We start from the raw sequence: 55312 nt of genomic DNA, 5'->3' as shown, positions 1-55312 counted from the left end.
TCCTCGGCGGCCACGGTCGCCACCATCGGCAAGATCTCGCTGCCGGAACTGCGCAAGCGCGGCTACAGCGAGAGCTTGAGCCTCGGCACGCTTGCCGGCTCCGGCACGCTCGGCCTCCTGATCCCGCCCTCGATCCCGATGGTGGTCTACGCGGTCACGGCCAATGTCTCGGTGCTGCAGGTCTTCCTCGGCGGCTTCCTGCCCGGCCTGCTCGTGATGTCGCTCTATATGGGCTACGTCATCATCTGGTCGCTGCTCAACCCGGACAAGACGCCGCCGCGCGACCCGTCCCTGCCCTTCCTCCAGAAGCTCAAGCAGTCGGCCAAGCTGGCGCCCTGCCTGCTCCTGATCGCGGCCGTCTTCCTCGCCCTCGTGCTGGGCTTCGCCACCGCGACCGAATGCGCCGCCTGGGGCGTCACCGGCGCGCTGTTTCTGGCCTGGTGGAGCGGCACGCTGACCTGGGCGACGCTCTATGAGAGCATCATGAGCGCGACGCGCCTGACCTGCATGATCATGCTGATCCTGGCGGGCGCGGCCTTCTGCACGGCGGCGATGGCCTATACCGGCATCCCGGCTGCGCTCGCCGACTGGGTCAAGGGCCAGGCGCTCTCGCCGCATATGCTCGTGCTCGCACTGACCGTGATGTACATCATCCTGGGCTGCCTGATCGATGGCATCTCGATGATCGTGCTCACCGCCGTGATCGTCCTGCCCATGGTCAAGGAGGCCGGCTTCGACCTGATCTGGTTCGGCGTCTACCTGATCATCCATGTCGAGATGGCGCAGATCACCCCGCCGGTGGGCTTCAACCTCTTCGTGCTGCAGAACATGAGCGGCCGGGACACCTGGACGGTTGCGAAGGCGGCGTTTCCGTTCTTCATTCTGCTGAACATCGCCGTCTTCATAATCACGACCTTCCCGCAGATCGTGCTTTATCTGCCCAAGCTCGCTTTCCCGGACTGATGCGTTTCGACCAAGCAACCAAGCAACAAAAGAGGGAATAAGATCATGATCAACCGCAGAACCTTCAGCGCCGCCGCCCTCGCCTTCGGCGTCAGCGCGCTCGCCTTCGCAGCCCCCGCTGCGGCGCAGACCAAGTGGAACCTGCCGGCCGCCTATCCGATCGACAACCCGCACAGCGAAAACCTCATCCAGTTCGGCAAGGATGTCGAAGCGGCGACCAGTGGCAAGCTCGCCATCACCGTCCATCCCGGCGCCTCGCTGTTCAAGGCCCCCGAGATCAAGCGCGCCGTCCAGAGCGGCCAGGCCCAGATGGGCGAGGTCCTGATCTCGATCCACGAGAACGAGGATCCGATCTTCGGCATCGACGTCGTGCCCTTCCTCGCGGCGTCCTTTCCCGAGGCCAGGAAGCTCTATGCAGCCTCCAAGGCCGCCGTGGAGAAGAAGCTCGACGCCCAGGGCATCAAGCTGCTGTTCATGGTCCCCTGGGCGCCGCAGGGCGTCTACACCAAGAAGGACATCAACACGATCGACGACATGAAGGGCCAGAAGTGGCGCTCCTACAATGTCGGCACGGCCCGCCTGGGCGATCTGCTCGGCATGCAGTCGGTGACGATCCAGGCCGCCGAACTGCCGCAAGCGCTGGCGACCGGCGTCGTCAACTCCTTCATGTCCTCGGGCGGCACCGGGTATGATTCCAAGGTCTGGGAATCCCTGACCCATTTCTACGACACCCAGGCCTGGATCCCGAAGAACGCCACCTTCGTCAACAAGGCCGCCTTCAACGGCCTAGACAAGGCGACGCAGGACGCCATCCTGAAGGCCGCCGCCACCGCCGAGGAGCGCGGCTGGAAGATGTGGCAGGACAAGTCGGGCTGGTATCTCGAGCAGCTCAAGGCCCGGGGCATGAAGGTCCAGGCCCCGAGCCCCGAACTCGCGGCGGGCTTCAAGAAGGCCGGCGACACCCTGACCGCCGACTGGCTGAAGAAGGCCGGCGCCGATGGCCAGGCCATCGTCGACGCCTACAAGAAGATGTGAGGCGGCAGCCTTACAGGAAAAGCGCGGGGAACCCCTCTCCCATAGGGAGAGGGGCAGGGGTGAGGGGTCGGCCCCCTGACCAGTTAAGCTAAGGCCTGTCCGCAGCGGCGGTTGGGTTACAGCCACACCATCCGATGGTCGACCCCTCTCCCTGCCCTCTCCCTATGGGAGAGGGTTCCTCGCGCCCTCCCGATCAAGCGCAGATGTCCCCAACCAAGCCCCTCCCCGACGATCTCGGCCCCATCGTCTCCTCCGGCCATCTGGCCGCGGGCGCGATGCCGGCTCTGTCGGAATTCGAATTTGCGATGAGCATGACCGTGCATGCCTTCCATCGCTGGATGGTGCGCGGCATGGCAGCTGCCGGGCTGCCCGATCTCTCGCCGCTCGACGTACTGGTGCTGCACAACGTCAACCACCGCGCCAAGCCCAAGCGGCTCGCCGATATCTGCCTCGTCCTCAACATCGAGGACACGCATCTGGTGAATTACGCGCTCAAGAAGCTGGAGCGCCTCAAACTGCTGAAATCCGGCCGCAAGGGCAAGGAAAAGACGGTGACGGTGACGCCGGCCGGCGAGGAGGCCTGCCGCCGCTATGCCCAGATCCGCGAACAGCTGCTGGTCAAGTCGGTGTCGGCGACCGGCCTCGATCCCACCCGGCTTTCGGATATCGCGGCGGCGATGCGCTCGTTCTCGGGCCAGTACGACCAGGCCGCGCGGGCCGCAGCCAGCCTGTAGGTCTGGCCCAGACGCCCCTCAGTCCGCCAGCTCCGGCTCCGGCTCCGGCGCGATCTTGACGACGACGCGGGTCCCGCGCGGCTGGGGCACATAGTCGATCGTCGTTCCCAGCCCCCGGGCCATCGCACCCATGATCTTGCCGCCGAGACCCGTGCCGGAGGCCGGGCCCTGGCCCGACCAGCCGATCCCGTCATCCGACACGGCCAGCAGCGTGCCGTGATCGCCATCTTGCGACAGCGACACCCGGATCTCCCCGCTGCCCTCGGGATAGGCGTATTTGATCGCGTTGGTCACGAGCTCGGTCACGATCATGCCGATCGAGACCGCCTTGTCCGTCTTGGCCAGGATCGGCACCGCCTCGAAGCGGATGTCGGGCGTCTGCCCGGCCACCGACATCGACTGGCCCAGTTCCTTGACGAGCGAAGCCAGATAGGCCGCCAGATCGACGGTCCTGACATCGTCGGAGGTGTAGAGGCTGCGATGCAGGTTGCCAATCGCCGTGATCCGCGCTTGGGTCTCGGCGAGCGCCGCGCGTGCACCGGCATCCTTGACGGCCGAGGCCTGCATCCGCACCAGCGAACTCACCAGCGCCAGGCTGTTGGCGACGCGATGGTTGACCTCCGCCAGCAGGACGATGGCGCGGTCGCGTGCGGCCCGCACCTCGCGCTCGGCCTCTTCCTTGGCCCGCATCAGCCGCGCCCGCTCGACCGAGTGTTCGAGCGCCGAGGCGAGCAGCACCTCGAAATCCTCGCCGATCGTCTTGACGACGTAATCGACCGCACCCGCCTTCAGCGCCTGCACCGCGATCGCCAGTTCGGACGAGGCTGTGACATAGACCACCGGCGGCGCGCCCTCCCGGCCGTTCAGCTCGGCCAGCAGGTCCAGCCCGACGCTCGTGCCCAGGTCGTGATCGAGGATCACCACGTCGATCCCGCCCTGCGCGATGCGCGCGAGACCAGCGGCGGCATTGAGGACATGCCCGACAGTGTAGCCGCGCCGGCCGAGAAACCGCTGCACGAGGCGGCCGAGAGCCGCATCGTCATCGATGTACAGGACGGTGATGGTTGGGTTCGACATCGCGTTCACGCCGGCCGTCAGGGCGTCTCGGGCACCTGCATCACCGAGAAGAACAGCCCGAGCTGTCGGATCGCATTGGCGAAGCCCTCATAGTTCACCGGTTTGGTGATGTAGACATTGGCGCCCAGATCATAGCAGCGCTGGATCTCGCGGCTATCGTCGGTCGTCGTCAGAACCACGACCGGCGAGCGCTTGGTATGGACGTTGCCCTTCACCTTTTCGAGGATGTCGACGCCGCCCATATCGGGTAGGTTGAGATCAAGCAGGATCAGCAGCTGGCGTCCCGAACTGACCATGCCCGAGCCGTCGGCTCCAAACAGATAGGTCAGCGCATCGGTGCCGTTGGTGAACGGGATGATCTCGTTGTTGACGCCGGCACGCCGGATGTTTTTCTCGATCAACCGGGCATGGCCCTCGTCATCCTCGATCATCACGATCGAGACAGGCTTGGCTTGGTTCATGTCTGATGGCTCCGTTTCACGGTCCTGAGATCGGCCGGCAGCAGGACCGTGAAGGTCGTTCCCACACCGAATTCCGAGCGCACGGTGATGTCGCCGCCGAGGTTGCGCACGAGGCTGCGCACATGCGCAAGCCCGATGCCCTCGCCGGCCGTGTTTTGCGTGCCGGACCGGCGAAACAATTCGAAGATCCGCTCATGGTCGCTGGCCGCGATGCCGCGGCCATTGTCTTCGATCTCGATCGCGACCCAGCCGGCGCGGGGCGCCAGCGTGCGCGCGACGATCTGAAGCGGACGGTCCGGCGAGCGATACTTGATCGCGTTGTCGAGCAGATTGCCGATGATCTGGTCGAGCGAGAAGCGGTCGGTGACCATCCGGTCGACCTTGGCATCGATGGTGATGCCGCCGCCGGTCTCGGCGGCCTGGTGGTGCACTGCTGCAGCTGCCGCCTCGAGTTGCGTCTCCAGCATCAGCCGCTCGGGTTTCAGCGCCCGGGCGCCTTCGCGCGAGATCTTGAGGATGGCGTTGATCAGGCCGTCCATCTTGCGGGTCGAGGAGCGAATGAAGTCGAGCGCCTCGGGCGCATCGGCCTTCAGCGCCAGCAGGGCCTCGGTCTTCAGCTCTTCGGCCTTCTCGCCCTCGGCATCGACATAGGCCTCGATCGGCTTGAAGGTCGATTCCAGCTCGCTGGTAAAGCCCATGATATTGACCAGGGGGGCGCGCAGATCATGCGTGACGATATAGGCGAATCGCTGGATTTCGTCATTGGCCTTGACGAGCGCATCGGTGCGCTCGGCCACGCGCTCCTCCAGCCCCGCATTGAGGGTTTCGAGCTCCCGGCGCGCCGTCATGATCTCGCCGGTATAGCCCAGGATCGTCCAGGCGGCGGCGCCCGCCAGCCCGAGGATGATCATGGCGCCGAGTATCGTGACCCAGCGCAGCCGCATCGCCGCCGTCTCCTGCGCCGCGATGGCAGCGACCAGCGTCGCTTCGGACCGTTGCAGGATGCTGGCGAATCCAGCCCGCGCCTCGTCCATCAGGATCTTGCCACGCCCTTGGCCGACCATCGCGACCGCACTGGCGAAATCCCCGCTCTGCGCCGCCGCGACGGTCGTCGCGAGTTCGGCCCATTTGGCGTTGAGGGCCGATTCCAGCCTGTCGACATAGGGGTCCATGTCCGGCAGGTCGGCCACCGACGCCGTCAGGCGCTTGAATCGCTCTTGATAGCGCGCCACCGCGTTGCTGTAGGGATCGAGATAGGTCGAATCGCGCGTCAGCAGGAAGCCGCGCTGGCCGGTCTCGGCATCCTGCACCAGCGACAACAGATCGGCCGAGGCGCTGCGCACCTCGCGCACGGCCACGACATCGGCAAAGTTGCGTTCGGTCGCGAGCGTCAGCCAGAGCGAACTGCCGACGATCGCGACGAGAACGGCAAGCCCCGCCGCCATGAGCAGCAGATTGGTGCGCCGGAAGAGGGCTTGGGAGATCGGCATGAACGGTCCGGAGGCTGATGAACCTTCGATGACCGTTCCAGAGCCGGCAGGCAAGGCAAAACATATTGCGGCGCGGTCGATGCCGCTGATGCGCCAACAGGACGGACCAAACAGGCCCTTGACGCCCAATCGGCCGGCCTCAGCAGTTCGTCGACCCATGGCCCGGCTGGACCGCACGGGAGGTGCAGACGCACGATCTCGGCAATCTCTGTCCGACTATGCCCGGATCCGCCTTGGCGGCCATAACGCCCGGGTCGCGGGCCATGCCTCCCGAATGAACCAGATATCGCTGTTTGAGAGATTGAATTGATCTTATTTTAAGTTTCAATCTCTACCAGACGCAACATACGACCATTTGGAACTATTGGGTTCCAGCTACGTGAGGTTGGCGATGGCAATTTATCGGGAGGGAACCTTGCCCTCCCGCTCCGCCGGTTCGATGACCTCCAGCCGGGCCTTCGGCGCGAGACGCAGGGTGGCCGCTTTCGCCATGGGGGGCACGGGCCGATGAACATCATGATCGTCGATGACAACCGCACCTATCTGATGGTGCTGCGCGGCATCGTCAATAACCTCGGCGACCATGAGATCGCCGTCTTCGCCAATCCGCTGGAGGCGCTGTCCGCAGCCCAAACCACCGAATTCGATCTGGTCCTGGTCGATTACCTGATGCCCGAGATGGATGGCGTCGCCTTTATCCAGGCGCTCCGGCGGCTGCCAAATCATCAGCATCAGCCCATCGTGATGGTGACCACGACCGAGCAGCGCGAAACCCGGATCGCGGCACTCGACGCCGGCGCGACCGATTTCCTGCGCAAGCCCATCGAGCCGGTCGAATTGCGCGTTCGGGTCCAGAACCTGCTCAGTCTGCGTGAGGCGCAAACGGCGATGCGGGACAAGGCGGCCTGGCTTGCAAGCGAAGTGCGGCAGGCGACACAGGCCTTGACCGAGAGCCAGCGCGACATGGCGCGGCGCCTGTCGCGCGCGATCGAATGCCGCGATGGCCATACCGGCGATCACGTCTCGCGCATGGCCGGCCTCTGCCGACTCATCGCCGAGCAACTCGGCCTCGATGAGGAGCGGTGCGAGACGATCCATGCCGCCGCGCCGATGCATGATGTCGGGAAAATCGGCATCCCCGATGCCATTCTGCAGAAGCCGGGCCGCCTCACGGATGCCGAAATGGCGATGATGCGCACCCATGTCTCCATCGGCGAAGCGATCCTGGCCGATGGACGGTCCAGCCTGATGCAATGCGCCGAACGGATCGCCCGGTCGCATCATGAACGCTGGGACGGCAAGGGATATCCGCGCGGCCTCGCCGGCGACGCCATCCCTTTGGAGGGGCGAATCGCAGCCGTGGCCGATGTCTTCGAGGCGCTCTGCGCCAACCGCATTTACCGGCCGGGTCGGCCGATCGAGGATGCGCGCGACTTCATCAGGTCGGGCGCTGGAAGCCATTTCGATCCGGCCTGCGTGGCGGCGTTCGAAGGTTGCTGGGGCAAGATCGTCGCTTTGATGCACGAGACCTCGGAGCCGGTCTGCCCGCCGCTTGCCCGCGCGAGCTAGATTTAGCCTTCGTCAGCCAGGGGATTGAAGCCATGTTCAAACGCATTGTCGGCGCCTGCCTTGCCCTGATCGTGACCGCCGCTTCGGCTTTGGCGGCCGAACTTCCTGCGCCCAAGGGCGCCGTGGTTTTGACGGTCAGCGGGAAGATCACGAACCGCAACAGCACGGATGGCGTTTCGCTCGATGCGGCCATGCTTGCGGCCCTGCCAGGCAAGGTGACCATTGCCGACACGCCGTGGTATCCAGCAAAAACGCAGTTCGAGGGGCCGCTCGGAGCCGCCCTGCTCGATTTCGTCGGCGCCACCGGGACCGTGCTGCGGGTCACCGCGCTGAACGACTACGCCGTGGAGATTCCGGTTGCCGATTTTCGGAAATGGCCCGTGATCCTGGCGACGAAGATCAATGGCAAGCCTATTTCGGTCCGCGAAAAAGGCCCGATCTTCGTGATCTATCCCTTCGATCAGGACCCAGCGCTCTACAACGAGCTCTATTTCGGCCGGTCAGCCTGGCAGCTGAAGTCGATCGAGGTTCGCTGACGGTGCCAGAACGAGGCTGCATGTGATGCAGGCGCGCCTGTTCAACTTCGGAATCCTGGCGCTGGTCTGCGTCAGCCTCCTGCTGGGCGTCGTGGTGCTTGCGACGTTCTCGGCACTCGGCTCGCGCCATCGCGCGACGGATGAGAGCGTGCGCGAGGACGCTGTCTGGGCGGCCTACCAGTTGGATCGCGAGGTCAAGAGACTGGACCTGACCGTTCGCGAACTCGCCGACGAATACACCGACGCTCGACGTGCCGACGTGACCCTGCGCTATGACATCCTCTACAGCCGCACCAGCGTTCTCACCAGCGACCATTACGCCAAGAAATTCGGAAGCGACGTCGAGGTGCTGACCCTGGCGCAGGATGCCCGGCAGCGCATCCTGCGCTTGGCCCCCCTCGTCGACAGCCTCGAGCAGCCGTCCGAGCCATCGCACGAGCTTTCCCCACTGCTGGGCGAACTCGCTAGCCTGGCGCGCGTCACCGAGCGCCTGCTCAATGTCTCCAACCTCGCGCAGTCCCGGATCAGGGTGGAAGATCGCGCCGAACTGACCTCTGCCTATGGCCAGTTGGCCAATGCGATGACCGCACTGATCGCGTCGCTCGCACTGATCGTCATTTATCTCGGCGTGCAACTCTACTTCATCCGCACTGCCAGACTGCGTTTCGAGAGGCTGAGCATCGAAAATGCGGAGGCCGCCAAGCGCGCCGAAGCCGGTGCACGCGCCAAATCGATTTTCCTGGCCACCATGAGCCATGAGATCCGGACGCCTTTGAACGGCATCATCGGTATGGTCGATGTCATGCGCGCCTCGGCGGTGACCCGTGACCAGCGCGACAGGCTCGGCATTATCGGGGATTGCAGCGACACGCTTCTGGCGCTCATCGACGACATCCTCGATTTTTCGAAGCTCGAATCCGGGGCTGTCGAATTTGAAATGGCGCCCTTCGAACTGGGCTGCGTCTGCAGCGCCGTCGCCAATGTGATGGGGCAGCGTGCCAGCGAAAAGGGCATCGCCCTGCATGTGGAAAACCCACAGGCCCTCATCACGACCGATGCGACCCGCCTGCGGCAGATCCTGTTCAACCTCGTCGGCAATGCCGTGAAGTTCACCGACACCGGCTGGGTCAAGCTGGTTTGCAGTCTCGATGACGAAAATGGCCTGCGCGTCGAGGTCGAGGATACGGGGATCGGCATTCCGGCAGAGGCGCGTGACCGCCTGTTCCAGGATTTCAGCCAGCTCGACATCACCATCAACCGCCGCTTCGGCGGCACCGGTCTGGGCCTGGCAATCTGCCGCCGTCTGATCGGCGCTCTGGGTGGCGACATCGGTGTCAGCCCGCGCGAAGGCGGCGGCACCCGCTTCTGGTTCACCTTGCCCGTCGGGCCGGTCGCGGCCTCGAAAGGTCTTGCCGCGCCCGAAACCGAGACGGTGCCGGATCGAACGTTTTCAGGGCGGGTCCTGGTGGCGGAGGACAATCTCATCAACTTCACCGTCGCCAGGGAATTGCTGCTTCGGTTGGGGCTGGAGGTCGATCATGCCCCCGATGGCGAGATCGCGGCCCATCTCGTCGGCGCCACCCATTACGATCTGGTGCTGATGGACATGCAGATGCCTGTGATGAGCGGACCCGAGGCGACGCGCGCGATCCGTCGTCAGGGGCTGGCCGAGCTGCCGATCGTGGGGCTGACGGCCAACGCCTTCTCGAGCGACCGCGAGGAATGCCTTGCGGCCGGGATGAGCGACTTCGTCGCCAAGCCGATCAACCGGGCCAAGCTGACAGCCATCCTCGCCAAATGGCTGCCCGGCTCGCAATCGGAGAATGGCGAGCCAATGGACACGCTGGCGGGCCTGCCCGACAGCATCGATGGCTGCTTGCTCATCGATCAGGCGGCGCGAGACGAGCTGAGACTCGAACTCGGCCACGACCTCCTCGAGGAACTGACTCGATCCTTCTGGCCGGATGCGACCCGCATGGCGGCGGACGCCGCCAGGGCAGTCGCAACCGGCGCAACCACCGCCGCCATCCGCGAACTGCATACGCTGAAGGGTGTGGCCGGAACGCTCGGCTTCACCGCACTCGAAGCGACGGCAACAATCGCCCAACGCGCGGTCGAGGCGAAACAGGACGTGGATCTGGCGGCGCTTCAGGCCGTTCTGCTGCGCACCGTTCTCGCGCTCGATGCCGACAGCGCCGACCAGGCGTCGGCACCGCCCGCGCCCGCCAGCCTCATGAGGATGACGATCTGAACGGCGGCAAACCGCGATGTCGATCCGCACCGCCGCATCACATCGCCACCCCCTTCTGCATCTCCGCATACTCCGACATCAGACCCTCATGCACCGACCAGAAGCCGCGCGGTTTCTGCCCGAGCAACTGATCCTCGAGCAGGCCCAGATGCAGGTGCCAGCCGCTGGAGACCATCGCCATGCGGTCCCTGGTGGCAAGCCGGCGATGAATCAGCACGAGGCGCACCTTGTCACCCGCTTGCGCCAACTCGATCTCGACGTCGGAATCGGGATCGCCCATGCCGACCCAGTTGAAGGCGAGGCGATGCGGGGGCTCGAACGCCGTGATTATGCCCCTCATCAGCGCGCCCTCGTCGTTCATCTTGCGCGCGCTTTCAGGCGGCGGCTCGTCCGTGATCTGCGAGTGCTTAAAGAACAGCTCGATCGTGCCGCCGACCCGCGCTTCCGTTTCGCCACCGCAAAACCAGGTCGCGCGCTTCTCGCCCTCGACCAGATAGGCCCAGGCCCGCTCGATCGGCCCCGGCAGCAGCCGCTCGAAACGCACCGCGCCGCTCTCCAGAACCTCGCCATACGCCTTGCCGGTCGTCGTTTCGCCGGTCGTCGCTGCGATTACATCGGTCTGCATCACGCCTCCTCGCCCGGTTCGGGCTTTTGCAAAGCGGCCTCCAGAGCCGCCAGACGATCGGGCCAGAAGGCGCGCACGCGCCCGACCCATTGGTCGAAACTGTCGAGGCCGGCAGGATCGAGCGCATAGATGCGCCTTTGGCCGGCGACAGTGACCTTCACAAGCCGGGCCTCGCGCAGCGTCTTGAGATGCTGCGAGATCGCCGGCGCCGACAGCGTGAACCCCTCCCCGATCTCGCCGGCCGAGAGCGCGCCTTGCGCCAGCATCTCGACGATGCGGCGGCGGGTCGGGTCGGCAAGCGCGGTGAAGCTGTCCATGGGCAAATAATTCGCTAATCACTTAATTAAGTCAACACAAAATTATTGTGCGGTGCTTCCGGTCTGCCTGCTGCGCGGCGGACGCGCTTGATCGCGGCGCAAGGCTCGGCCATTGCCATGGCTCGACGTTTGGAAGGTTGACCGCGACGCATGCCCACCCGCAACGCGACCCTGGCCGGCATCGGCATGATGCTGCTTGGCATCCTGATGTTTTCCCTCAACGACGTGATGGGGAAATGGCTGGTCGCGACCTATACGGTCGGGCAGGTGCTGCTGCTGCGCAGCGCGGCGGGCCTGGCCGTGCTGATGCCCTTCGTCATTCGCCAGGGCGTGATGCGGACCCTGCGGCCCGAGCGGCCCGGCCTGCAGCTGTTGCGCGTGGCGCTGGGCTCGGGCGAGGTCGCGCTGTTCTACCTCGCCGTTTCCTATCTCCCACTGGCCGACACGATGACGATCTGGCTGGCCGCACCCGTCTGGTCGGCGCTGCTGGCCATGTTGCTCCTGGGCGAGCGCGTCGATGCCGGGCGCTGGGTCGCCATCGCGGCCGGGTTCGCCGGCGTTGCCATCGCGCTCAACCCCACGGATGCGAGCCTGTCGATGCCGGCGCTGCTGGCGCTGCTCGGCAGCGTGCTCTTCGCCGGCATGATGATCGCCGGGCGCTCTCTGCGCGGCACGCCCGACGTCACCCTCGTCGCGTGGCAGACCTTGGGCGCGCTGGTGATGGGGCTGGTGCTGCTGCCCTTCGGCTGGGTGACGCCGGGCTGGGCGGATACCGCCATGCTCGGCCTGCTCGGCATCGTCGCGATGGTGGCGCATCTGTGCGTCACGCGCTCGCTCAAACTGGCGGAAGCCTCGGTCGTCGTGCCCTATCAGTATACGCTGATCGTCTGGGCGCTGGTCTTCGGCTGGCTCGTCTTCGGCGACTGGCCGACGCCGGCCATGCTCGCGGGCGCGGCCCTCATCGTGGCGGCGGGCCTAGCCCTGCTGCTGCTCGAACGCCGGGCGGGCCCGGCGAAAGCCGCGCTCGATCCGACCTGACGAACGGCGCGGCTTCCATCCCATCACACAGGCGCATGCCTTCACACCGTCAAAGGACACCCTCATGGCCCTGATCACCTATCTCACCACCGTCAAATTCGGCTTCGGCGAGATCGCCGGCATCGAAGCCGACCTCGCTGGGCTGGGCGTCGCCAAGCCTCTGATCATCGCCGACAAGGGCATCGTCGCGGCCGGCATCATCGGCAAGGTGCAGGCGGTCTCGCCGGCTCTCGCCGCCGCCCCCGTCTTCGATGGCACGCCGACCAACCCGACCGAGGAAGCGGTCGAGGCCGCGCTCGTGCTCTATCGCGAGCATGGCTGCGACGGGCTGGTCGCCATCGGCGGCGGTTCGCCGATCGACCTCGCCAAGGGCGTGGCGCTGCTGGCCACCCATGACGGCACGCTGGAGACCTATGCCGCGATCCTCGGCGGCATTCCGAAGGTCACGGCCGCCGTCGCACCCGTCATCGCCGTGCCGACGACCTCGGGCACCGGCAGCGAGGTCGGCCGCGCCGCGCTGATCACCCTGAAGGATGGCCGCAAGCTCGGCTTCATCTCGCCCCATCTGATCCCGCGGCTGGCGATCTGCGACCCCGAGCTGACGCTGGGCCTGCCCGCCTGGCTCACCGCCGCAACCGGCATGGACGCGATCACGCATTGCATCGAGACCTATCTCAGCCCGCGCGAGAACCCGCCGGCCGAGGCGATCGCGCTCGACGGGCTCAAGCGCGCCGTGGCCTTCATCGAGCGCGCCGTCAAGGACGGCAGCGACCGCGAGGCCCGCAAGGAGATGATGATGGCAGCCCTCCAGGGCGGCCTGACCTTCCAGAAGGGTCTCGGCGCCGTGCATGCGCTCTCCCACCCGCTGGGCGGGCTGAAGGAGGTCTCGCTGCATCACGGCACGCTCAACGCCGTGCTGCTGCCGGCCGTGCTGCGCTTCAACGAGCCGGACGCGAAAGCCAAATATGCCGAGATCCGCAAGGCGCTGGACCTTCCCGCCGATGCCGATCTCGCGGCCTGGATCGCCGATCTCGTCGCCAGGCTCGGCATGCCCGGCAGCCTCTCGGCCATGGGTCTGCCGCGCGGCGTCATCGGCGCGATCGCGGACGCCGCGACCAAAGATCATTCGAGCGCGACCAACCCGCGCACGGCCACTGCCGCAGATTATGCCGCGATGCTGGAAGCCTCCTTCGACTGAAGCGAACCGTCTCCGCGCCGGCCACCTGGCCGACGCGGCTTCGCAACAAAAAAGCCGACACAAGCTCACGGTAACGACAGGGAGAATGCGACATGACCAACAGACGCAGCATGCTGAAGGGCGGGCTCGCCGGGGCGGCCCTCGCCGCCACCGCCGCATCGGCCCAGACCCAGCCGGCCGCCACGACGGTCAATTGGCGGATGACCTCGAGCTATCCCAAGGCGCTCGATGCCGTCTTCGGCGCCGGCGAGATCTTCATCAAGGCGCTCTCCGACATGTCGGGCGGCCGCATCCAGCTGCAGCACTTCGCGGCGGGCGAGCTGGTGCCGGGCCTGCAGGCGCTCGACGCCGTGCAGAACGGCACGGTCGAATGCTGCGACACCGCCTCCTTCTATTATGTCGGCAAGGACCCCTCCTTCGCCTTCGGCGCAGCGGTGCCCTTCGGCCTCAACACGCGCCAGCAGAACGCCTGGTTCTTCCAGGGCGGCGGGCTCGCGCTCTTCAACGAACTGCTGGCGCAGTACAACGTCATCGGCCTGCCGATCGGCAACACCAATGCCCAGATGGCCGGCTGGTTTCGCAAGGAAATCAAGACGATCGACGATCTGAAGGGCCTGAAGATGCGCATCGGCGGGCTTGCCGGGCAGGTCATCGCCAAGCTCGGTGCCGTGCCCCAGCAGATCGCAGCCGGCGACATCTACCCGGCGCTCGAGCGCGGCACGATCGACGCCGCCGAATGGGTCGGCCCCTATGACGACGAGAAGCTCGGCTTCAGCCGCGTCGCGCCCTATTACTATTATCCTGGCTGGTGGGAGGGCAATTCCGCGATCCTGCTGATGATCAACCGGGCGAAGTGGAACGAGCTCAGCGCCTCCGACAAGGCGATCTTCACGGCGGCGGCGCATCAGGCGAATTCGCTGACGATCGCGAAATATGACGACGTCAACCCGGCCGCGATCAAGCGTCTGATCGCATCGGGGACGCAACTGCGGGCGTTCTCGCCCGAGATCATGGATGCTTGCGCCAAGGCGGCCGCCGAACTCTATGAGGAACTCGGGGCCAAGAACCCGATGTTCAAGAAGCTGCACGACCATATGATGGCCTATCGCAACGAGCAGTTGCTCTGGCAGCAGGTGGCGGAGTTCAACTACGACGCCTATCAGATCCGCTCGCGCGGCCGGCGCTGACCATCATCCCATGCAGCCGGGGCGCACCATGCGCGGCCCGGCTGTCATATGATCAGGCCGTGGCTCAGTAGAGCCGCGTCCGATAGGCCTCTTCGAGATTGGCCTCCGCCTCCGCAACGCCGACCGCCTTCGTCTGCTCGGACATGATGCGCCCCATCGTCGGAAAACGGCCGCGCTCGACCTGCGTGGCCGGATCCCACAGCTTCGAGCGAATCAGCGCCTTTCCGCAATGGAAGAAGGCTTCCTCGACCTCGACCAGAAGCCCGAGCGTCGGCGTCCGCTCCTGCACGGTCGCGGATTCGAGCAGCGCGTCATCGCGCGTCAGCCGAGCCCGACCGTTGACCCGCAGAGTCTCGGCGATCCCGGGCACCATGAAGATCAGCCCGACGCCCGGGGCAGCCAGGATATTGCCGAAGCTATCGACGCGGTTGTTGCCGCGCCGATCCGGGATGAACAGCGTCCGGTCGTCGAGAACCGCGACGAAGCCCGGCGCGTCGCCGCGCGGGCTCGCATCAGCCCGGCCCCGTTGATCGGCGCTGGCCAGCACGAGAAAGGGCGATAGCGCGATAAAATCGCGACAGAACCCGTCGAGATGGTCAAGCACCTTGCGCTCGGCCAACGGATTGACCGCACCCATATGCGCCCGCAGCTCCGCCGGATCGTCGATCGTCGTCATGCATCCATCGTCCGGCATACTGCTTCCCATCATGTCCAAATCGGCAGCAGTGTCGGCTATCCAACCCGGCCACGCCAGCCCGCAAAGCGGCATGCCGGCATGGACGGGCTGAAAAGCCACAACCCTTCAGGGAAGCTTCGTTCTCGCGCCCACGCGCCTTGACCGCTCCCGCAGCCCCCGCCATCGTACGGCTCCCGATCTGCACAAGGCTTATGCTCATGCGCCGCGCTTTGCTGCGAACCGCTTTGGCTTCACTCGCCGCATTGACGGCCGTCGTCTCGGCGGAGGCCTCCGGCCGTCGCCAGGTTCATCCTGCGGACGCTGCCGAGAACCGCATCATCGCGATGTATGGCAATCTGCCGGCCTGCGAAGATCCCGCCGTGCTGGGTGAGATCACCAGCTGGTTCAATTCGCGCGAGGAGAAGTTCTGGGGCCCGCTGCGTGCCGTTGCCTATGACAAGATCAAGCCGATCGGCTTTCGCCCGCTCGGCGACGATTTCATCCCGCGGCGCTTCTGCACCGGCCGTGTCGCGCTGAATGACGGCACGCTGCACCGCGTCGATTACTCGGTGCGCGAAAACCTCGGCCTGTTCGGCTATGGTTGGAACGTCAACTGGTGCGTCAGCGGCCTCGACCGTCATCGCAGCTACGCACCCGACTGCAAGATGGCGCGCCCCTGAGCGCAGGCCAGAACGCCATGGGCCAGATCAGCCTCGCCGGTTGCGCGCGAATCGCACTCACTCTGGCTGTTCTGACGGGCTCGCTTGCGACCGCGGGCGCGCAGGGCCGCGACCAGCGCGGTGGTCAGCCCGGCGATTTCGACTTTTACGTCCTGGCTCTGTCATGGTCGCCGGGTTTCTGCGAGCTCGATGGCGATCGTGACCGCAACCGCGAGCAATGCGGCGAAGGCGCTGGGCTGCGCTTCGTCGTCCACGGGCTCTGGCCGCAGAACGAGCGTGGTTTCCCCAGCGATTGCGGCCCGGCCGGGCGCACCCCGTCGCGGATCGCGCTCGACCAGGCCAGGGGCTTGTTCCCAAGCGAAGGCCTCGCCCGTCACCAATGGCGCAAGCACGGCACCTGCTCGGGGTCGAGCCCGAGCGATTATTTTGCCGATACGCGGCGCGCGCGCGAGAAGATCGTGATCCCCCCTGCCCTCGCCAAGGCCGAGCGCGACCAGAGCTGGACCGCGATCGACCTGGAACGCGCTTTTGTGGCCGCTAATCCGGGCCTGCGCACCGACATGATGTCGGTCGCCTGCCGGCGCGGCGTGCTTCAGGAGGTCCGCATCTGCCTGAGCAAGGATCTGCGCGATTTCCGCATGTGCCAGGAGGTCGACCGTTCCGGCTGCCGCACGCGCGACATCACCGTGAACGCGCCGCGCTGACAGCGGCGGCAAAGGCGCGTATGAGCGCGGGATGAATTATCGCCACGGCTTTCATGCCGGCAACTTCGCCGATGTCCTCAAGCACGTCGTGCTGATTCGCATCCTCACCCACCTGAACGCCAAGGCCACGCCCTACCGGGTCGTGGACACGCATGCCGGCGCCGGCCGCTACGATCTCGGTTCCGAGGAGGCGCTGCGGACGCATGAGTGGAAAGACGGCGTCGCGCGACTGGACCGCTCGCCGCTGGCCCCTGCCGTCGAGGCGCTGCTGAAGCCCTGGCGTGATGCGGTATCCGGGGCCCGCGCGCTCTACGGCGCGGATGCCTATCCCGGCTCGCCCTGGCTTTGCCGACATGCGATGCGCCCCGATGATCGGCTGATCGCGGCCGAACTGCACCCACACACCCACAAGAAGCTGGTCCAGGCGATCGGTCGCGACGAGCGTTGCAAACCCTTGGCGATCGATGGCTGGAACGCGCTGCGCGGCAATGTCCCGCCCAAGGAGCGGCGCGGGCTGGTGCTGATCGACCCGCCTTTCGAGGAGAAGGATGAGTTCGCCACGCTGGAAGCCGAGTTGATCGCGGCTCATCGCAAATGGCCGACGGGGATCTATGCGCTCTGGTACCCGGTGAAGGACAAGCTCGCGGTGGCCAATCTGCTGGCCGGCATCACCCAGGCCGGCATCGGCCGTCTGCTGCGCCTCGAGATCGACGTCGATCGCCCCGAGGCTGCCGGTGGGCTCAGCGCCACCGGCATGCTGATCGTCAACCCGCCCTGGATGCTCGTCGATGAAGCCCGACTCATCCTGCCGGCCCTGACGGAGCGCCTCGCCCAGGGGCCGCAGCCGCGCTATCTTTGCGAGCCGATCCGTCCGGACGGCTGAACCGCCCGTTGCCTGAGGCCCGCCGATGCTGATTCTCCGCTCCTCCCCCGCCTCCCCCTTCGGTCGCAAGGTCAAGATGGCAGCTCTCGAGCTCGGCCTGATGGACCAAATCGAGATCGTCGTGGCCGACACCAATGACCCGGCCGAGCCGCTGCGCCAGCAGAACCCGCTCGGCAAGATCCCGACATTGGTCCTGAACGACGGCACCACGCTGTTCGATTCCCGTGTCATCGTCGATTATCTCGATCATCTGGCTGGCGGCGGTCGCCTGATTCCGGCTGGCGGAGAGCGCTTCGTGCAGTTGCGCCTTCAGGCTCTGGCCGATGGGCTGTGCGATGCGGCCCTGCTTCAGGTCTACGAGACCCGCTTCCGTCCCGAAGAAGGCCGCAACGCCGCCTGGGTCGCCAATCAGGCGAGCAAGGTCTCGCGCGCCCTTGCCGCGCTCGAAGCGGCGCCACCCGTCTATACCGACCGGCCCCGGATCGGCGAGATCGCGCTGGCCTGCGCGCTCGGCTATCTCGATCTGCGCTTTGCCGGGACCTGGCGCGCCGATCATCCCGCCCTGGTGACCTGGCTTGATGCTTTCGCGGCCAAGGTCGGTGCTTTCGAGGCGACGCGCTTCAAGGGCTGAACGGCCAAGACGGCCGTCCCGCAGTCGGCGCCCCGTCATTGCAGACAACAAAAAACCCGGTGGCCGAAGCCACCGGGTTCTTTTTTCCCCGGAAGGGGAAGCAGACTAGAACTTGTAGTTCAGGCCGGCGCGGACGACGGAGAAGTCGGTGCCGACCTTCACGCCCGAGTTGAACACGTTCTTCTCGCCGAGGTCGACGTAGAGATACTCGACCTTGGCAGTCCAGTTGTTGGTGAAGGCGTATTCGAGACCGCCGCCGACAGCGTAGCCGCCAGTGTGGTTGTTGTCGGTGGAGCCGAGACCGACGATCGAGGTCTTCACGTTGCCGTAAGCCCAACCACCGGTGATGTAGGGCATGAACCGATCGAAGGCGAAGCCGACGCGGCCACGAACCGTGCCGAAATACTCGGTGCGAACGCGATCGCCGAAGCTGTTGTCGGTCTGCAGGTCGGCGCCCTGGATGTCGGCCTCGACGCCGAGGACGATCTGGCCGATCTGGTAGTTGTAGCCGATCTGGCCACCACCGATGAAGCCATCGACGTCACCGATCGAGACGGTACGGGCGAGGGCAAAGGTGCCGGCGTTGACATTGCCGAAGCCGTAGCCGGCGTTGGCACCAACGTAGAAGCCGGTCCAGGTGAACACGGGCGCATAAACCGGCGCCATCACCGGGCCCTTGCGCGACGGCAGATCAGCGGCGGAAGCGGCGCCAGCAGCGACGAGACCGATCACTGCAACGGTCGAAAGCAGAAACTTCTTCATAATGGGACTCCTGGGGACGTCGCTTTGCCGGTCGACCCGGCGGGTGATTTCGATGTGATGGTTATAAGACGAGTTGGCGGCTTTGTCTGTTGCCTCGGAAGCACATCCGCCTTCCAGACCACGGCAGAAATGCGGCACGATTGCGATGACTGCGGCATACGTATCAAGGCATGTTAACGTTCGTTAAAGCACACCTAATGGTGAACCGAATACTAACAAGGGCGTGATCGAATACGGCCACACGCCGGAACAACGTGCAGCGCCAGGCAATGTTCCCATTCCCGCCACATTTCCCCACGTTTGCTTGCGGGCCCGGGCGGAGCGTGCTTTAGCCTCGAATACCAGGCGAAAATGAGACCCCGGGTGCCGCTCCTTTCGATCTTCATCATCGCGCGCGACGAAGCCGACCGTATCGAGCGCACGATTCGAGCGGTGCGCGCGCTGAGCGACGATATCGTCGTGGTCGATTCCGGCTCGACCGACGACACCCGGGATTTGGCCAGGGCGCTGGGCGCACGCGTGATCTCGAATCCATGGCCTGGTTACGGCCAGCAGAAGCGCTTTGCCGAGGAGCAGTGCCGCCACGACTGGATGCTCAACCTCGATGCCGACGAAGTCGTCCCTCCCGACCTCGCGACAGAGATCGCGGCGCTGTTCTCGGGCTCGGGCCCCCAGGCCGACGCCTACGAACTGCGCATCGCCGAGATCTTTCCCGGTGAGCCCGCGCCGCATCGCTTCGCCTATGCGCTCGCGCCCGTCCGGCTGTATCGCAAGGACAAGGGCCGTTATTCGCCCTCCCCGGTGCATGACCGCGTCGACCTCGCGCCGGGCGCGCGGATCGCCCGCCTCAAGGGGATCGTGCATCACTACTCGGTGCGCTCGCTGGGCGAGCAGATGGCGAAACTCAACAGCTACAGCGACGCCCAGGCCGAGGATCTCGACAAGCGCGACGTCTCCCTCTCGGTATTTCGTCTGGCGGTCGAGTTTCCGGCGAATTTCATCAAGGCGTATATTGGCCGCCGGCATGCGCTGCGCGGTGTCTATGGCTTCATGACCGCGATGAATTACGCGTTTTACCGCTATCTCCGGGTGGCCAAGCACTGGGAAAAGCGGCTGCAGCGTCGCGCGCCCGGGGCAACCGACCCGGCGGCAAGGAACCCATCCGATGTCTGAAGTGGCCCTCGTCACGGGTGGAGCGCGGCGCATCGGCCGCGCCATCGTCGAGCGTTTGGCCGATGCCGGCTATGCCGTCGCGATCCATTGCGGCAGCGCCCGCGACGAGGCGCAGGCGCTCGCCGAGGCGATCACGCAGCGCGGCGGCCGCGCGATGGTCGTTCCGGCCGATCTGGTCGATCCAGCGGCTGTCGATGCGCTGATGCCGGCCGTCGAGTCGGCACTCGGTCCGGTGACGCTGCTCGTCAACAATGCCTCGAGCTTCCTGATCGACGAGGTGACAGCGATCGACGTCGCGACCTGGAACCGGCAGTTCTCGATCAATCTGCGAGCGCCCTCTGTCCTGGCCGGCGCGCTGGCCAACAGCCTCCCCGAGGGGCGCCATGGCGCGATCGTCAACATCATCGACCAGCGCGTCTGGAAGCTGACGCCGCAATATTACTCCTACACCCTGACCAAGGCCGCCCTGCTGACCGCGACCAAGACCATGGCGCAGGCCCTGGCGCCGCGGATCCGCGTCAATGCGGTCGGCCCCGGACCGACACTGCCCAACCCCCATGACGGCGCCGACGCGATGGAGCAGGAGGCCGCCGGGACCCTGCTGCAACGCAAGATCGACCCTCGCGACATCGCCGAGGCGGTGCTGTATCTGGCGCAGGCCCGCTCGATCACCGGCCAGATGATCGCGGTCGATGGCGGCCAGCATCTCGGCTGGCGCACGCCCGACATCGTCGCCTGAGCGGACCCGTCAGGCGTGCGGATCGGGCCGATAGGCAGCGCGGCCGCTGGCAAGGGCATCATCGAGCAGTTCCAGCCGATCCTGCCCCCAGAACACCTCGCCATCGAGCACATAGCTCGGCGCGCCGAAGACACCGGCCGTAATCGCCGCCGCGATGGTGCCCTCATAAATCCGGGCCACCGCTTCGCTGTCTGCCGCCGAAGCCAGCGCCTGCGCATCGAAACCACAGGCCTGCGCCAACGCCGCGACCGCATCGGGCTGCGTCATGTCGTCGTTGCGGGCCCAGACGCCGGCCATGACCTCGCCCATGAAGCGGCCAGGATTCCCGCCCGCCTGCACGATCGCGATCAGGAAGCGGTCGGCAAGCGACGGATCGAACGGAAAATGCTTCGGCTGCAGCACGAGCGGTACCTTGCGAGCCTCGCGCCAGCGCTGCAGATCCATCAGCCGGTAGTGCTGCCGAACGGGATGGCGCTTGGGCAGCGGCACGCCGCCGGTTTCGTCGAACACCGCCCGCAACGGCACTGGCCGGTACGCGATCTCGCAGCGATGGCGCGTGGCGATGTCGAGGAAGGTCGCGTGCCCCAGATAGGTCCAGGGCGAGTGCAGCGAAAAATAGTAGTCGATCGTGCGGGGCATGGGCGTCTCCTCAAGCCAGCGTGATTGCCGAGATCAGCCGCCCGTAATCCGGCTCCCCCCGATGCGTCGTGCGGCGATAGCTGAAGAAGCGGTCTTCGTCGCCATAGGTGCACAGCGAGAGATCGAGAAAGCGGCCGATCCCCGCCTCCTGCGCCCGCAGGCCGATGAAGGCCGGCAGGTCGAACATCGCATGCGCCGCGCGCTCGGACGCCGTGAAGAAGCGCGCATAGGTCTGGTTTTCCGCCTTGAAGCGCTCGACGAACTCTGGCCCGACCTCATAGGCTTTTGCACTGATCGTCGGGCCCAGCACCGCAACGATGCGTTCGCGCCGCGCGCCGAGCTTTTCCATCGCTGTCACCGTCGAGGCGACAATCCCCGAGAACGCGCCTTTCCAGCCCGCATGCGCGGCGCCGATGACCCGCGCCTCGCTGTCGGCGAACAGGATCGGTCCGCAATCGGCGGTCGAGATGCCCAGCGCGACGCCGGGCGCTGCGCTGACCATGGCGTCGGCCTTGGGCCGCTCACCCGGCCAGGGGCCGCCGATGATTTCAACATCGGCTGAATGCACCTGATGGAGGCTGACGAGATGCGACGGCGCCACCGCCAGATGCGCCGCCATCCGCGCCCGATTCTCGGCGATCGCCGCCGCGTCATCGGAGGATCCGAGCCCGCCATTCAGCGATGCGTAGATCCCGGACGAGACGCCGCCCTCGCGGGTGAAGAAGGCATGGCGCAGGCCGGGCTCGGCGGCGAGGTCGGGAGAGGTGATGAACATGGTGTCGTCCGGTTTCAGCGCAGTGCTGCTCAAGGTCACCCCTGCTCTGGCAGGCGATGAAGGTCAAATCCGGGCAAGGGCAAATCCGGGCAGGGGCGGCAGATCCGGATGCGAAAACGCCAGGGCCTTGAACAGATCGCCCATGCCCGTCTCGCCCCGTTCGGTGAGCCGGTCGAAGGCCGCACCGATCGCTGCCGCCTGTTCGGGTGTCGCCTCCGCCGACAGGGACTGCGCCCGCGTGGCCAGCCCAAGCGCCAGCAGGAAGTCGGCCTGCCTGACCGGGCCATGGACAGCCGCCCCGGCGCACAAGCCCGCCTGTGCCATGCGCGCGAAATCGACATGGACGGTCAGGTCCGCCTCGCCGGGCTGCACCAGCGGATCGACGAAAGCATGCCCCCGCATCGCCTGCAGCGTGTCGCCGAAACCCGATTCCAGCGAACCGTAGTCGATGAAAATCGCCCCGCCGCCCTGCGCTGCGACATAGCCGGCGATCTGGGCAACGAGATCGAGTGCCATGACCGGCTGCTCGAGGACCGCGCCCACGGGCACAATATGTCCCCTTGCCCCCGCTTGCGGCGGAGAAGCGAGCGGCGCCTCGCCTGCCAGCCCGAACGCCAAATGCCCCTCGCCGTCGAGCCCGACCAGCCGTTCGCGCCAGCCGCTTTCCGTCATGACGAACTGGTCGAGCGGCAAGGCGTCGAGCAACTCGTTGGCGACCACGATCGCCGGGCCATCCAGCGCCGTCTCGACACGCTCATGCCAGACGGGATCGGCCTTGCCCGAGAGGGTCGCCGTCTGGATGGCGCGCAGCACCGGGCTGGTCTCGACCAGATGCACGGACGCCGCCGCCTGGAACCCCGGCACGATCCGCGTCGCGCGCAGCATGTCGGCCATCAGCGTGCCACGTCCGGGCCCGATCTCGATGAATGCAAACCGCGCCGGCGCGCCCATCGCCTGCCAGAGATGGGCCGCCCAGAGCCCGATCATCTCGCCGAACATCTGGCTGATCTCGGGCGCAGTTGTGAAATCACCCTGCGCCCCGAAGGGATCGCGCGTCATGTAGTAACCATGGCGCGGGTGCCCGAGACACAGCGCCATGTAGCGCGAGATCGAAATCGGCCCCTCGTCGGCGATCAGGCGGATCAACTCCGCCTTCAGCCCGCTCACGCAGCAACCCGCCTGGCGCGCAGCACGAGCCACAATCCAGCGGCGAAAAGTGGCAGCGACAGGAGCATTCCCATGGTGATGCCGCCCGACAGAGCATCGACCGAGGTCCCGAACAGGAAGCCGAGTTGCGGATCGGGTTCACGGAAGAACTCGCAGATGGTCCGGGCTACCGCATAGCCCATGCCGAACACGCCAGCGACGAGGCCGGGGCGCTTGAATCCGCCGGCCTGCACCAGCCACGCCAGCAGGATGAAGAGCAGAAGCCCCTCGCCCAGCGCCTCGTACAGCTGGCTCGGATGGCGCGGCAGCGGCCCGGCATTGGGAAACACCATCGCCCAGGCCACATCAGGCGCCGGCCGGCCCCAGAGCTCGGCATTGATGAAATTGGCGATGCGCCCAAGGAACAGCCCGATCGGCACAACGGCCGCGGCGAGATCGAAGACCGACAGCGCCGGATAGCCGCGACGGCGCGCAAACAGCCACAAGCCGGTCGCAGCGCCAATCAGCCCGCCATGGAAGGACATGCCGCCCTGCCAGATCGCCAGGATGTCCTGCGGCCGTTCGAGATAGCGCGCCAGATCATAAAACAGGACAAAGCCCAGCCGCCCGCCGAGCACGACGCCGAGCGCCACGAACAGCAGCATGTCGTCGAGTTCATCCGGCTTGGGCCGCGCCCGTCCTCCCCACAGGCCCTCGGCCGAGACCAGGCGGCGCGCATACCACCAGCCGCCCAGCAGGCCGACGACATAGGCCAGCCCATACCATTTGACCGAGAGCGGCCCGAGTTGCAGCGCGACCGGGTCGATCACCGGGAAGGCGATGGCGAAGCTTGGCATGGCTTGGTCCGGTTGGCAGGCGGATGGTGATGGCCACGCCGAAGAGAGCCGGTCAAGTCCTTAGGCAGGCCGATGGCCCGACGAAATCGGATCTCTTTAATGGGCGCCGACAGGATCAATGGGCGCCGACAGGATCGGCACCCCGCCGAACCTGCCGGTCGAGATGATCGCGCGCACCAGCCGGCGGCATGACACCGGCGAAGCCTTATCGAACCCCCAGCGATGTGAGAACAAGCTGAGACACATCGTCTCGAGCCATGGGCCGCCCCAGGAGGAAGCCCTGGAGATGGCTGCACCCCTGCTGCCTCAAGATCGCGATCTGCTCTTCCGTCTCGACGCCTTCGGCGGTCGTCTCGACACCCAGCGCTGCGGCGAGGGCAAAGATGGCATTCAAGATCGCGCGACCTTGCGGATTGCTGACGGCATCGCTGACAAAGGAGCGATCGACTTTCAACCGGTCGATCTTGAGATGCTTGAGATAGGCCAGCGAGGAATAGCCGGTCCCGAAGTCGTCCAGTGCCACCGCGATACCCAGGCGGCGAAACCCGTCGAACGCCGTCTGAACCGCGGCTCCCTCATGCAACAGCGTCGATTCCGTCACCTCGAGTTCCAGACGGCGACCAGGGAGCCCGGACCGGTCAAGAGCGGCGACGACCTGCTGCTGCAGGGCACTGCCGCGAAACTGGACCGGCGAGAGGTTGACCGAGACGAACAGATCGCCCTGCCAGCGCATCGCTTCGCGGCACGCCTCCTCGATCACCCAGGCCCCGAGCGCGAGGATCAATCCGGTTTCTTCGGCAACGGGAATGAAGACATCGGGCCCGACCTGACCGCGCTCGGGATGCTTCCAGCGCAGCAACGCCTCGAAACCGGCCAGTGTTCGCGAGTTGATCTCGAAGATCGGTTGATACGCGATGTAAAACTGCCTCTGTCGCCAGGCGTCGTCGAGATCGCGTTGGAGCGCGTAGCGTGTTTGCGCCGCCAGCGTAATCTGCTCCGAGAAAACGCGGGCGACACTGCGGCCATCCGCCTTGGCTTTGTACAATGCCAGATCGGCCTTCTTGAGCAGCGTCACCACCGCGTCGCCATCGGCTGGAAACAGCGCCACGCCGATCGAACAACCGGTCACGATCTGGTGCGGCCCGACCGTGATCGGAGCCTTGATCGCCGCGATGATGCGATGGGCCAGTGTCAGCGCGTCTGTTTCGCCCGAGATTCCGCGCCGCGTGATCGCGAATTCATCGCCTCCGACGCGGGCCAGCGCATCGTGAGCCTCGAGCCCCTCAGACAGGCGTGCCGAGACGGCCTTCAATACAGCGTCCCCAACATCATGACCAAGCTGATCATTGATGGCCTTGAAGAAATCGAGACCGATGATCAAAAGCGCGAATGGCCGCGCGTCGACCGACTGGGTCAAGCGTTCGAGATGTTCGGCACACCACAGACGGTTGTGCAGACCGGTCAGCGTATCAGCCCGCGCCTGCCGGTGCTGCGTCGCGGCAAGACGACGCTGATTGCGAGCCTGACGACCGAATGCGGCGCCGATCAGTCCGATCACCAGACAGATCAGGAAAGCCGCGATCACGGTGGGCAGCAGCGCGGCGGAGACCTCCTCGTTGAAGCTCTGGGTTGTCAGGCTGACGACGATCGACGCCGGAAAATTCGCCAACGGCCGCACCGCGGCCAATCTCTCGTGTTGATCCAGCACCCCGGGAGCCAGCACGCCGCCCTGCGGCGACAACGCCGTCAATGTTTTGGCGAGCACGTCAGACGATCCGTCGGGCTCGTCTCCCGCAAAACCGATCCCACCCGGTGATTTGGCAAGAAGGCTGCCGTCGCTGCGCACGAAAGCGATGGTGCCACCCGGCCCCAAATCCACATTCGAAAGCGCCACCTCGAAATAGGCCTGGTCGATCGCCGCGTTGACGACACCGAGAAACGAGCCCGTGGCCGAGGTGATACGACGCGTCAAAACCAGGTTCAGCCGATTGCCGATTCGCCCGATGACGGGCTGGCTGAGAAACGTGGGTTGGGCGGACAGGTCCTGCAGGGCCTTGAAATAGGCCCGATCCCCGAAATTGAGGTCGGGCGCCGGCCAATACCGGGTCGTATTGAGAACTTTTCCGCTCTCGCCAACCAGCGTCAGGGCGTCGATATAGACCAGCGCGGCGATCCGGGCACGCATGAGGTCATGCGCATCGAGGGTCGACATCGCGCTTTCCAGCTGGGCGGCGTCGCGGATCCCGGCGCTCTCGATGCGCTCGGTGACATTGCGCAGGACCAGATCCATCGCCTGAAAGGCACGATCCGTTTCACCGGCAAGCGGCAAAGCCAGATTCGCCAATGACCGCAGACGCGCCTGGACCGCCTCCCGCCGCAAACCGTTCATCACGACGAGAGTCGCGACGACGACCAGCGCAATCAGCAAGAAGCTGACGGCAAAGATCTTTTTTTCGCCGATGGTCAGCCGTTGAAGCGGTGCGTTTCCCTGATGGCGCAGCTCGCTCGCCGCGGATGCCAGCGGTGACGGGCCGAACTGCAAAGATTTCCTCCCAGACATCGATGGGCGTAAAATAGAAGCTGATGATACGCCAAGAGCGAAACTGTTCGACAGGACAGCCTCAGCGGAGCTCCGCACGCGAAATCTGTGCTGATGGAGGGCTTTGAACGACGTCACCGAATTTGATAAGGTATCATGCCGATTTTGTGATCTTACCCTTAGGTTATATGACAAATTTACTCAACGACAGTTAGGGCCGCGGCGCGGTCCGACCACCGCGATGGTTCACCGACAGTTGGGGAAGTTGGCTGCACCGGCGCAAGTACCAAGCCATCGATCGAGCACCGTCAAGGCTGCTGCTCAAGGCGCCGCCCCGTCGCCTGACTTTGGCGACGCGCGACACGGCGCCCCTCGCGGCGGCGGGCCTTCCGGTTTTCGATCCTGGACCGAACCCAGAGGCCCGACCGGCCCCTTACAGCTTGACGATCAGCTTGCCGAAATTGCCGCCCTCGAGCAGCCTGATGAAGGCATCGGGCGCCTGGTCCAGCCCCTCGACGATGTCTTCCTTGTATTTCACCGCGCCGCTGGCGATCCAGGCTGCCATCTCGCGTTCGAAATCCGGGCGTTGGGCGGCAAATTCGCGCTGGATGAAGCCGCGGATCAGCAGGCTCTTGGACAGGACCTGCCGCATCAGCACCGGCAGCATGTCGGGCCCCTCGAAATCGCCGCTGGCGTTGTATTGCGAGACCAGCCCGCAGACCGGGATGCGCGCAAAGGTGTTGAGCAGCGGGAAGACCGCGTCCCAGACCTTGCCGCCGACATTCTCGAAATAGACGTCGATGCCATCCGGGCACGCCGCCGCGAGCTGCGCCGCGAAATCCGGCGCCTTGTGATCAATCACGGCGTCGAATCCGAAGGTGTCGCGCACGACCGCACATTTCTCAGGCCCGCCGGCGATACCGACGGCGCGTGCGCCCTTGATCCGCGCAATCTGCCCGACCGCCGAACCGACAGGCCCGCTCGCAGCGGCGACGACGACGGTCTCGCCCTTTTTCGGCTGGCCGATCGTCAGCAGACCCGCATAGGCGGTGAAGCCCGGCATGCCGAGCACGCCAAGCGCGGTGGTGACGGGCGCGGCGGCGGGATCGAGCTTGCGCAGTTGGTCACCCTTGGCCAGCGCATGCGACTGCCAGCCGGAAAAGGAGAGCACGATATCGCCCGCCGCAAAGCCCGGATGCCGGCTCTCCAGCACCTCGGCAACCGTTCCGCCCTCCATGACGGCGCCGATCTCGGTCGGCGCGGCATAGCTCTTCGCCGCGCTCATCCGCCCGCGCATATACGGGTCGAGCGAGAGATAGAGGACCTTCAGCAGGACCTCACCCTCGCCAGGCGTCGGAAGAGGCGCCCGCTCAAGCCTGAAATTGGCAGGCGCGGGGCGTCCATCGGGACGCGAGGCGAGAATGATCTGCAGAAGGTCGGTCGAGGACATCAGGCGCTTTCGATCTGATTGCGGTCTCAAGCAGATGGCGACGCGGACCGGTGCGATCAAGCGACGCGCCCGCAACAGCAGTCCTGAACGCAGGATCGCGACTGCTGACATGACGAAACGCCTCGCGCATCCTACATGCGTGCCATGACTCGCGAACCCGCCCCCCATCAGCCCGAATCCGACCTGCCGGACACCGGCCCCGCCGTCGAGCCCGAGGCCGAGGACGCGCTCCCGACGCCCGCGCTCGATCTCGGCGAGACCGCGCCCGGCGCGCTCAAGCACGGCATTGAGGTGATCGCCGGCTTCGCGAAGCATCTGCCCAACAGGCCCGGCGTCTACCGTATGTTCGATACCGCCGGCGAGGTTCTCTATGTCGGCAAGGCCAAGAACCTGAAGAACCGGGTCACCGCCTATGCGCGCGGCATGGCCCACACCAATGCGGTGGCCCGCATGATCGCCGAGACGGCGAATATGGAATTCGTCACCACGGGGACGGAAACCGAGGCGCTGCTGCTGGAATCCAACCTGATCAAGCAGCTCAGGCCGCGCTACAACGTGCTGCTGCGCGACGACAAGAGCTTCCCCTACATCCTGCTGAGCGGCGACCACGAGGCGCCGCAGATCGCCAAGCATCGCGGCTCGCGCCAGCGCAAGGGCGACTATTTCGGCCCCTTCGCCTCGGTCTGGGCGGTGGAACGCACCATCGACGCGCTGCAGAAGGCCTTCCTGCTGCGCTCCTGCACCGATTCCTTCTACGAGAACCGCACTCGCCCCTGCCTGCTCTTTCAGATCAAGCGCTGCTCAGGCCCCTGCACCGGCGAGATCGCGATTCCCGACTATCAGGCCCTGGCAAACCAGGCCCGCGACTTCCTTTCGGGCCGCTCCTCCAACGTCAAGCAACTGCTCTCGACCCGCATGCAGGAGGCGGCCGAGGAGCTCGAATTCGAGAAGGCGGCGCGCTATCGCGACCGGCTGGCGGCGCTCTCGGCCGTGCAGGCGGGCCAGGACATCAACACGCAAGGGGTCGAGGAGGCGGACGTCTTCGCCATCGACGAGCAGGCCGGGCAGTTCTGCGTCGAGATCTTCTTCTTTCGGAACAAGCAGAACTGGGGCAACCGCGCCCTTTTCCCGCGCGCCGACCGCAGCCTGACGCCCGCCGACGTGCTGGCCTCGGTCGTCACCCAGTTCTACGACGACAAGCTGCCGCCGCGCCTCGTGCTGCTTTCGCACGAACTGGCGGAGATGGATCTGATAGCCCAGGCGCTCTCGGCGCGCGCCGGCCGGAAGGTCGAGGTCGTGCATCCAAAGCGCGGCGAGCGCGTCGATCTCATCGAGATGGCCCGCAAGAACGCCCGCGAGGCGCTCTCCCGCAAGCTCGCCGACAATGCCGGCCAGACCTCGTTGCTGGCTGCGCTGGGCGCTGCCTTCGGTTTGGCGAAGCCGCCGCGCCGCGTCGAGGTCTATGACAACTCGCACATCATGGGGACCAATGCCGTGGGCGGCATGGTCGTCGCGGGGCGGGACGGCTTCATGAAGAGCCATTACCGCACCTTCAACATCTCCACCGACACCATCGCCGGCGACGATTTCGGCATGATGCGCGAGGTGCTGCAGCGGCGTTTCGCGCGGTTGGCGAAGGAGAATGGGGTGGCTCTTCCCTTAACCGAAGGGACCTCTTCGCCCGCGTCTGGCAGGGTTGGCGAACGACCAGAGCCCTTGCCTTCTCCCCTTGCGGGAGAAGGTGCCCCGGAGGGGCGGATGAGGGGTCGCGCCGCCCCACCCGATGACCGGCCGGACGAGGCGCTGACTTTGCCGCCGTCGCGCGACCCCTCATCCGTCTCGGCTGCGCCGAGCCACCTTCTCCCGCAAGGGGAGAAGGGAGGGGTTGCGCCACGGCCTGCAACCGAAGCCCCCGAAGACGACAGCTTTCCCTCCCGCCCAGATCTTGTCATCGTCGATGGCGGCAAGGGCCAATTCGAGGCCGCGCGCAGGATCATGGCCGAGCTCGGCGCCCAGGACATCCCGCTCGTGGCGATCGCCAAGGGTGAGGATCGCAACGCCATGCGCGAGACCTTCCACATGGTCGGCCGCGAGCCCTTCAAGCTGCCGCCGCGCGACCCCGCCCTCTATTTCATCCAGCGACTGCGCGACGAGGCCCATCGCTTCGCCATCGGCACGCACCGGGCGCGGCGCAAGAAGGACACGATGAAGAACCCGCTCGACGAGATCCCCGGCATCGGCCCGTCGCGCAAGCGCGCGCTGCTATTGCACTTCGGAACGGTCAAGGCGATCAAGCGCGCCAAGCTCGACGATCTGATGCGCACGCCCGGCGTCAATGCGGCCACGGCCCAGGCCGTGCATGATTATTTTCACGATGCCTGACGCTGAATGGCAATGCTGCCGCATTGCGTGTTGACGCTGTCACAAGCCGGCTGCTTTGGTGGGACCCGTGACGAGCTTTACTGACGCGATCAAACGGCGTGGCCCCTGGTCCCTGCCGAACCTCCTGACCTACGGTCGAATCCTCGCGATTCCGGCACTGGTCGGCCTGTTGTTCTGGCCCCATGACGACTGGGTCCGCTGGATCGCGCTTGCCGTCTATGTCGCGGCGGCGGTGACGGATTATCTCGATGGCTGGATCGCCCGGGCCTGGAGCCAGCAATCGGCGATCGGCCGCATGCTCGATCCCATCGCCGACAAGCTGCTCGTCTGCGCCCTGCTGCTGATGCTGGTCCACACCGATACGATCAAGGGCTGGGCGATCTGGGCCGCGATCGTCATTCTCTGCCGCGAAATCCTGGTTTCGGGGCTTCGCGAATTCCTGGCCGAGCTGAAGGTCAGCGTGCCCGTCAGCAAGGTCGCCAAATGGAAGACCACGGCGCAGCTTCTGGCGCTGGGCTTCCTCGTTGCCGGCCCGGCGGGCGACAAGGTCCTGCCCTACAACACGCAGATCGGCATCGTGATGCTCTGGGTCGCGGCCGGGCTGACCATCTATACCGGCTGGGATTATTTCAACGCCGGCATCCGCCACATGGTCGATGAGGACACGCGCGAACCATGACGCAGCCTCTCGCGACATCTGCGCCCGCCTCCGACACCCGGACCGTGAGGTTGGTCTATTTCGCCTGGGTGCGCGAGCGCGTCGGCCTGGCCGACGAGCAGGTCGAACTGCCAGCCGGCATCGACACGGTGCTCGACCTCGTACGCTGGCTGAAGACCCGAGATGAAGGCTATGCCGCCGCCTTCGAGAACGAGACGCTGGTGCGCGCCGCCATCAACCAGACCCATGTCAAGCCGGGCGCGAGCCTGGACGGCGCCAGGGAGATCGCCTTCTTCCCGCCGATGACGGGCGGCTGAGATGACAGCCCCTATGTCATTCCGGGGCGCGCCAAGGGCGCGAACCCGGAACCCACGACCGGGCTCAGCCGATGGAATGGCACGTTCATGGCGCACCCAGTCGTGGGTTCCGGGTTCCGCGCTGCGCGCGGCCCCGGAAAGACAGGGATGAGCATGACCCCGACCATCCGCATCCAGAGCGAGGATTTCGACCTCGCCGCCGAGATCGCCGCGCTCTCAGAGGGCCGCCGCGACATCGGCGCGGTCGTCAGCTTCACCGGTCTGTGCCGCGACGAGGGCGGCACGCTCGCCGCGCTGGAGTTGGAGCACTACCCCGGGATGGCACAGGCCGAGATCGCCCGCGTCGCGGATGAGGCCGCCGCGCGCTGGCCGTTGATGGGCCTGCTCGCCATCCACCGCTATGGCCTGGTCAAGCCGGGCGAACAGATCGTGCTGGTGATCGCGACGTCGGCTCATCGCCGCGCCGCGTTCGAGGCAGCCGATTTCATGATGGACTACCTCAAGACCCGCGCGCCCTTCTGGAAGCGCGAGCACCTCGCCGATGGCACGACCGGCGGCTGGGTCGAGGCGAAGCGGGAGGATGACGATGCGGCGAGCCGGTGGGAAGAGACGGCAGCGCGCGCCTGACGTTGAGATGATCCGATTGAAGCGGTCCGCAAAATCGCTATTATCCGGATAATCCTCGAAACGCTGGCATGGCGTCATGATCACGATCACCGCTGCTGAACTGCAGAAGAAATTTGGCCGCTATCGCGAAGCGGCGATCAGGCAGCCCGTCGCGATCACCCATCACGGCCGCGACAGCCTCGTGCTGCTTTCGGCCGAGGAATATGCCCGGCTGAAGTCCTTCGACGACCGGAAGGCGTATTTTGCCTGGGAACTCCCGGACGACGTCGTGGAAGCGCTCGACACGATCGAGATTTCCGAGGATGCGACGCAGTTCGATCACGAATACAAATGAAGCAGCCGGAGCCCGGGCTGGTCATCCGTTTCGCTTATCTGTGGCGTTCGGAGGCCGCTGTCGGCAGGGACGAAGCCGCCAAGGACCGCCCTTGTGCGGTGGTGGTCGCCACCACGCGGCAGGATGGCAATCTGACCGTCTACGTCGCGCCGATAACCCATACGCCGCCTGGCAATCCGCTTCACGCGATAGAGATACCGGCCGGGACGAAACGACGCCTTGGCCTCGATGACGCCCGATCGTGGATCGTCACCACCGAGGTCAACGGATTTACCTGGCCGGGGCCGGACCTTCGCCCGATCGGCAGGGGCGCCGATCGGGGTTTTATCTACGGCCCATTGCCGAGGTCGATGACCGTCGATCTCGTTCGCGCCATCCGCGAGCATATCCGCGAAGGCCGCGCGAAGATCATCGGCCGGGACGAAAAGCCCGTAGGGGGAGGGTAAGAGAGGCGTCTGCCGCGCCCTCAAGCCGCCTTCGACTTCGGCCGCACCGCGTCGGAATAATCCTCCATGATCACCTTGCCCATATTGCCGGTGACGAAGGAGTAGGGTCCGATCTCGGAGACCAGCGTCACCTCCGCCGCCGAGCCGGTGATGAAGCACTCGTTGAAGCCTTCGAGCTCCTCGGGGAGGATCCGCCGCTCGACGACCTCGAAGCCGCGCTGGCGGCAGAGGTCGATCACCGACTGCCGGGTGATGCCGTTCAGGAAGCGATCGGCCAGTGGGGTATGGATGACGCCGTCCTTGATGAAGAAGATGTTGGCGCCGGTGCATTCGGCGACATTGCCCTCCCAGTCCAGCATCATCGCATCGGCGTAGCCGCCACGCTCGGCCTTATGCTTCGACAGCGAGCAGATCATGTAGAGCCCCGCCGCCTTGGCGTGCACGGGCGCGCAGGCGGGGTCGGGCCGGCGATAGGCGGCGACGTCGAGGCGCACGCCCTTCAGTTTCTGGGCCATGTCGAACATGCTCGGCCATTCCCAGACCGCGATCGCGGTATGGATCGTGTTGTTGAGCCCCGACACCGCCATCATTTCGGAGCCGCGCCAGGCGACCGGGCGGACATAGGCGTCTTTCAGCCCGTTCTCCTTCAGGCAGAGGTCCTTCGCCGCATCGAGTTCGGCCACCGACCAGGGGATCGTGAAATCCATGATCTCGGCGGATTTGTGGAAGCGCTGCGAATGCTCGGTGCCCTTGTAGATCACGCCGTCATAGGCGCGTTCGCCCTCGAACACGCAGGAGCCGTAATGCAGCCCATGGGTCAGTACGTGAACTTTCGCGTCCTTCCACGGCACGAGCTTGCCGTCGAACCAGATGACGCCGTCGCGCTGGTCGAAAGGAATGACTGACATGGGGTGCTCCTCTTGCACGTCCGGTCTGGCTGATCCGTTGGAGCCCCCTGACACCGTCACCATGGCGGGAGGGGCGAAAGACCGGAATTATACTGCGCTGCAACATCATCTGACGACATAATCCGTCGCCCAGCGCGCTTGACCGGTAATCTTGCGTCTGAGATATGTCAACATCACTGACATAAATTTCAGGACGGATGCGATGGCCAATACGCAGCACCGACCGGATGACGCTGCCCTGACCGTCGCGACGGGCGAGGACACGACGCAACAGGCCGTGCCCTACGACCTGATCGAACTGCTGTTCTTCGCCTACCGCGATTTCGTCGGCGGCCCGGACCTGATCCTGGCCGAATACGGCTTCGGCCGCGCCCATCACCGCGTCCTGCATTTCGTCCTGCGAAGGCCGGGCCTGACAATCGCCGAACTGCTCGATATCCTCAAGATCACCAAGCAGAGCCTCAATCGCGTCCTGAAGGAGTTGGTCGAGACCGGCTTCGTCGAGCAGCGCACCGGCGTCCACGACAAGCGCCAACGTCATCTGCATGCCACCCATTCCGGCCAGGATCTCGCCTTGCGCCTGGTGCAGTTGCAGGCGAAGCGGATCAACGGGTCGCTGTCTCACCTCCCCCCGGAGGCGGCGCAGACGATCGCGCATTATCTCGCGGGGTTGATCGATCCCGCCGAACGCCACAAGGTGCGGGGCTTCCTCGCCATCCCGCAGTGAGGACCGACGCTCAAGCCTATGGATCAGGTCGCAAGGCCGACGCGATGGCCCCGCGCCGACGATATCGCACAAGACAAGGCGGATAAAAGATGGCCGCACAGCCGGCGCGCAAGCCCCTTCTCGACGAAGCACCCCACATCCTCGTGGTCGATGACGATCGCCGCCTGCGCGAGCTTCTGGGGCGCTTCCTCGGCGACAACGGCTACCGCGTCTCCACGGCGGCCAGCGCAAAGGAAGCCGATCTGCGGCTCGCCCGCCTCGTCTTCGACGCGATCGTGCTCGACATCATGATGCCCGGCGAGAACGGCTTCGACTTTGCCCGCCGGCTTCGGACCGAGTCCGTCGTGCCGATCCTGATGCTGACCGCCCGGGCCGACGGCAAGGACCGCATCAACGGGCTCGAGATCGGCGTCGACGACTATCTCGCCAAGCCCTTCGAGCCGCGCGAACTGTTGCTGCGCCTCGGCAATATCCTGAAGCGCACGGCGATCATCGATCCCGCCCAATCGCCGCCGCGACCCGACTTCGTGCGCTTCGGCCCGTTCCTCTACGGGCTTTCACGCGGCGAATTGCGCAAGGATGAGGAGCCGATCCGCCTGACCGAGCGCGAGCGCGAGATCCTGACCGCCCTGGCCGAGCGCGCCGGCGAGGTCGTGGCGCGCGAGGAACTCGCCGCTCAGGGCACCGCCGCCAATGACCGCACCGTCGATGTCCAGATGAACCGGCTGCGCCGCAAGATCGAGCGCGACCCGGCCGACCCGCTCTATCTGCAGACCGTGCGCGGCGTCGGCTACCGGCTCGTGACGGACCGGACGTGACGCAGGTTCAGCCAGGCAGGCACCGCCAGGGCGTGGCACAGCGGGTCGCGGCCGGGCTCGCACGCCTGTCGGCCGCCGGAGTGCGCTGGAAGTCGCATCTCAACGAGCAGATCAAGCCCCTCCTGAAATGGGCCGGGCGGCCGTTGCACATCATCGCCCGCTACATGCCCAAGGGGCTCTATCCCCGCGCGCTGGTCATCGTCATCGCCCCGGTCGTGCTGCTGCAATCGGTCATCGCCTATGTCTTCATGGAACGGCACTGGCAGACGGTGACCCAGCGCCTGTCCTCGGCCGTTTCGGCCGACATCGCCGCGATGATCGACGTCTATGAAAGCTACCCGCAGGATGCCGACACGAGCGCGCTTTCGCGCATCGCGGCCGAGCGCCTGAGCATGGATATCGACATCATTCCCAACACCGACCTGCCGCCGCCGGGCCCCCGCCCCTTCTTCTCGCTGCTCGACAGCGCGCTCTCGTCCGAGTTGGCTCAGCAGGTCGCCAGGCCCTTCTGGCTCGACACGGTCGGACGCTCCAGCCTGATCGAGATCCGCGTCAAGCTCGGCCAGAACGTGATGCGCATCCTGACCCGGCGCAACTCCGCCTATGCCAGCAACAGCCATATCTTCCTGCTCTGGATGCTCGGCACCTCGCTGATCCTCCTGACCATCGCGGTGCTGTTCCTGCGCAACCAGATCCGGCCGATCCTCAAACTCGCCGACGCGGCGGAAGCCTTCGGCAAGGGCCGCGACGCCGAGTTTCGTCCCCGTGGCGCCCGCGAGGTCCGCCGCGCCGGCAACGCCTTCATCGAGATGAAGCGCCGGGTCGAGCGCGCGGTCGGCGAGCGCACGACCATGCTCAATGGCGTCAGCCACGATCTGCGCACCATCCTGACCCGCTTCAAGCTGTCTTTGGCGCTGATGGAACGGTCCTCGGAAATCGACGCCCTGGAAAAAGACGTCGACGAGATGGCCCGCATGCTCGAGGACTATCTCGCCTTTGCACGGGGCGATGCCGGAGAGGCGGCGGTCGAGACCGATATCCGGGCCCTGCTGGAAGAGCTGAAATCCGATGCCGAGCGCCAGGGCCACCAGACCGAACTGACGGTCGTCGGCGATCCGCTGGTGGTGATCAGGCCCGATGCCGTGCGCAGGCTCCTGACCAATCTCGTTTCCAACGCCGCCCGCTTCGGCGACCGCATCGCCATACGCGCCACCCATGATGCGCGCTATCTGATCATCATGATCGATGATGACGGGCCGGGCATCGCGCCCGAGCTGCGCGAGGACGTCTTCCGCCCCTTCTTCCGCCTCGACGAGGCCCGCAATGTCGATTCAGGCGGCACGGGGCTGGGGCTGGCCATCGCCCGCGACATCGCCCGCGCCCATGGCGGCGACATCATCCTGGCGGATTCGCCGCTGGGGGGCTTGCGGGCGACGGTTAGGCTGCCGGTTTAGGGCTGCTGTGGGTCGAGAGCAGACATTTGGCGGCAGTCGGTTTACTCAATCGGAAGCGTCGTTGGATCGGAGGTCGGTCATGCTTCGAATTTGCGTGACAGTGTCGCTTGCTCTGGCCGTCTTTGATGCAAACCTCCCTACGCGCGATGAGGAGGCCACTGGGCACGAAAAATGGATAAGCCAAGAATGAAACTCCGCTACTCAGCGCCTGTCTTGGTTATCAGCGTTGCCTTCCTGCTGCCGGGCTGCGGAACACCTCCCGACGCTCAGGCTTCTGGCGCGATTGCATCAATGATTAACAGATCATATGCCAATTTGTTTGTTCCTCCTAAAAGTGACAGAATTTCCAGCTGGCCTTCAGATGTTTGTAGTCAAACCGATACAGCTAAATTTCTTGAATCAAGCATGTCACTCAATGAACTGTATCGTATATGCAGGCTTAGTAGCTCAGTATCTCACGATGGTTCTATTATTTTAACAACAGACCCTGGAGAAGCGCACTGCATTAAGCTAAAAATCATTCTAGAAGATATGATTTCAGTAGCTTATGCAGGTAATACATTCGATAATGAGAATGAAATTGAAGTTAGAATGCGTTCTCTAAATCTCAAGAGATTTAATGTTAATACATCATGCAAAGATGGATCTTTGAGGGTTGTCCTAGAGAAAATCAAAGGCAATCTACATTGGTTTACAATTTTCGGAAGATGATGCGAATCGCCGGGTTGCTGCCTTCAGTCTCGCTCGATCGCATTATGAGCGCGGCGCGAGATGCAGTCAGATTGACAGTCCGCAACGGGTCGGAAGCTGACATGCCGACGGCCATCCCTGACGCGGTCGCGGCAGCCTAATACACCCGCCCACCCTTCGGCACATCCAACCCCGGCCCGATCAGCACGACCTCGCCGTCCGCGTCGGGCACGCCAAGCGTCAGCACCTCCGACATGAACTTGCCGATCTGGCGCGGCGGGAAGTTCACCACGGCCAGCACCTGCCGGCCGGGCAGGTCCTCGCAGGCATAGTGCTTCGTGATCTGCGCCGAGGATTTCTTCAGGCCGATCTCACCGCCGAAATCGATCACCAGCTTGATTGCGGGCTTGCGCGCTTCCGGATAGGGCCCGGCCTCGACGATGGTGCCGACACGGATATCGACCTTGAGGAAATCGCCGAAGCCGATCTGGGCGGCAGGCAATGGCAGATCGTCTGGAGCGCTCAAGGCGGTGACCCTCCTTCATCAACGGTCCCAGGACCCGCCGCCTGATATCGTCAGCGCCGGGTCGGGCCCACAGACATTGGCCGCCGCCTCGCCCTGCCGCAACCGGCAGAGCACGCCGCCGTCAGATCGCGGGTGCGTAATCCTCGCCTTCGCGACGCAGGCTTTCGTCGCTGCGCTCGCGCCGGCGCACGCTGGGGCGACGGCCCGAGCACATCGCCCGCGCCAGCCCCCGCAGCGGTGCGGTCAGGCGATGCACATCCTCGGCGCGCGCCATGATGGCACCGGCCGTCTTCAACTCGCGATCGAGCCGCGCCATGGTGCGCGAAAGATCGGGCTCGTCATCATCGAGCCAGACCTCGGACACGCGCGCCATCAAAAGCACGGCGCCCTGGACCCGCAGATGCCCCAGCGCATCTTCGGTGGGAATGCCGGCAGAGGCGAGAAGGTAGCGCCAGGAATTGACCGCACCGCGGTTAAGCGCCGCCATCGTCAGCGGGTCGCGGCGGATCTCCGGAGCGATCCTGCGCAAGCCCGCTTTGTAGGGCGCCAGCGCATCGAGGCGGCGCATCACGAGATCGAACAGGCGTTCGCGCGCCGGCTCGGCGGCAAGGTCGTCCGAGATGTCCGCCAGCATCGCATCGTCGACGATGCGGGTCAGGCCGCCCAGCATCGCGAGCTTTGACGGAAACAGCCCGCGCAGCTTGGCGAGCGACAGCCCGGCCTCGGTCGCGATGTCGCCGAGCTCGATCTCGTCCCAGCGCCGGCTGGCCGCCAGACGCATCAGGGCCTCGACGGCCTGCTTGCGCGGATCGGTGGGAGGCGTCGCGGCGGCCGCAGCGCCGAAGTCGGAGGAAACGGTTTCGCTGGTCATGGGAGAGCTCCTTCGAGACGCAGACGAATTGAAGATAGGCCGCGATCGCGGCCCCGGAAAGGCCGTTCAGCCCGAAAGCTCCCCGGCGCGACGTTTGGCGGCAGCCACGGTTGCGACCATCAGGGGCGCGAGCCCGCCTTCCGCCATCAGGACCTCCAGCCCGGCCGCCGTCGTGCCGGCGGGCGAGGTCACATTCTGGCGCAGGGTCGCGGGCGACAGCGACGACTGATGCAGCATCTCGCCCGCGCCCTCGATCGTCGCCCGCGCCAGCCGCTCGGCAATGACGTCGGGCAGCCCGGCCGCCTTGCCCGCCGCCGCCAGGCACTCGACCAGATGGAAGACGTAGGCCGGCCCCGAGCCGGAAACGGCGGTGACCGCATCGATCAGGCTTTCGTCGTCGAGCCATTCGACGATGCCGATGCTGGCCAGAAGCGCATCCGCCATCGCCCTCTGGGCGGCTGTTACGCCGGACCCGGCAGCCGCCGCCGTGGCGCCGCGCTGGACGGAGGCCGGCAGGTTGGGCATCGCGCGGATCATCGCGGTCGCATTGGGCAGACGGGCGGAAAGATCGCCCAGCGTCTTGCCGGCGAGGATCGAGATCAGCAGCGTCTGCGGCCTGATCAGGGCCTGCACCGCCGGCGCGGCGGTATCGAGCATCTGCGGCTTGGTCGCCAGCACGAGGACATCGACGTCACCCACCGAGCCGGGACCGGGATTGAGCGCCATGCCTTTGGCGGCGGCAAGCCCGACCATGTCGTCGGAGGGATGAGGATCGATCAGGGTGATGCCGGCCGGATCCATGCCGATCCGAAGCCAGCCCTCCAGCATCGCACCGCCCATCTTGCCGGCACCGAGAAGGACGAGCGATTGCGGCAGGGGGCTGGAGGGGCTCGGGCTGGACATGACGGATTCTCACGGCTCTCGGGGACGGACGTCATTCTCGGGCTCGCCCCGAGAATCTCATGACCAGAAGTCTCCGGTTGGAGAGGGTCGGGTCAAGCCCGACCATGACGTGCTGTGCCTCAGCCCGGGTCAAGCCCGGGCATGGCGACCCGCGAAACTCACGCCTCGCCGACCGTCTCCAGCATCGCGCCCTCGAGGCCTTCCTTGGCGGTCTTGCCGGCCCAGACGACGAACTGGAACGCCTGGAAATAGCGCTCGCAGGCATCGATCGCGGCCTTGATCAGCGCGGCGGCCTGCTCGTCGGTCGGCTCCGCCCCGCCCGACAGCAGCAGCGCATGGCGATACATCACCACGCTTTCCGAGCTCCACAGGTCGAAATGCCCGAGCCACAGCTGCTCGTTGACGAGGCTGACCAGTTGCAGCACCTCGCCGCGCCGCCGGTCGGGCACCTTGAGGTCGAAGGCGCAGGCGATATGGATCGCCTCGACCTCCTCCAGCCAGGTGATGGCGACGTGGTAGTCCGACCAGCCGCCGGAGACGGAAACCGACAATTCGTCGTCGCTGTCGCGGTCGAAGCTCCAATTGTTGAGGGCGGCCAGTCGTTCGATCAAGTCGAGAGGGTTGGAGGGCCGCTCAAGCTCGGCATCCAGGTCGAGATCCATCATGCCCTTGGGTCCAACTGCCGGGGACCGCGTGATGCGGCCCGGCGCGTTCGAGAACGGGAACACGGCGACGGGAAATCTGAAGGACGCAACCCACAGTCGCAATGCCCACCGAACCGGGCACCACATATCGCCGATGGCCCCCTAAGAGGCTGGACCGACGAATCAATTTCTCCACCGACGTTAGCGCAGGGCGTGTGACACTCCCAACACGATGTGACGCTCGGCGGATTCGGGGGCAGGCTCAATCCCTGCCGGGGCCTGTCCACAGCACATGGCTGTGGATGCGCGATTGGGAGGGATGCTGTCGGAGCCGCTCGCCTCAGGCGTTCGGTTCGGCAGACTTGGTCTGGCCGGCTTCGAGCCTGGCAAGGCGCTCGCCGAGCTTGTCGTTTTCCTCGCGGGCGAGAAGCGCCATCTCGCGGACGGCCTCGAACTCCTCGCGCGTGACCACGTCGAGATCGCGCAGCAGGCGCTCGATCTGGGTCTTCACGACGGTCTCGACCTCGCGGCGCACGCCCTGGGCGGCGCCTGCGGCATCGGTGGCGAGACGGGCGATGTCGTCGAGGATGCGGCTGCTGGTCGTGACCATGGGATTCTCCGATCGCGGGCGTCGAAACCCGTATGAGCCGATATATGGGCGAGGATGCGCCTTGCCGCAATCGCGGCGCGCGGCCGCGCCCGATCGGCCGTCGAAAGGGGCCATCGCCGAGAGCTTGGCACGCGATCTGGACCTGGCGCGCGCCAGAGCCTAGAAAGACGGCGCAGGGACTATCCAGAGCACTCCAACCCGTACGCGCAAAGACAAGCGGGAGGCGTCATGATCGATCGTTTGAGCGGCCTCGTCCTGGGGCCGGCCTTGGCGCTGGCGCTCGCCGGTTGCCAGGAAACCACCTCCGCCGCGCGACCCCGCGTCGATGCGCCGGGCGTGCCCGTTTCCGTGCAGAGCATTTCGGGTGCCCCCGATGCAGTGACGACCCGCTTTGCCGGGTTGCTGGGCGAAGCCGCCGCCGAGCGGCGCATGGAGATCGTCCCCGGCGACAAGCCGGCCCGCTTCCGGGTTCGCGGCTATCTCACCGCCCAGCCGACCGAGGACGGCCAGACCTCGCTTGCCTTCGTCTGGGACGTCTATGACGAGACCAAGAAGCGGGCCCAGCGCGTCCAGGGCGAAAGCCTCGGCCGCCGTGGCGGCACCTCCGATCCGTGGTCGGGCATCGACCAGACCATCGTCGCCAAGGCGGCCGCCGAATCGATGGATGCGATCGCGAGCTTCCTGGTGACGACGCCGGCCGTTGAAGCGGTTCTGCCGGCCGACAAGAGCAAGGCGGCAAACGCGCCCGCCGCGAGCGCATCGGCAGTCGGTGGCAAGCCCAACGCCATCGCGCGAACCGCCGCAGCGCCGGCCGGCAAGAAGCTTTAGAGCGGAGCCCGGCGGCCCCGACCGGGGCCGTTGCTCACCTCGCCCCCTTATTGCTCGGGAGCATCGCCATCCGCCGTGGCGAACTGGCAACCATTCCACACGGCTTTCGCAGTGCAGCGGTCGACTCGCTGTCACACCGCTGTTAAGAGCCGTGCGAACCGAGCCGGCTTCGTGCAGGCCCGCCCCCGCCCAGATTCAACGGTGCGTTACGGCATGCCTTCTTCGTTTAAAGTCGTCGCCGGCAATTCCAACCGGCCGCTCGCGGAAGCGATCTGCGCCCATCTCGGCATTCCGCTCGCCAAGGCGTCCGTGCGGCGCTTCGCCGACATGGAGGTCTTCGTCGAGATCCAGGAGAATGTGCGCGGCCAGGATGTCTTCATCATCCAGTCGACCTCGTTCCCGACGAACGATCACCTGATGGAACTGCTGATCATCACCGATGCGCTGCGCCGCTCCTCCGCGCGCCGCATCACGGCGGTGATCCCCTATTTCGGCTATGCGCGGCAGGATCGGCGCGCCTCGGGCCGTACGCCAATCTCGGCCAAGCTCGTCGCCAACCTGATCACCCATGCCGGCGTCGACCGCGTCCTGACGCTCGACCTGCATGCCGGCCAGATCCAGGGCTTCTTCGATATCCCCACCGATAATTTGTTCGGCGCCCCGCTGATGTCGCGCGACATCAAGGAGCGGCTCGACTGGAAGAACGCCATGGTCGTCTCGCCGGACGTCGGCGGCGTGGTGCGCGCCCGGGCACTGGCCAAGCGGATCGACGCCTCGCTCGCCATCGTCGACAAGCGCCGCGACCGGCCCGGCGAATCCGAGGTGATGAACATCATCGGCTCGGTCGAGGGGCGCTCCTGCATCCTGCTCGACGATATCGTCGATTCCGGCGGCACCCTGGTCAACGCCGCCGAGGCGCTGCTCGCCCAGGGCGCGCTCGAGGTCTACGCCTACATCACCCATGGCGTGCTCTCGGGCGGCGCCGTGGCGCGCATCGCCAATTCCAAGCTCAAGGAACTGGTGATCACCGATTCGATCATGCCGACGGAAGCCGTGAAGGTCGCGCGCAACATCCGCGTGATCTCGATCGCGCAACTGATGGGCGAGGCGATCGAGCGCACCGCGCAGGAAACCAGCGTCTCCAGCCTGTTCGACTGACGAAGTGTCGGCGTTTCTCACAGCCCTCATCCTGAGGAGCCGCGAAGCGGCGTCTCGAAGGATGCTTCAGCGCGCTCTGGACCATCCTGCGACACGCGGCCTGAAGGCCGCTTGTCAGGATGAGGGCTGAGGAGAACGCGAATGACCGCCTCACGCGCCCTCGTGCTGTTCTCCGGCGGCCAGGATTCGACCGTTGCGCTCGCCTGGGCGCTCGAACGCTTCGATGAAGTCGAGACAGTCGGCTTCGACTATGGCCAGCGCCATCGCGTCGAACTGAACTGCCGGACAGTGATCCGCGACCGGCTGCCGACGCTCTCGCCGATCTACGCGCGGCGCCTCGGTCCCGACCATCTCGTCGATCTCGCCGCGCTGGGCGCGATCTCCGAGACCGCGCTCACCCGCGACACCGAGATTGCCTTCGCCGAAACCGGCCTGCCGACCACCTTCGTGCCCGGTCGCAACCTGATCTTCCTGACCTTTGCCGCCGCGCTCGCCTATCGCCGCAATGCCAGGCACATCGTGCTGGGTGTGTGCGAGACCGATTACTCGGGCTATCCCGACTGCCGCGATGACACCATCAAGGCAATGCAGGTCGCGCTGGGCCTGGGCCTCGATCGCCGCCTCGTGCTGCACACTCCCTTGATGTGGCGCGACAAGGCGCAGACCTTCGCGCTCGCCAGGGCGTTGGGTGGCGAGCCCCTGCTCGATCTCGTCATCGCGGACAGCCATAGCTGCTATCTCGGAGACCGTTCGACGCGCCACGACTGGGGCTATGGCTGCGGCCATTGCCCGGCTTGCGATCTGCGCGCCAAAGGCTACACCGCCTATCTGATCTCTCCCGACGACAGCGGACCGTCCCATGACACTTGACCGGCAGCGCCGGGTCGAAGGGCTCCTGGCCCTTGCCCTGTTCACCCTGACGATTCCCGTTGCCAACTGGCTGATCGGCAATGCCGGCACGCTCTGCGTTCCCGGCGGACCCTGCCTCGTGCCGGTCTGGCCCGGCATCAAGGCCCCCAGCGGCGTGCTGATGATCGGTCTCGCGCTGGTGCTGCGCGACATCGTCCAGCGTCGCCTTGGCGCGCCGGCGGCGCTGGGCGCGATAGCGGTCGGTGCCGCAATCTCGGGCTTCCTGGCACCGCCAGCCATCGTCGTCGCCTCGGTCGCGGCTTTCCTTGTATCGGAACTTGCCGATTTCGCGGTCTATACACCCCTTCAGAAGCGCCGCTTCGTCACGGCCGTAATCGCATCGAGCCTGGTCGGCCTCGTGGTCGACAGCATCGTCTTCCTGCAGCTCGCCTTCGGCAGCCTGGATTTCCTCAGCGGGCAGATCATCGGCAAGGCCTGGATGGTGCTGCTGGCGTTGCCGCTGATGCATCTGCTGCGCCGTCGCGACGAGCGCCTCGGGCTGGCGGCAGCCTGAGACCACCAGCGCGACAGCCCCCGCTGACGGGCAGGGCCGCATTCGGACAGTCGTTGCCGACAATTTGATGGATCGCCGAAACCGCGCTTTCACGCAGCCCTGACATAGCTTGCCGCATGGTCAGACCGGGTTTCCAAATGCGTGTGATGCGTGCGGCCAAGCGCTTGCAACACCTACAGAACGAAACGCTAGAGGCGATCGCACAGGGCGAGGCGCTGCATGCGATCATGAATCGTCTCTGCCTGCGTGTCGAAGCGATCGCGCCGGGCGTGACATGCTCCGTGGTGACCGTCGATGCGCAGCACTGTCTGCAACCACTGGCCGGACCAAGCCTGCCTGCAGATTGCGCGGCAGCGATCAGCGGTGTGCCCATCGGCCCGGCGGTCGGATCATGCGGCACAGCGATTTTTCGCGGGGCACCCGTCGGCGTATCCGATATCGCGACGGACCCGCTTTGGAACGGTGTGGCGCAGGGATGTCTCGCGCATGGTCTGCGTGCCTGCTGGTCGAGCCCGATCAATGCGCGCGATGGTCGCGTGATCGGCAGTTTCGCCTTCTATTACGACCAGCCACGCGGGCCCAACGATCTCGAACGCCAAATCGTCGCCACCTGCGTCCATCTCTGCGCGATCGCGATCGAACATGAGGAGGTGCAGTCCAGGAACCTCAGGCTCGCCTATTACGACACGCTGACGGGGCTGCCGAACCGCGTCAGCTTCAACGACGCCATCATGCGGGCAACGTCGGCTCCCCCGCTGGATTACGGGCTGATGCTGATCGATATCGATCACCTCAAGACCGTCAACGACACCATGGGACATGCCGCAGGCGATGCGCTGATCGCGGCGGTCGGGACGAGGATCCAGTCCGTGATCGGCGAGGCAACCGCCTTCCGGATCGGGGGCGACGAGTTCGCGGTGCTTCTCCCCCAGAGCACCCGGGCCGTCCAGATGCGAATGGTCGCCGCCGCCATCATTGCGGCGATGCCCGCCGTGCTCGATCACGAAGGTCACGGCATCATCCCCAGCGTCACGATTGGCGCTGCGCTGGGCGGCGAGGACGGACATGACAGCGTCACGCTCAGGCAAAACGCCGATTTCGCCTTGTATCACGCCAAGGAAACCAAGCGTGGCGGCTATGTTCGCTTCAAGCAAGGCCTGCGCACCTCGATGACCCGGCGCCTGCAGACAAGGCGCGACGTCGATCTGGCTTTAACGGACGGGCGCCTTGTTCCCTATTATCAGCCGGTCGTCCGGATCGACACCAACGAGATCGTCGGCATCGAGGCGCTCGCCCGCATGCGACTGCCGGACGGCAGGATCGTCTCGGCCAGTGAATTTCAGGAGGCAATGCTCGATCCCAAGGTCGCCCACCGGATCACGGGGCAGATGCTCGGCGCCGTCGCCACCGACATGGCGGCATGGCAACGCGCCGGCATCCATTTCCAGCATGTCGGCCTCAACGTCACCTCCGCCGATTTCGAAAAGGGCGATCTCGTCCAGCGCATCGTCAAGGCGATGGACCGGGCCGGCGTCGCGCCCAAGCACCTCGTCATCGAAATCACAGAGCGGGTTTTCATGGGCGGCCGCAAGGACGGGGTCGCACGGACCATCGAGGCGCTGCGCGAACGCGGCATCCGCGTGGCACTCGACGATTTCGGCACCGGCTTCGCCTCGCTGACCCATCTCCTGGATTTTCCGGTCAATATCATCAAGATCGACCGCTCTTTCATCGCCGCGGCACAAAGCAGCGCCAAGAGCAGCGTCATCGTCGAGGCGATGGTCGTCATCGCCAATCGGCTGGGCATGAAGATCATTGCCGAGGGTATCGAGACCCCGGAGCAGGCGCAGTGGCTTCAGGTGATGGGCTGCCGGCTGGGTCAGGGCTATCTCTATGCTCAGGCGATGCCGGCGGGAATTGTCAGCGGATTGATCCAGCGTTTCGGCCAGAAAGCCGACAGCGAGACACAGGCGCAGCCTGGTCCGGTCGCAACCGCAGCCTGAGGGCCGGCTGGCTGCGGGCTTGAGATCGGGCGGCTTTTCGCCTATGGCACTGCCAGCGCTCGACTGACACCCTTGGAGGCACGCGCGCTGAACCACACAGAGGCCGCCAGCAGGCGGCCTTGTCATTTGAAGCAAGGACTAAAACCATGACCGCCGTGAAGCAAATCGAGGCTTCGGCGCGCGCACAGGTCGGCAAGGGGGCCGCCCGTGCAGTTCGTCGTCAAGGCCTGACACCCGCCGTGATCTATGGGGGCGGCGCCGCTCCCGAAGCGATCGCGCTCGACGCCAACAAGACCCGCCTGATGATCTATGGCGGCCACTTCCTGACCACGCTGTTCGAAATCAGCGTCGACGGCAAGAAGCAGCGGGTCATCCCGCGCGACTACCAGCTCGATCCGGTCAAGGATTTCCCGATCCATGTCGACTTCCTGCGCGTCGCCGCGGGCCAGACCGTGACGGTCGAAATTCCGATCCACGTCATCGATCAGGACGCCAGCCCCGGCGTCAAGAACGGCGGCGCGGTGCAGATCGTCGAGCATTCGCTCGAAATCACCGTCGAGCCCGAGAACATCCCGGAAGCCTTCGAGGTCTCGGTTGCGGGCCTGGAGATCGGCGATTCGCTCGAGGCCAGCGTGATCAAGCTGCCCAAGGGCGCCAAGCTCGCGATCGGATCGGACGCCACCATCGTCACCATCGTCCCGCCGATGGCCGAGGAGGTCGATGAGACCGCCGAGGGCACCGAGGCCGCCCCGGCCGCCTAGGCCAAGCCCAAGGCTTGATCGACAAAATTGCTGGATTAATACAACGCAGACGGCCGGGATTTCCCGGCCGTTTTGCTATGAGGCGGTTGAACCGACATGCTGATCTTCGCAGGGCTGGGCAATCCGGGCTCCCGCTATGCCGGAAACCGACACAATATCGGCTTCATGGCACTCGACGAGATCGCGCGCGTCCATCGCGCTTCGCCGTGGCGTTCGCGCTTCCAGGCCCAGGCCAGCGAGGCGACGATCGGGGCTGAGAAAGTCGTCCTGCTCAAGCCGCAGACCTACATGAACGAGTCGGGCCGCTCGATCGGCGAGGCGGCCCGCTTCTTCAAGGTCGAGCCCGCCGATGTCATCGTCTTCCATGACGAACTCGACCTTGCTCCCGCAAAACTGCGCATCAAACTCGGCGGCGGCAACGCCGGCCATAACGGCCTGCGCTCGACCACGGCCGCGATCGGCAACGACTATCGCCGCGTGCGGATGGGCATCGGCCATCCCGGCCTGAAGGAACTCGTCCATGCCTATGTGCTGAACGATTTCGGCAAGGCCGAGCAGAACTGGGTCGAGGATCTCTGTACCGCCTGCGCCGACAATGCAGCCTTGCTCGCCGCCCATGACGATGCCGGCTTCCAGAACAAGGTCCATCTGTTCATGGATGCGCGTGGGCATGGCGCCGTGAAGCGGCTGGGTGAGAAGACCCAGGACTGAGCCCGCTCAGTAGGGCAGTTGTGTTCCGGGCCTGGCAATGGTGACGCGGCTCGCCGTCAAGCTGCCATCGGCCTGCTTGGTCGCCGTCATCGCAACCTGTGCGCCCGCGACGAGTTCGGAGGCGTGAGCCGGCGCCGCCACGATGATGTTGGCATCCGGCGTGATCGCCACCTTCTGCTCGCCGCCGGGATAGGTCAGCATGATGTTGGCGCCATCGACACGCGAGACCGTCTCGGCGACCGTGGCGTTCGTCATCGTCGAATCCGGCAGCACGCCCCAGGGGCGGTGCCCCTCGCCCGCGCCGCGCATTGACTCGGGGAAGATGAAGACCTGCACCGCCAGCAGCGATCCATCCGGCTGGGGCCGAGCGCCGACGCCGATAAAGCTGCCCTTCTTGATGTCGGCCGTCGTCGCCTTGACGATACCGCCGACCGCAAATCCTGGTGTGAGCGCAACGTTTGCCGAGCCGCCTTCGAGCGTCTTGACCATCAGCGTGTTGCCCTCAGTCTTTTCGATCTCACCGCGGATTCGTGTCGTCGGTGACTGGGCGGAGGCGGTCGCGGTAAGGCCGAGGATGACCAGAGCGGTGGCGAAAGCACGCATGAGACGTCGTCCATCATACAAAGAGGTCGCCGGCGATTCCTGCGCCTCGAACAATTGGGCGACCACGCACGTTCGCGTGACCATCGACGCCCAGCACAATTGACACGAAAACACGGAAACACGATATCTGCGCCAGAGGTGCTGCTGTGAAGAATGTCACGATCACAATGCCTGAGCAGACACTGACGAAGGTTCGCATCGCAGCTGCGAGCTCGGGAAAAAGCGTGTCGAGATATCTGACCGAACTCGCCGAGGAGCGTGTCGGCCGTCCCGGCGACAAGCGCGCGGCATTGGCGGCGTTCTTGTCTGGCCCCCTGCTCGACCTGACGGATGCTGATGGCAACGCTCCGACCCGCGATCAGATTTATGACCCATAGGGTCTTCGTCGATAGCAACGTGCTGATTTACGCGCGACCTGAAGGCCGACGGCAAGCGGATCGCAGCCTTGGCGTGGCTGGAAGCCTTGGCGGACAACCAGAGTCTGACGGTGAACTTGCAGGTTCTCAACGAACTCGCGCGGTGGATGCTCAAGAATGACGCTCATCGCCCGCTCAGCGCGATCCGGCACGAAGTCGATTCGATGATGGCCTATGGCGACGCTGCCATCACCGGCCAGGATACTGCACTGGCTTGGGATGTCCGTGGCGCGCTTGGCTACCAGTGGTTCGACTGTCTGCTCATAGCCGCCGCGAGCAATGCGGGCTGTCGCTATTTTCTCAGTGAGGATATGAGCGACCGGGCGAATTTCCGCGGGCTCACCATCATCAACCCGTTCCGCTGCACGCCAGCAGATCTTGTCTTGAAGAACTGAAAGACCACCATGGGTTTCAAATGCGGTATCGTCGGCCTGCCGAATGTCGGCAAGTCGACCCTGTTCAACGCGCTGACGCAGACGGCGGCCGCCCAGGCGGCCAATTACCCGTTCTGCACGATCGAGCCCAATGTCGGCGACGTCGCGGTGCCTGATCCGCGGCTGGAGAAGCTCGCCGCGATCGCGGGCTCGAAGGAGATCATCCCGACGCGGCTGACCTTCGTCGATATCGCCGGGCTGGTGCGCGGCGCCTCCAAGGGCGAAGGGCTGGGCAACCAGTTCCTCGCCAATATCCGCGAATGCGACGCCATCGCCCATGTCGTGCGCTGCTTCGAGGATGGCGACATTACCCATGTCGAGGGCAAGGTCGCGCCGATTAACGACATCGAGATCATCGAGACGGAGTTGATGCTGGCCGACCTCGAAAGCCTCGAGAAGCGCGTGCAGCCGCTGGAGAAGAAGGCCAAGACCGGCGACAAGGACGCCAAGGAACTCGCCGATCTGATGAACCGCTGCCTCGTGCTGCTGCGCGAGGGCAAGCCGGCCCGGCTCGTCCAGGTCGCGGCCGACGAGCGCAAGACCTTCGAGACGCTCGGCCTGCTCTCCTCCAAGCCGGTGCTCTATGTCTGCAATGTCGAGGAGGCAGCCGCCGACAAGGGCAATTCCTTTTCCGAGGCCGTGAAGGCCCGCGCGGCGGAAGAGAACGCGGTCGCGGTCGTCGTCTCGGCCAAGATCGAGAGCGAGATCGCGGTGCTGCCCGCCGCCGACCAGAAGGATTATCTCGAGGCCGTCGGGCTGGAGGAGCCGGGTCTGAACCGCGTCATCCGCGCGGGCTACACCCTGCTCGACCTCGTCACCTATTTCACCGTCGGCCCCAAGGAGGCCCGCGCCTGGACGATCGAGAAGGGCACCAAGGGCCCAGCCGCTGCCGGCGTGATCCACAGCGATTTCGAAAAGGGCTATATCCGCGCCGAAACCATCGCCTTTGACGACTACATCACCAACAAGGGCGAAAGCGGCGCGCGCGAGGCCGGCAAATTCCGGCTCGAAGGCAAGGAATACGTCGTCGCCGATGGCGACGTGCTGCATTTCCGCTTCGCGAACTGACGGCCCGGACGGCGATGCTGTATTTCGAGGACTTCATCGTCGGCGAAACCGTTTCGACCGGCAGCATCGCGGTTTCGCAAGGTGACATCATCGCCTTCGCCTCGCGCTTCGATGCGCAGGACTTCCATGTCGATCCCGAGAAGGCGGCAGAGAGCTTTGTCGGCACGCTGATCGGTTCGGGCTGGCATAGCTGTTCGCTGCTGATGCGGCTGATGGCGGAGAGCTTCCTGCTCAACTCCTCGGGCATGGGCGCGCCCGGCATCGAGGAGGTCAAATGGCAGCGCCCGGTTCAGCCCGGCGACATGCTGCATGGCCGCCGCACGGCCATCGAGGCCAAGCCCTCCCGCTCGCGCCCAGAAATGGGGCTGGTGCGCTTCAGGCTCGAACTCCTCAACCAGCGCGACGAGCTGGTGCTGGAGCAGACGAACTGGATCATGTTCGGCCGGCGCGGCATAGCGGCCCTGCAGCCGGCCGGCGACTGGCTCAGCCATCCAGCCCGCTACGTGCCGCCGGCCTCCCCCTCCCCGATCGAGCCGCCAGCGGCCCCGACGGAGGCCGCCCGCTTCTTCGAGGACATCGCCATCGGCGACCGCTTCGAGCTCGGCAGCACCGTCTTCACGGCTGACGAGATCATCGCCTTCGCGCGCGCCTTCGATCCGCAGCCCTTCCACATGGACGAGGCGGCCGCCGCGGCCTCGTCCTTCGGTCGGCTCGCAGCCTCTGGCTGGCATACGGCTTCCGTCTGGATGGCGACCATGGTCACTCATCGTCGGCGCGAGCTTGCCGCCTTCGGGCCAGGCCATGCGCCGCGCCTCGGGCCCTCGCCGGGATTCAAGAACCTGCGCTGGACGCGTCCGGTCTTCGCCGGAGACCGCATCACCTATCATTCCGAGGTCACCGACAAGCGCGCCAGCGCCTCGCGCCCGCAATGGGGCCTGTTCTTCCACCGCAACACCGGCGTCAACCAAAACGGCGAACAGGTCTTCAGCTTCGATGGCTGCGTCTTCGTCGAACGGCGGCCGGTTGGCAATCGGCCTTAAGTCGGCTGGCCTCAGCCGACCTTGCCGTAACCTGCGAACTTCGCACCGACCCGCGCCATCTCTTCGGCATCCAGGATGACGGGCTCCAGCCCCGAGGCGAGGATGTCGAGATATTGCCCGGCAAGATTCTCGACTTCGGCGACGATCTGGTGCGCGCCCGCCAGCGATCCGCCGAGCGCGATGACGCCGTGATTGGCCAGCAGCACCGCCTTGCGCCCTTCGAGCCCCCGCACCGCATTCTCCGCCAGTTCCGGCGTGCCAAAGGTGGCGTAGTCGGCGCAGCGGATATCCGCCCCGCCGCACAGCGCGATCATGTAGTGGAACGCCGGAATGCCGCGCCGCGTCGAGGACAACGCGGTCGCGCGCGGCGAATGGGTGTGGACGATCGCCTGCGCTTCGGTTCGCGCCCGGTAGATCGCCGCGTGGAAAGGCCATTCCGAGGAGGGCTTGCGGGTGCCCGACAGCACCACACCCTCGAGCGAAAGCGCGATCAGGTCGTCCGGCGTCGTCTGCGCATAGGGCAAGCCAGACGGCGTGATCAGGAAACCGCTTTCCGTCCGTGCCGAGACATTGCCGGATTTGGAGGGGCAGAAGCCGGCCTTGTCGATCGCCTGGGCCACCGCGACGATCTCGGCACGCAGCAAAGCCTCGGTCATGCCGCCACCGCGCGTGCGAGGTCGGGGAACAACCGTGCCAGCCCCTCGCGCGACGCAGCAGCGACGCCGCGCTCCGTGATCAGCCCGGTGACAAAGCGTGCCGGCGTGACGTCGAAGGCCGGGTTGGCCGCACCGCTGCCGGGAGCCACGACGCGGAAGGTCGCTACCTCGCCATCCTCCCCCAGCCCGCTGAGATGGGTAACCTCGCGGGCCGAGCGCTCCTCGATCGGGATCTCGCGCAAGCCGTCCGACAGGCTCCAGTCGATGGTCGGCGAGGGCAGCGCGACATAGAAGGGCACGCCGTTGTCATGGGCGGCGAGCGCCTTGAGATAGGTCCCGATCTTGTTGGCGACATCGCCGGTCGCGGTCGTCCGGTCGGTCCCGACGATCACCATATCCACCTGGCCGCGCTGCATCAGATGGCCGCCGGCATTGTCGGTGATCACGGTGTGCGGCACGCCATGGGCGCCCAGTTCATAGGCGCTCAGGGCCGCGCCCTGGTTGCGCGGGCGCGTCTCGTCGACAAAGACATGCACGGGGATGCCCGCATCATGGGCGAGATAGATCGGCGCCAGCGCCGTGCCCCAGTCGACGGTCGCCAGCCAGCCGGCATTGCAATGCGTCAGGATGTTGATGGTTTGGCCAGCCGGCCGCCGCGCGGCGACCTCCCGGATCAGCCCCAATCCATGCTCGCCGATGGCCCGGCACAGCGCGACATCCTCATCGCAGAGCGCGGCCGCTTCGGCATAAGCCGCAAGCGCCCGATCCTGCGGCGCCAGCGGCACCAGGCGGTCACGCATCCGCGCCAGGGCCCAGTGCAGGTTGACCGCGGTCGGCCGGGTCGCGCCGAGCAGCGACAGCGCGGCCTCCAGCGCTTCGTCTGAGGCCTCCACCCGCATTGCCAGCGCCATCCCATAGGCGGCGGTCGCCCCTATCAGTGGCGCGCCGCGCACGATCATGGAGCGGATCGCCTCGGCCGCCGCCTCGGCAGACGACAACGTCACCGTCTCGAAGCGGAACGGTAGCCTTGTCTGGTCGATGACGGTCACGCGCCAGCCATCGGGCGCGAGCCAAATCGTGCGGTAGGCCTGACCATGGATTTTCATAGCAAGCTGCCTTCAGTGCCCGCCGAACGCGACCAGTGTGCGCACCGGCACGCCGAGCCGACGGATTCGATCGGCGCCGCCGAGATCGGGCAGATCGACGATGAAGCAGGCCGCAACCACTTCGGCACCCAGTTGCGACAGCAGATTGACGGCGCCCTCCGCCGTGCCTCCGGTGGCGATCAGATCGTCCACAAGCAGCACGCGTTCACCTCGCGACACCGCATCCTTATGGACCTCGATCTCGTCCGTGCCGTATTCGAGCTCATAGGTCACGCTGACCGTCTCATGCGGCAGCTTGCCCTTCTTGCGCACCGGTACGAAACCGGCCGAAAGCTGATGCGCCACCGCGCCGCCCAAGATGAAGCCGCGCGCCTCGATTCCGGCAATCTTGTCGATCTTCAGACCGGCAAAGGGCTGCACCAACTCGTCCACTGCCCGGCGGAACGCGCGCGCATCGCCCAGAAGCGTGGTGATGTCGCGAAAGACGATACCGGGCTTGGGATAGTCCGGGATCGCGCGGATGCTGTCGGCGAGGTTCATGATCGTCACAAGGCTTTCAGGACCCGCCCCGCCACCGCATCGAGCTTGGCCAGCAGGGCGGGATCGCGCGCATCGGGCGCGGTGATGAGGGCGTTGTCGAGCGCGTTGTGGGAACCGGCAGGACAGGGCATGCGCTGTGCGGGGAAATCATTCGCGAGGCGGGCGACCAGGCGCTTGGCCTTGTCGGCGTTCTCATGCAGCACCTTGACCACGGAGGCGACATCGACCGGCCCATGCTCCTCGTGCCAGCAATCGTAGTCGGTGACCATCGCGACAGTGGCGTAGGTGATCTCGGCCTCGCGGGCGAGCTTGGCCTCGGGCATCGCCGTCATGCCGATCAGGTCGTAGCCGAGGGTCTTGTAGGTCATCGATTCGGCATAGGTCGAGAATTGCGGCCCCTCCATCGTCACCAACGTGCCGCCGCGCACGAAGGGCAGGACCTCCGCGGTCGCGGCTTCGGCGATGCGCCTTTGCAGGGCCGGTCCAACGGGATGCGCGAGCGAGACATGCGCAACGCAGCCCCGGCCGAAGAAAGAGCTTTGCCGGCCGCTGGTGCGATCGACGAACTGATCGACCAGCACGAAGAGCCCGGGATAGAGCTCGGCTTTGTAGGAACCGCAGGCCGACAGCGACACGAGATCGGTGACCCCCGCGCGCTTCATCACGTCGATATTGGCGCGGTAGTTGATCTCGGAGGGCGGGATCGCGTGGCCGCGACCATGCCGAGGCAGGAAAACGATCTTCGTCTGCCCGATGCGGCCGATTCGCAGAACGTCGGACGGCTCGCCCCAGGGGCTCGCAATCGCCTCCTCGCGCAGATCCGTCAGCCCGGGCAGGTCATAGATGCCTGACCCACCGATAATTCCCAGAACGGCAGCGGTCATGGATGATTCTCCAGCCAGAGGCGTGAGGCAACCAGCCTTGTATGACGGTCTTGCCACGTCGTGCCAGAGGCAGGCGCAATCGCGGACGAAAAACGAAAAAGCCCCGTCTCCGGGGCTCTCTCCTGAAGCAGTCTGGGATCAGTGGTGCGCCGGCGTGCCGTCGGGCATGCGCGACCAGACCTTCTTCTTGGTGTAGTAAAGCAGCCCGCCGAAGATCAGCAGGAACAGCATCACCTGCAGGCCCGTGCGCTTGCGGGCCTCGAGATGCGGCTCGGCGGCCCACATCAGAAAGGCCGTCACGTCCTTGGCGTATTGCGCCGCCGTCTCGGGCACTTGCGCCTGGCCGTCGGGCCCCTTGGGGAACTCGACCTGACCATCGTTGAGCACGTTCGGCATCGCGATGAGATGGCCGGGCATATAGGTGTTGTAGTACTGACCCGGCAGCAGGGTGACGCCCTCGGGCGGCGGATCCTTGTATCCCGTCAGCAGCGCGGCGATATAATCCGGACCCTGCTCCTGGTACTGGGTGAAGATATCGAAGATGAAGCGCGGGAAACCGCGCTCATAGGTCCGCGCCTTGGCCAGAACCGACAGATCGGGCGGGTAGGCCCCGCCATTGGCAGCCCGCGCC

61 protein-coding genes (1 of these 61 cut by a window edge) are annotated in these 55312 nt (G+C 65.5%); 36 read left to right on the top strand and 25 right to left on the bottom strand.

Features of this window, described 5'->3' with window-relative positions; genetic code table 11:
* The 3 genes from IP69_RS04065 to IP69_RS04055 all read left to right on the top strand — a co-directional run.
* Positions 1-963: the 3' portion of a TRAP transporter large permease subunit gene (locus IP69_RS04065; protein WP_054141541.1), read on the top strand. 342 nt of this gene lie to the left of the window's left edge; 963 of the gene's 1305 nt are visible here — the last part of the coding sequence; its start codon lies off the left edge, out of view; its stop codon occupies positions 961-963.
* Positions 964-1008: 45 nt separating this feature from the next.
* The gene (locus IP69_RS04060) at positions 1009-1998 is read left to right on the top strand and encodes a TRAP transporter substrate-binding protein (protein ID WP_054141540.1); all 990 of its coding nucleotides are present in this window, start codon (positions 1009-1011) and stop codon (positions 1996-1998) included.
* A 203-nt stretch (positions 1999-2201) separates the two neighbouring features.
* Complete coding sequence (locus IP69_RS04055) at positions 2202-2732, top strand: winged helix DNA-binding protein (protein WP_054141539.1); 531 nt, start codon at positions 2202-2204, stop codon at positions 2730-2732.
* A gap of 18 nt (positions 2733-2750) precedes the next feature.
* On the opposite strand, the gene IP69_RS04050 is transcribed toward IP69_RS04055, so the two are convergent.
* The 3 genes from IP69_RS04050 to IP69_RS04040 are packed head-to-tail and all read right to left on the bottom strand — an operon-like array spanning position 2751 to position 5760.
* Positions 2751-3809, bottom strand: coding sequence for a histidine kinase dimerization/phosphoacceptor domain -containing protein (locus IP69_RS04050; RefSeq protein ID WP_054141569.1), 1059 nt, complete (start codon positions 3807-3809; stop codon positions 2751-2753).
* Positions 3810-3826: 17 nt separating this feature from the next.
* On the bottom strand, positions 3827-4270 hold the full coding sequence (locus IP69_RS04045; RefSeq protein WP_054141538.1) for a response regulator: 444 nt from the start codon (positions 4268-4270) through the stop codon (positions 3827-3829).
* Entirely contained in the window at positions 4267-5760 is a 1494-nt protein-coding gene (locus IP69_RS04040; RefSeq protein WP_054141537.1) for a CHASE3 domain-containing protein, read from the bottom strand. Before IP69_RS04040 ends, IP69_RS04045 begins: the two co-directional genes overlap by 4 nt.
* A gap of 507 nt (positions 5761-6267) precedes the next feature.
* Here IP69_RS04040 and IP69_RS04035 point away from each other — a divergent pair.
* The 3 genes from IP69_RS04035 to IP69_RS04025 are packed head-to-tail and all read left to right on the top strand — an operon-like array spanning position 6268 to position 10116.
* Positions 6268-7329: an HD domain-containing phosphohydrolase gene (locus IP69_RS04035; protein ID WP_054141536.1), complete on the top strand. Its 1062-nt coding sequence runs from the start codon at positions 6268-6270 to the stop codon at positions 7327-7329.
* The gene (locus tag IP69_RS04030; RefSeq protein ID WP_248306699.1) at positions 7254-7865 is read left to right on the top strand and encodes a hypothetical protein; all 612 of its coding nucleotides are present in this window, start codon (positions 7254-7256) and stop codon (positions 7863-7865) included. The genes IP69_RS04035 and IP69_RS04030 overlap by 76 nt, the downstream gene beginning before the upstream one ends.
* A gap of 25 nt (positions 7866-7890) precedes the next feature.
* Complete coding sequence (locus IP69_RS04025) at positions 7891-10116, top strand: ATP-binding protein (protein ID WP_054141534.1); 2226 nt, start codon at positions 7891-7893, stop codon at positions 10114-10116.
* Positions 10117-10153: 37 nt separating this feature from the next.
* Here the strand turns inward: IP69_RS04025 and IP69_RS04020 are convergent, their stop codons facing one another.
* Complete coding sequence (locus IP69_RS04020; protein WP_082358947.1) at positions 10154-10741, bottom strand: SRPBCC family protein; 588 nt, start codon at positions 10739-10741, stop codon at positions 10154-10156.
* Positions 10741-11058: a metalloregulator ArsR/SmtB family transcription factor gene (locus tag IP69_RS04015; protein ID WP_054141533.1), complete on the bottom strand. Its 318-nt coding sequence runs from the start codon at positions 11056-11058 to the stop codon at positions 10741-10743. The genes IP69_RS04020 and IP69_RS04015 overlap by 1 nt, the downstream gene beginning before the upstream one ends.
* Positions 11059-11208: 150 nt before the next feature.
* Here IP69_RS04015 and IP69_RS04010 point away from each other — a divergent pair, with 150 nt between their 5' ends.
* The 3 genes from IP69_RS04010 to dctP all read left to right on the top strand — a co-directional run bounded on the left by IP69_RS04010 (position 11209) and on the right by dctP (position 14481).
* Positions 11209-12096, top strand: coding sequence for a DMT family transporter (locus IP69_RS04010; RefSeq protein WP_054141532.1), 888 nt, complete (start codon positions 11209-11211; stop codon positions 12094-12096).
* 64 nt (positions 12097-12160) lie between these two features.
* Positions 12161-13294, top strand: coding sequence for an iron-containing alcohol dehydrogenase (locus tag IP69_RS04005; protein WP_054141531.1), 1134 nt, complete (start codon positions 12161-12163; stop codon positions 13292-13294).
* 92 nt (positions 13295-13386) lie between these two features.
* Positions 13387-14481 (top strand): TRAP transporter substrate-binding protein DctP, encoded by a 1095-nt coding sequence (gene dctP / locus IP69_RS04000; RefSeq protein WP_054141530.1) that lies wholly within the window; start codon positions 13387-13389, stop codon positions 14479-14481.
* Positions 14482-14545: 64 nt separating this feature from the next.
* Here the strand turns inward: dctP and IP69_RS03995 are convergent, their stop codons facing one another.
* Entirely contained in the window at positions 14546-15157 is a 612-nt protein-coding gene (locus tag IP69_RS03995; protein ID WP_054141529.1) for a pyridoxamine 5'-phosphate oxidase family protein, read from the bottom strand.
* Positions 15158-15375: 218 nt separating this feature from the next.
* Between IP69_RS03995 and IP69_RS03990 the strand changes: the two genes are divergently transcribed.
* The 4 genes from IP69_RS03990 to IP69_RS03975 are packed head-to-tail and all read left to right on the top strand — an operon-like array spanning position 15376 to position 18055.
* Positions 15376-15837: a hypothetical protein gene (locus IP69_RS03990; RefSeq protein WP_156323274.1), complete on the top strand. Its 462-nt coding sequence runs from the start codon at positions 15376-15378 to the stop codon at positions 15835-15837.
* Positions 15838-15854: 17 nt separating this feature from the next.
* Positions 15855-16541 (top strand): ribonuclease T, encoded by a 687-nt coding sequence (locus IP69_RS03985; RefSeq protein ID WP_054141527.1) that lies wholly within the window; start codon positions 15855-15857, stop codon positions 16539-16541.
* A 31-nt stretch (positions 16542-16572) separates the two neighbouring features.
* Positions 16573-17424, top strand: a complete 852-nt coding sequence (gene rlmJ / locus IP69_RS03980; RefSeq protein WP_054141526.1) for a 23S rRNA (adenine(2030)-N(6))-methyltransferase RlmJ — start codon at positions 16573-16575, stop codon at positions 17422-17424.
* Between the two features lie 25 nt (positions 17425-17449).
* The gene (locus IP69_RS03975; RefSeq protein WP_197279662.1) at positions 17450-18055 is read left to right on the top strand and encodes a glutathione S-transferase N-terminal domain-containing protein; all 606 of its coding nucleotides are present in this window, start codon (positions 17450-17452) and stop codon (positions 18053-18055) included.
* Between the two features lie 105 nt (positions 18056-18160).
* Here the strand turns inward: IP69_RS03975 and IP69_RS03970 are convergent, their stop codons facing one another.
* Positions 18161-18817: an outer membrane protein gene (locus IP69_RS03970; protein ID WP_054141525.1), complete on the bottom strand. Its 657-nt coding sequence runs from the start codon at positions 18815-18817 to the stop codon at positions 18161-18163.
* 351 nt (positions 18818-19168) lie between these two features.
* Between IP69_RS03970 and IP69_RS03965 the strand changes: the two genes are divergently transcribed.
* Positions 19169-19990: a glycosyltransferase family 2 protein gene (locus tag IP69_RS03965; RefSeq protein ID WP_054141524.1), complete on the top strand. Its 822-nt coding sequence runs from the start codon at positions 19169-19171 to the stop codon at positions 19988-19990.
* Positions 19983-20729: an SDR family oxidoreductase gene (locus IP69_RS03960; protein ID WP_054141523.1), complete on the top strand. Its 747-nt coding sequence runs from the start codon at positions 19983-19985 to the stop codon at positions 20727-20729. The genes IP69_RS03965 and IP69_RS03960 overlap by 8 nt, the downstream gene beginning before the upstream one ends.
* Positions 20730-20738: 9 nt before the next feature.
* Here the strand turns inward: IP69_RS03960 and IP69_RS03955 are convergent, their stop codons facing one another.
* From IP69_RS03955 to IP69_RS03930, 6 genes are all read right to left on the bottom strand, one after another.
* A complete protein-coding gene (locus tag IP69_RS03955; protein WP_054141522.1) occupies positions 20739-21368 on the bottom strand; it encodes a 2-hydroxychromene-2-carboxylate isomerase in 630 nt (209 codons plus the stop codon).
* Between the two features lie 10 nt (positions 21369-21378).
* Positions 21379-22143 carry a peptidoglycan editing factor PgeF gene (gene pgeF, locus IP69_RS03950; RefSeq protein WP_054141566.1) on the bottom strand — a complete coding sequence of 255 codons (765 nt, stop codon included), beginning with the start codon at positions 22141-22143 and terminating at the stop codon, positions 21379-21381.
* Positions 22144-22206: 63 nt separating this feature from the next.
* Positions 22207-23310, bottom strand: a complete 1104-nt coding sequence (locus IP69_RS03945; RefSeq protein ID WP_054141521.1) for an SAM-dependent methyltransferase — start codon at positions 23308-23310, stop codon at positions 22207-22209.
* On the bottom strand, positions 23307-24146 hold the full coding sequence (lgt, locus tag IP69_RS03940; RefSeq protein WP_054141520.1) for a prolipoprotein diacylglyceryl transferase: 840 nt from the start codon (positions 24144-24146) through the stop codon (positions 23307-23309). Before lgt ends, IP69_RS03945 begins: the two co-directional genes overlap by 4 nt.
* A gap of 205 nt (positions 24147-24351) precedes the next feature.
* Positions 24352-26688 (bottom strand): EAL domain-containing protein, encoded by a 2337-nt coding sequence (locus tag IP69_RS03935; protein WP_054141519.1) that lies wholly within the window; start codon positions 26686-26688, stop codon positions 24352-24354.
* A gap of 430 nt (positions 26689-27118) precedes the next feature.
* Positions 27119-28135: an NADP-dependent oxidoreductase gene (locus IP69_RS03930; protein ID WP_054141565.1), complete on the bottom strand. Its 1017-nt coding sequence runs from the start codon at positions 28133-28135 to the stop codon at positions 27119-27121.
* Between the two features lie 144 nt (positions 28136-28279).
* Here IP69_RS03930 and uvrC point away from each other — a divergent pair, with 144 nt between their 5' ends.
* From uvrC to IP69_RS03900, 6 genes are all read left to right on the top strand, one after another.
* Positions 28280-30517: an excinuclease ABC subunit UvrC gene (uvrC, locus tag IP69_RS03925; protein ID WP_054141518.1), complete on the top strand. Its 2238-nt coding sequence runs from the start codon at positions 28280-28282 to the stop codon at positions 30515-30517.
* A gap of 67 nt (positions 30518-30584) precedes the next feature.
* Positions 30585-31196 carry a CDP-diacylglycerol--glycerol-3-phosphate 3-phosphatidyltransferase gene (gene pgsA, locus IP69_RS03920; RefSeq protein WP_248306698.1) on the top strand — a complete coding sequence of 204 codons (612 nt, stop codon included), beginning with the start codon at positions 30585-30587 and terminating at the stop codon, positions 31194-31196.
* 44 nt (positions 31197-31240) lie between these two features.
* Positions 31241-31492: a molybdopterin converting factor subunit 1 gene (gene moaD / locus IP69_RS03915; protein ID WP_054141563.1), complete on the top strand. Its 252-nt coding sequence runs from the start codon at positions 31241-31243 to the stop codon at positions 31490-31492.
* A gap of 147 nt (positions 31493-31639) precedes the next feature.
* Positions 31640-32119 (top strand): molybdenum cofactor biosynthesis protein MoaE, encoded by a 480-nt coding sequence (locus IP69_RS03910; protein WP_054141517.1) that lies wholly within the window; start codon positions 31640-31642, stop codon positions 32117-32119.
* A 76-nt stretch (positions 32120-32195) separates the two neighbouring features.
* Positions 32196-32453 carry a type II toxin-antitoxin system Phd/YefM family antitoxin gene (locus tag IP69_RS03905; protein ID WP_054141516.1) on the top strand — a complete coding sequence of 86 codons (258 nt, stop codon included), beginning with the start codon at positions 32196-32198 and terminating at the stop codon, positions 32451-32453.
* Positions 32450-32899, top strand: a complete 450-nt coding sequence (locus tag IP69_RS03900; RefSeq protein WP_082358939.1) for a type II toxin-antitoxin system PemK/MazF family toxin — start codon at positions 32450-32452, stop codon at positions 32897-32899. Before IP69_RS03905 ends, IP69_RS03900 begins: the two co-directional genes overlap by 4 nt.
* Positions 32900-32919: 20 nt before the next feature.
* Here the strand turns inward: IP69_RS03900 and IP69_RS03895 are convergent, their stop codons facing one another.
* Positions 32920-33807 carry a branched-chain amino acid aminotransferase gene (locus tag IP69_RS03895; protein ID WP_054141515.1) on the bottom strand — a complete coding sequence of 296 codons (888 nt, stop codon included), beginning with the start codon at positions 33805-33807 and terminating at the stop codon, positions 32920-32922.
* A 202-nt stretch (positions 33808-34009) separates the two neighbouring features.
* Between IP69_RS03895 and IP69_RS03890 the strand changes: the two genes are divergently transcribed.
* The 4 genes from IP69_RS03890 (at position 34010) to IP69_RS21695 (ending at position 37517) form a co-directional block, all read left to right on the top strand.
* On the top strand, positions 34010-34534 hold the full coding sequence (locus IP69_RS03890) for a MarR family transcriptional regulator (RefSeq protein ID WP_054141514.1): 525 nt from the start codon (positions 34010-34012) through the stop codon (positions 34532-34534).
* A gap of 89 nt (positions 34535-34623) precedes the next feature.
* Positions 34624-35352: a response regulator gene (locus IP69_RS03885; RefSeq protein ID WP_054141513.1), complete on the top strand. Its 729-nt coding sequence runs from the start codon at positions 34624-34626 to the stop codon at positions 35350-35352.
* 110 nt (positions 35353-35462) lie between these two features.
* Positions 35463-36806: an ATP-binding protein gene (locus IP69_RS03880; protein WP_054141562.1), complete on the top strand. Its 1344-nt coding sequence runs from the start codon at positions 35463-35465 to the stop codon at positions 36804-36806.
* 186 nt (positions 36807-36992) lie between these two features.
* Positions 36993-37517, top strand: a complete 525-nt coding sequence (locus IP69_RS21695; RefSeq protein ID WP_156323272.1) for a hypothetical protein — start codon at positions 36993-36995, stop codon at positions 37515-37517.
* Positions 37518-37653: 136 nt separating this feature from the next.
* On the opposite strand, the gene IP69_RS03875 is transcribed toward IP69_RS21695, so the two are convergent.
* The 5 genes from IP69_RS03875 to IP69_RS03855 all read right to left on the bottom strand — a co-directional run bounded on the left by IP69_RS03875 (position 37654) and on the right by IP69_RS03855 (position 41050).
* A complete protein-coding gene (locus IP69_RS03875; RefSeq protein WP_248306697.1) occupies positions 37654-38022 on the bottom strand; it encodes a tRNA-binding protein in 369 nt (122 codons plus the stop codon).
* A 121-nt stretch (positions 38023-38143) separates the two neighbouring features.
* Positions 38144-38893 (bottom strand): hypothetical protein, encoded by a 750-nt coding sequence (locus tag IP69_RS03870; protein ID WP_054141511.1) that lies wholly within the window; start codon positions 38891-38893, stop codon positions 38144-38146.
* A gap of 66 nt (positions 38894-38959) precedes the next feature.
* Positions 38960-39796, bottom strand: coding sequence for a pyrroline-5-carboxylate reductase (proC, locus tag IP69_RS03865; RefSeq protein ID WP_054141510.1), 837 nt, complete (start codon positions 39794-39796; stop codon positions 38960-38962).
* Positions 39797-39954: 158 nt separating this feature from the next.
* The gene (locus IP69_RS03860) at positions 39955-40461 is read right to left on the bottom strand and encodes a YbjN domain-containing protein (RefSeq protein ID WP_054141509.1); all 507 of its coding nucleotides are present in this window, start codon (positions 40459-40461) and stop codon (positions 39955-39957) included.
* A gap of 319 nt (positions 40462-40780) precedes the next feature.
* Positions 40781-41050 (bottom strand): accessory factor UbiK family protein, encoded by a 270-nt coding sequence (locus IP69_RS03855; protein ID WP_054141508.1) that lies wholly within the window; start codon positions 41048-41050, stop codon positions 40781-40783.
* Positions 41051-41278: 228 nt separating this feature from the next.
* On the opposite strand from IP69_RS03855, the gene IP69_RS03850 reads away from it, so the two are divergent.
* From IP69_RS03850 to pth, 7 genes are all read left to right on the top strand, one after another.
* On the top strand, positions 41279-41878 hold the full coding sequence (locus IP69_RS03850; protein WP_054141507.1) for a hypothetical protein: 600 nt from the start codon (positions 41279-41281) through the stop codon (positions 41876-41878).
* Between the two features lie 213 nt (positions 41879-42091).
* Positions 42092-43036: a ribose-phosphate pyrophosphokinase gene (locus tag IP69_RS03845; protein WP_054141506.1), complete on the top strand. Its 945-nt coding sequence runs from the start codon at positions 42092-42094 to the stop codon at positions 43034-43036.
* 141 nt (positions 43037-43177) lie between these two features.
* A complete protein-coding gene (queC, locus tag IP69_RS03840; protein WP_054141505.1) occupies positions 43178-43906 on the top strand; it encodes a 7-cyano-7-deazaguanine synthase QueC in 729 nt (242 codons plus the stop codon).
* Positions 43896-44459 carry a VUT family protein gene (locus IP69_RS03835; RefSeq protein ID WP_054141504.1) on the top strand — a complete coding sequence of 188 codons (564 nt, stop codon included), beginning with the start codon at positions 43896-43898 and terminating at the stop codon, positions 44457-44459. Before queC ends, IP69_RS03835 begins: the two co-directional genes overlap by 11 nt.
* 164 nt (positions 44460-44623) lie before the next feature.
* Positions 44624-46462, top strand: a complete 1839-nt coding sequence (locus tag IP69_RS03830; RefSeq protein ID WP_197279660.1) for an EAL domain-containing protein — start codon at positions 44624-44626, stop codon at positions 46460-46462.
* A gap of 146 nt (positions 46463-46608) precedes the next feature.
* Complete coding sequence (locus IP69_RS03825) at positions 46609-47223, top strand: 50S ribosomal protein L25/general stress protein Ctc (RefSeq protein ID WP_054141502.1); 615 nt, start codon at positions 46609-46611, stop codon at positions 47221-47223.
* 96 nt (positions 47224-47319) lie between these two features.
* Positions 47320-47934: an aminoacyl-tRNA hydrolase gene (gene pth / locus IP69_RS03820; RefSeq protein ID WP_054141501.1), complete on the top strand. Its 615-nt coding sequence runs from the start codon at positions 47320-47322 to the stop codon at positions 47932-47934.
* 6 nt (positions 47935-47940) lie between these two features.
* Here the strand turns inward: pth and IP69_RS03815 are convergent, their stop codons facing one another.
* A complete protein-coding gene (locus IP69_RS03815) occupies positions 47941-48537 on the bottom strand; it encodes a DUF5666 domain-containing protein (protein ID WP_054141500.1) in 597 nt (198 codons plus the stop codon).
* A 146-nt stretch (positions 48538-48683) separates the two neighbouring features.
* On the opposite strand from IP69_RS03815, the gene IP69_RS03810 reads away from it, so the two are divergent.
* The 4 genes from IP69_RS03810 to IP69_RS03795 all read left to right on the top strand — a co-directional run bounded on the left by IP69_RS03810 (position 48684) and on the right by IP69_RS03795 (position 51495).
* Positions 48684-48914, top strand: coding sequence for a hypothetical protein (locus IP69_RS03810; RefSeq protein WP_054141499.1), 231 nt, complete (start codon positions 48684-48686; stop codon positions 48912-48914).
* Positions 48915-48982: 68 nt separating this feature from the next.
* Positions 48983-49348 carry a hypothetical protein gene (locus tag IP69_RS03805; protein WP_054141498.1) on the top strand — a complete coding sequence of 122 codons (366 nt, stop codon included), beginning with the start codon at positions 48983-48985 and terminating at the stop codon, positions 49346-49348.
* A gap of 9 nt (positions 49349-49357) precedes the next feature.
* Positions 49358-50455, top strand: a complete 1098-nt coding sequence (gene ychF, locus IP69_RS03800; RefSeq protein ID WP_054141497.1) for a redox-regulated ATPase YchF — start codon at positions 49358-49360, stop codon at positions 50453-50455.
* 14 nt (positions 50456-50469) lie between these two features.
* Positions 50470-51495, top strand: a complete 1026-nt coding sequence (locus IP69_RS03795; RefSeq protein WP_054141496.1) for a MaoC family dehydratase — start codon at positions 50470-50472, stop codon at positions 51493-51495.
* Positions 51496-51506: 11 nt separating this feature from the next.
* Here the strand turns inward: IP69_RS03795 and IP69_RS03790 are convergent, their stop codons facing one another.
* The 5 genes from IP69_RS03790 to IP69_RS03770 form a co-directional block, all read right to left on the bottom strand.
* Entirely contained in the window at positions 51507-52151 is a 645-nt protein-coding gene (locus tag IP69_RS03790) for a class II aldolase/adducin family protein (RefSeq protein ID WP_054141495.1), read from the bottom strand.
* On the bottom strand, positions 52148-53257 hold the full coding sequence (gene mtnA / locus IP69_RS03785) for an S-methyl-5-thioribose-1-phosphate isomerase (RefSeq protein WP_054141494.1): 1110 nt from the start codon (positions 53255-53257) through the stop codon (positions 52148-52150). The genes IP69_RS03790 and mtnA overlap by 4 nt, the downstream gene beginning before the upstream one ends.
* A gap of 12 nt (positions 53258-53269) precedes the next feature.
* Positions 53270-53797: an adenine phosphoribosyltransferase gene (locus tag IP69_RS03780; RefSeq protein ID WP_054141561.1), complete on the bottom strand. Its 528-nt coding sequence runs from the start codon at positions 53795-53797 to the stop codon at positions 53270-53272.
* Positions 53798-53802: 5 nt separating this feature from the next.
* Positions 53803-54681, bottom strand: a complete 879-nt coding sequence (locus IP69_RS03775) for an S-methyl-5'-thioadenosine phosphorylase (RefSeq protein ID WP_054141493.1) — start codon at positions 54679-54681, stop codon at positions 53803-53805.
* 138 nt (positions 54682-54819) lie between these two features.
* The coding region (locus IP69_RS03770) for a cytochrome c1 (protein WP_248306696.1) at positions 54820-55312 on the bottom strand (493 nt) is incomplete at its 5' end.

Origin of the sequence: Allobosea sp. AAP35 (assembly GCF_001295925.1) — a bacterium.
In the GTDB taxonomy this organism is placed as follows: Bacteria; Pseudomonadota; Alphaproteobacteria; order Rhizobiales; family Beijerinckiaceae; genus Allobosea.
The sequence above is the reverse complement of the archived record's forward strand: the minus strand, read 5'-3'. Positions and strand labels throughout refer to the sequence as shown.

Excerpts from the sequence above, each read along its gene's own strand:
- IP69_RS03855 (WP_054141508.1), bottom strand. The coding sequence starts at position 41,050 with ATGGTCACGACCAGCAGCCGCATCCTCGACGACATCGCCCGTCTCGCC.
- IP69_RS03775 (WP_054141493.1), bottom strand. The coding sequence starts at position 54,681 with ATGACCGCTGCCGTTCTGGGAATTATCGGTGGGTCAGGCATCTATGAC.
- IP69_RS03910 (WP_054141517.1), top strand. The coding sequence starts at position 31,640 with ATGAGCATGACCCCGACCATCCGCATCCAGAGCGAGGATTTCGACCTC.
- IP69_RS04060 (WP_054141540.1), top strand. The coding sequence starts at position 1,009 with ATGATCAACCGCAGAACCTTCAGCGCCGCCGCCCTCGCCTTCGGCGTC.
- IP69_RS03860 (WP_054141509.1), bottom strand. The coding sequence starts at position 40,461 with ATGATGGATCTCGACCTGGATGCCGAGCTTGAGCGGCCCTCCAACCCT.
- IP69_RS03870 (WP_054141511.1), bottom strand. The coding sequence starts at position 38,893 with ATGACCAGCGAAACCGTTTCCTCCGACTTCGGCGCTGCGGCCGCCGCG.
- IP69_RS04050 (WP_054141569.1), bottom strand. The coding sequence starts at position 3,809 with ATGTCGAACCCAACCATCACCGTCCTGTACATCGATGACGATGCGGCT.
- ychF (WP_054141497.1), top strand. The coding sequence starts at position 49,358 with ATGGGTTTCAAATGCGGTATCGTCGGCCTGCCGAATGTCGGCAAGTCG.
- IP69_RS03780 (WP_054141561.1), bottom strand. The coding sequence starts at position 53,797 with ATGAACCTCGCCGACAGCATCCGCGCGATCCCGGACTATCCCAAGCCC.
- IP69_RS03815 (WP_054141500.1), bottom strand. The coding sequence starts at position 48,537 with ATGCGTGCTTTCGCCACCGCTCTGGTCATCCTCGGCCTTACCGCGACC.
- IP69_RS04020 (WP_082358947.1), bottom strand. The coding sequence starts at position 10,741 with ATGCAGACCGATGTAATCGCAGCGACGACCGGCGAAACGACGACCGGC.
- IP69_RS04035 (WP_054141536.1), top strand. The coding sequence starts at position 6,268 with ATGAACATCATGATCGTCGATGACAACCGCACCTATCTGATGGTGCTG.
- IP69_RS03795 (WP_054141496.1), top strand. The coding sequence starts at position 50,470 with ATGCTGTATTTCGAGGACTTCATCGTCGGCGAAACCGTTTCGACCGGC.
- IP69_RS04025 (WP_054141534.1), top strand. The coding sequence starts at position 7,891 with ATGCAGGCGCGCCTGTTCAACTTCGGAATCCTGGCGCTGGTCTGCGTC.
- dctP (WP_054141530.1), top strand. The coding sequence starts at position 13,387 with ATGACCAACAGACGCAGCATGCTGAAGGGCGGGCTCGCCGGGGCGGCC.
- IP69_RS03985 (WP_054141527.1), top strand. The coding sequence starts at position 15,855 with ATGGGCCAGATCAGCCTCGCCGGTTGCGCGCGAATCGCACTCACTCTG.
- IP69_RS03975 (WP_197279662.1), top strand. The coding sequence starts at position 17,450 with ATGCTGATTCTCCGCTCCTCCCCCGCCTCCCCCTTCGGTCGCAAGGTC.
- IP69_RS03990 (WP_156323274.1), top strand. The coding sequence starts at position 15,376 with ATGCGCCGCGCTTTGCTGCGAACCGCTTTGGCTTCACTCGCCGCATTG.
- IP69_RS03845 (WP_054141506.1), top strand. The coding sequence starts at position 42,092 with ATGCCTTCTTCGTTTAAAGTCGTCGCCGGCAATTCCAACCGGCCGCTC.
- IP69_RS03890 (WP_054141514.1), top strand. The coding sequence starts at position 34,010 with ATGGCCAATACGCAGCACCGACCGGATGACGCTGCCCTGACCGTCGCG.
- mtnA (WP_054141494.1), bottom strand. The coding sequence starts at position 53,257 with ATGAAAATCCATGGTCAGGCCTACCGCACGATTTGGCTCGCGCCCGAT.
- IP69_RS03850 (WP_054141507.1), top strand. The coding sequence starts at position 41,279 with ATGATCGATCGTTTGAGCGGCCTCGTCCTGGGGCCGGCCTTGGCGCTG.
- queC (WP_054141505.1), top strand. The coding sequence starts at position 43,178 with ATGACCGCCTCACGCGCCCTCGTGCTGTTCTCCGGCGGCCAGGATTCG.
- IP69_RS04005 (WP_054141531.1), top strand. The coding sequence starts at position 12,161 with ATGGCCCTGATCACCTATCTCACCACCGTCAAATTCGGCTTCGGCGAG.
- IP69_RS03835 (WP_054141504.1), top strand. The coding sequence starts at position 43,896 with ATGACACTTGACCGGCAGCGCCGGGTCGAAGGGCTCCTGGCCCTTGCC.
- IP69_RS04045 (WP_054141538.1), bottom strand. The coding sequence starts at position 4,270 with ATGAACCAAGCCAAGCCTGTCTCGATCGTGATGATCGAGGATGACGAG.
- proC (WP_054141510.1), bottom strand. The coding sequence starts at position 39,796 with ATGTCCAGCCCGAGCCCCTCCAGCCCCCTGCCGCAATCGCTCGTCCTT.
- IP69_RS03965 (WP_054141524.1), top strand. The coding sequence starts at position 19,169 with ATGAGACCCCGGGTGCCGCTCCTTTCGATCTTCATCATCGCGCGCGAC.
- IP69_RS03905 (WP_054141516.1), top strand. The coding sequence starts at position 32,196 with ATGATCACGATCACCGCTGCTGAACTGCAGAAGAAATTTGGCCGCTAT.
- IP69_RS03995 (WP_054141529.1), bottom strand. The coding sequence starts at position 15,157 with ATGACGACGATCGACGATCCGGCGGAGCTGCGGGCGCATATGGGTGCG.
- pth (WP_054141501.1), top strand. The coding sequence starts at position 47,320 with ATGCTGATCTTCGCAGGGCTGGGCAATCCGGGCTCCCGCTATGCCGGA.
- IP69_RS03885 (WP_054141513.1), top strand. The coding sequence starts at position 34,624 with ATGGCCGCACAGCCGGCGCGCAAGCCCCTTCTCGACGAAGCACCCCAC.
- pgeF (WP_054141566.1), bottom strand. The coding sequence starts at position 22,143 with ATGTTCATCACCTCTCCCGACCTCGCCGCCGAGCCCGGCCTGCGCCAT.
- IP69_RS04040 (WP_054141537.1), bottom strand. The coding sequence starts at position 5,760 with ATGCCGATCTCCCAAGCCCTCTTCCGGCGCACCAATCTGCTGCTCATG.
- IP69_RS03900 (WP_082358939.1), top strand. The coding sequence starts at position 32,450 with ATGAAGCAGCCGGAGCCCGGGCTGGTCATCCGTTTCGCTTATCTGTGG.
- IP69_RS03955 (WP_054141522.1), bottom strand. The coding sequence starts at position 21,368 with ATGCCCCGCACGATCGACTACTATTTTTCGCTGCACTCGCCCTGGACC.
- IP69_RS21695 (WP_156323272.1), top strand. The coding sequence starts at position 36,993 with ATGAAACTCCGCTACTCAGCGCCTGTCTTGGTTATCAGCGTTGCCTTC.
- IP69_RS03960 (WP_054141523.1), top strand. The coding sequence starts at position 19,983 with ATGTCTGAAGTGGCCCTCGTCACGGGTGGAGCGCGGCGCATCGGCCGC.
- IP69_RS03790 (WP_054141495.1), bottom strand. The coding sequence starts at position 52,151 with ATGACCGAGGCTTTGCTGCGTGCCGAGATCGTCGCGGTGGCCCAGGCG.
- IP69_RS04010 (WP_054141532.1), top strand. The coding sequence starts at position 11,209 with ATGCCCACCCGCAACGCGACCCTGGCCGGCATCGGCATGATGCTGCTT.
- lgt (WP_054141520.1), bottom strand. The coding sequence starts at position 24,146 with ATGCCAAGCTTCGCCATCGCCTTCCCGGTGATCGACCCGGTCGCGCTG.
- uvrC (WP_054141518.1), top strand. The coding sequence starts at position 28,280 with ATGACTCGCGAACCCGCCCCCCATCAGCCCGAATCCGACCTGCCGGAC.
- IP69_RS03970 (WP_054141525.1), bottom strand. The coding sequence starts at position 18,817 with ATGAAGAAGTTTCTGCTTTCGACCGTTGCAGTGATCGGTCTCGTCGCT.
- IP69_RS03895 (WP_054141515.1), bottom strand. The coding sequence starts at position 33,807 with ATGTCAGTCATTCCTTTCGACCAGCGCGACGGCGTCATCTGGTTCGAC.
- IP69_RS04015 (WP_054141533.1), bottom strand. The coding sequence starts at position 11,058 with ATGGACAGCTTCACCGCGCTTGCCGACCCGACCCGCCGCCGCATCGTC.
- rlmJ (WP_054141526.1), top strand. The coding sequence starts at position 16,573 with ATGAATTATCGCCACGGCTTTCATGCCGGCAACTTCGCCGATGTCCTC.
- IP69_RS03825 (WP_054141502.1), top strand. The coding sequence starts at position 46,609 with ATGACCGCCGTGAAGCAAATCGAGGCTTCGGCGCGCGCACAGGTCGGC.
- IP69_RS03930 (WP_054141565.1), bottom strand. The coding sequence starts at position 28,135 with ATGTCCTCGACCGACCTTCTGCAGATCATTCTCGCCTCGCGTCCCGAT.
- IP69_RS04055 (WP_054141539.1), top strand. The coding sequence starts at position 2,202 with ATGTCCCCAACCAAGCCCCTCCCCGACGATCTCGGCCCCATCGTCTCC.